The sequence below is a fragment of the Streptomyces sp. 4F14 genome (genome assembly GCF_048159485.1).
Lineage (GTDB): Bacteria > Actinomycetota > Actinomycetes > Streptomycetales > Streptomycetaceae > Streptomyces.
The window spans coordinates 1-57,671 of sequence record NZ_JBLRVY010000021.1; the positions used below are offsets into that span (position 1 = coordinate 1).

Consider the following 57,671-nt stretch of genomic DNA (forward strand, 5'->3'; position numbering starts at 1 on the left):
GTCGCAGGAAACGTAACTGCGCTCGATGTAGGACTCGGTGAGGTTGAAGCCCTCACCCACCGAGGTGCCCTGGTTGTTGGTGGTCGAGGTACGGCCGTCCACACTGCCCGAGTCGTACGACAGCGACATCGGTGGCACCGGACCCGCAGCGGCGGGCGGCAGAGTGAAGTCGTACGACCACGTGAACGATCCCGAACTGCCCCCGGCCTGCCAGGACGAGGCGTTCGACAGCGGAGTCGCCGAGTAGTCGCCACCCCCCTTGGGGGACTGGCCGGCACCGGCCGAAGCGGCGGTGACCGCGAGGACCGTGGCCGTCGGGGCGGACGCCAACTGGGTCGACGTACCGCCCGGAGCGGCCGCGAGGCGCACCTTCGCGGAGACCGTCTGCTCGGTGAGGTCGTTGTCGGACGGAAGCGGCGTCTGGGTACGGCACTGCGGCTTCTCGGGGGTCGTCAGCACACAGGCCGGCAACTGCACCAGGCGCAGCCGCTGCGACCAGTTGCCGCCGACCGCCGAGGCGAAGTCGCCGTAGTCCACGCCGACTTCGGTGGTCGACGCGGTGTCGGACTCGGCGGTCAGCAGGACGCCGGTGATCCCCGCGTCACGGGCCGCCTTCTGGTCGAGGACCGTGACACGGGCCTTGCCGTCCGCCGAAGGAGCCAGGGTGACCGGGAGGCCGCTCGGCTCGGCACCCGTCTCCTTGCCCCGGGTGAGCGCGAGGGTCGCCTCGCCCTTCCCGGGCCAGGTGACCTTCCGCTCCGCGCGGGCGCGCGCCGCCTGAGCCGCGTTGACCTTCCTGTCCTCGGCGACCTTCCGGCGAGCCTCCTGCGCACCCGGGCCGTCGAGCTTCTTGGCCTTGCCTTCTCTGGTTTCGGGTACGTCGGGGCGTCCCAGGCCCTGAGGTCCGGCCGCCTGGGCGACCTGCGCGACGCCCAGCGGTAGGACGAGTGCCAGTGCCAGCGACTGCCCGAGCAGTCTTCTTCGTTTTCTTGAGGTACCTGTGCCGAAGCGCATGGTTGTTGTCCCCACCCAGTTGTACTGAAAGGTCATCGACGTGGTCGTGTGCGCAAGGGGACAGCCTCAGACTGTCCCCCTGCGTACGTCAGTTGCTCTCGATCTCCGCGACCTGCTCGGTGCCGGCCATCGCACCGGCCCACAGCTTGACCTCGGTGATCCGGCCGGGGACGGAGTGCTGCCACTTGCCCCCGGCGAACCCGTTGCCCACCGCGAAGTCGCCGGAGCCGACCTGCGCGGTGAACTCCTTCGCGTCGTTGTTCCGGTTGGAGCCGAGGTAAAGGCTGATCGTGCCGTCGGAGGAGTTGAAGACGCCGGTCAGCCGGACTTCGCTGTCCACGGCTGCCATCTCCGTCGATCTCACCGAGGTGAACGTGCCGTCCGCGCCGAGGCGGCCGAAGTGCCAGAAGCCCTTGGGAACGGTCTTCTCCTCCGCGGTTTCCGGGTCCAACTCGGTCGGCTTCCCGGTCAGCTCGTACCAGAGACCCCAGGAGGATCCGTCCGAGGTGCGCTGTCCGAGTACCTGGGCCTTGTAACCGACGTCCTTCTTCAGGAGTTGGACGCTGTCCAGCGCGACCAGCGTCGTTGCGGTGAACGATCCGGAGTCGTCGACCACCGGCCCCGCCGTCGTCGCCGCCGCGTCGGTGCCGTTGAAGACGATGGAATCGCCCTCCAGCGTCGCGCCGCCGCTCAGGGTCAGTGACTTGCCGTAGCCCAACGGCGAGTCCGCGACGGTGGTGCCGCTGCCCCGCCCGGCCGACCAGTCCGCGACCATCTCGACCCCGTTGAAGAGGTCACTGGTCTTCAGTAGCGCCTCGTCCGCGATCTGCTCGTCCGTCAGCGCGGACTGCCAGGTCGCGACCTCGTCGATGGAACCGGGGAAATAGTCGGTGTAGGTGTCACGCCACAGGGCCCGGCCGATCTGGAGCGGCCCGCTCGCGGCCCAGGACGGTGCCACCGGATCGCTGCCCTGCAATGTGCCGTTGACGTACAGCTTGATCACCTTGGCCGACGCGTCGTACACCGTCGCCACATGGGTCCAGGCCCCGGCGACCGCCGGCTGCTTGGCCACCACCGTCTGCTGGCTGATGTTGCCGTTCGCGTCGTCGGTCGGCGAGGTGCGGACCGTCCAAGTACCCACCGCGCTCTGGTAGGAGAGGTAGAAGCCGCTGTAGTAGGCGCCTTCCTGCGCGAGCACGGTCTTGTTGCCGGCGGGCAGACCGTTCAGCCGCACCCAGGCGGACACCGTGTACGAGGCCCGGGTGTCGACGACCGGAGCGGTGGTCGCCGCATGACCTGCGGAACCGTCCAGGGACAGGCCCTTGTCGGTGACTTGAGGTTCCAGCTTCACATTCGACGCATCGTGCGTCAGGGTCCCGCGCCGCCCCCGGTCGTCACGTGTCGCGCCACCGGCGAGCGTCGCGTTCTGGGCACTGCCGTCCACGGTGACCGTGTCGACCGCTGCGCCGCTGGCCTCGGAGAAGTTCCAGCGGCCCGTCCGCTGATCATCGTTGCTGACCAGGAAGTCGACCTGGTTCGTGGCGCCGACGCGCCCGCTTCCCACGTCGTCCTTGGCCCGGGCCTGGAAGGTGAATGTTCCCGAACGCTTCGGCACGAAGGTCGCCTGGCCGCTCGACGGGGACCAGATGGTCTCGGTGGAGAGCTTGTACTCGTAGGAGGCCACCTTCGAGTCCTCCGCCGCGTTCGGCGCCAGCGCGAAGTTCACCGTCTGGCCCGGACGGCCGCTCGCTGCACAGGAGTTGGGCAGGCACTCGCTGTACGGGGCGCCGATCGTGATCCGCGGAGCCTTCGGCGCCGTCGTGTCGACCTTGAAGTAGCAGTACGTGGTCGTCTCGGGGCTCATCAGGTAGCTGCCACCGTTGTTGTAGTACGACCAGGTCCACGCGTGGTACCGGTACAGGGTGCCGTCGGTCAGTTTCGACCACTTCAGCGCGACCGTCGCATTGTCGGCCGCGTACCCCGTCGACGGACGCAGCGAACCGTTGCTCGCCGTCGTGTCCGACCAATTGCCGTCGCTGCCCCGCTGGTCGAGGTCGAAGTAGATCCGCAGTTGCGCGTCCTTCTCACCGCCCGGCTTGGTCTGCGCGACGGCCCGCAGCAACGGCTCGGGGTCGGAGACGACGGCGGGCTTCGTGACGTCCTTCTCGCACGCCGTGCCCGACCCCGTGGCCAGCCCCACGCCCGTCGGCTTGTCCGGGAGACCCACGAAGGTGACCGCGAGCGTGGCGTCGTTCTTGAACCGCTTCCACGCCGACGGGTCCGACTCGTCGTGCGCCCGCACCTCCAGCGTCAGCCGGGAGAACTTCCCCGCCGCGAAGTCGGCGACCGTGGGCGTCAGGTTCTCCCACGTCTGCTTCGGGTCGTCGTTGAACTCGATCTGGGCGTTGGGGGAGTCCGGATCGCACAGGGAACCACGCCCGGCGGACACGTTCACGTCCACCATCCAGTCCCGCTCCTTGGGACGCGTCGCCCAGGTCGTGGTGGACGAGATGTTGTCTGTGCGGACGAGGTCCACCACCCGCGGGGAGCACTGGAACGCCCACGGCTCGGTGATCCGGAACGTGGTGTCCAGGACCTTCTTGCCCTTCAGGCTGTCCGGCGCGAACTCGAAGTACAGCTTCTGCACGTACCCCGGACCGCAGTAATAGCCGTTCCAGGTACCGCACTTGCCGGCACCTTTCCCCTGGTCGTCGTCGCCGTTGCCCCAGCCGTACGACTCGTAGCCGTCACTGCGCAGGAGCGTGCGCTCCGACTCGCCCCAGGAGACGACCGGGTCGATGAAGACGGGGAACGCGGACTCGGCGGCCCTGGTCAGCATGGAGGCGTCCGGGATCACCGAGAGGGAGTCCTCGGCGACCTCGACGTCCATGCGGGCCACCGCGTCACCCTGACCGGGTTCGAGACCCGAACCCGACGGCGCCGCCTCCGACGGGTCGGACGGATCGCCCGTGTCCGAGTCGGCCGACCGCACCGACATGAGCTGCGTCTGCGGCCCCGACGCGGACCCGGCCGAGTCCCACATCCGGGCGGGCGGCGCCCTGAACACCGTACGGCCGTTGTCGTCGACCGCCGTGAGATTGCCGGACGTGCCCTCCTGGACGTTCAGGCCGTCGGCCTTCATCCCGAACGTGAGCTTCCTGACCGCCTCGCTCGCCGCCGCCTCCGGCGTCTTGACCACAAACACCGGCTGGAAACTCTCCGGCGTGACCGTCACCTTCAGGTCGACGCCCGACAGCACATCGGCGTACACGGCGCTGGTGCCGTCCAGCCGGGGCGCCGGAAGAGTCCCCGGCCAGCGCAGCTCCAGCGACCTGCCCGCGTCCTCGATCCGGGCCAGGGGCGTCTTGTCGCCGCCCGCCGAGAGCGCCATCTGCACGGCGGCCGCCTTCGGCACCACCGAACCGTCGGCACGCTTCTCCAGCGTCGCGTCCGGCGCGGCCCAGGTGCCATCGGGCTTCGCCACACGGACCGGTACGGTCGACTCCTCCAGCGTGAAGGTGTACCCGTCGGGGTTGGCGAAGACCGTCGTCCGCTCGGTCCGCTCGCCGGTCACCTCCACCCGCCGGCCCGACTCCTGCGCCTTCGCCAGTGCCTCCTGACCCTCGCTCAGCGCGGCCGGGTCGGAGTCTGCGGCGAACGCGGATGCCTGTGGCACAGGGAACGCCGCGACGGTCAGGGCCATGCCAACGGCGAGCGCGGCACCCGCCCCTCTTCGCCGCCTGCGTCTCAGGCGTCCGGCCGTGCCTCTGTCTCCCCACCCGAACTGCATGAAGCCCCCGCCCCCAGAATCAACAAGATTCACAAAAATTAAGCACATTCAAACCATGGGCTTACCTGCGGTCAAGGGATATTTACTGTCCGCGAGGATGGCTGGTCAGCGTGCTGTGGGGAGTGTCGCGTGGGGCGAGGCGAACCTCGGGCGCCCTGACCTGATCGAACTCGCGTTCGAGTCAAGGCGGTTCAGGGGAGGGGTGAGGTGTTGGGGGTGACGTCCGGGCTTTGGTCGAGTGACGCGGATCACATCGGTTGACGGTGCCTCAGTCGCACTCAAGCACCGGAAACCGCCGCGGAGCGATCAGCAGCAGCGCCAGGAACGCGATCACCGCCGCCACCCCCGCCCCGACGTACACGGAGTGGACCGCGTCCGAGACCGCCTCGCGGATGTGGGTGGGGGTGCCGGAGGGGCCCCAGGTGTGGGTGATCGAGTCGAGGTCGGTGTTGTTGCCGAGGTGGGTGGCGAGGACGCCGTTGGCGATGGCGCCGAAGAGGGAGGCGCCGAGGGTCTGGCCCGTCTGGCGGCAGAAGAGGACGGAGGCGGTGGCGGTGCCGCGTTCGCTCCAGGTGACCGTGGACTGGACGCCGATGATCAGGGGGAGTTGGAAGAGGCCGAGGGCCGCGCCCAGGGCGAGCATGAGGAGGGCGGGCTGCCAGGGGGAGCCGGGAGTGGGGAGGAGGGGGAAGGCGAAGAGGAGCAGGGCCGCGAGGGCGATGCCGAGGAGGGCGGTGTCGCGGAAGCCGACGCGGCGGTAGACGTGCTGGCTGAGGGCCGCCGAGATGGGCCAGCTCAGGGTCCAGACGGAGAGGACGAAGCCGGCGGCGACCGGGCCGAGGCCGAGGACGGACTGTGCGTACGTCGGGAGGAAGACCGTCGGCGCGATCATCAGCAACCCCAGCGCGCCCAGGGCCAGGTTGACCGAGGCGATGGTCCGCCGCCGCCACACCCAGCCGGGGATGATCGGCTCGGCGGCGCGGCGTTCGACGACGACCAGGACCGCCACCAGCGCGAGCCCGGCGCCGAACAGCCCGAGCGAGGGCGCCGACAGCCAGTCCCAGGCGACGCCGCCCTGCACGAGCGCGGTCAACAGGACGCCCCCGCAGGCGAACACGGTGACGGCACCCGCCCAGTCGACGCGGGCCCGGGTCACCGACTCCCGTGCGGGCTCGTGGAGATGACGGACGATCAGCCACAACGCCACCGCCCCGACAGGGAGGTTGACGAGGAAGATCCACCGCCAGTCGGCGTACGCGGCGAGCAGTCCGCCCACCGCCGGTCCCGCGACCGCCGACACCGCCCACACGGTCGACAACTTCGCCTGGATCTTCGGGCGTTGCTCCAGCGGGTAGAGGTCGGCGGCGAGCGTCTGGACCGTCCCCTGGAGGGCCCCGCCGCCGAGCCCCTGCACGACGCGGAACGCGATCAGCGCGCCCATGTTCCAGGCGAACGCGCACAGCAGGGAGCCGAGCAGGAACAGCGCCGCGCCGACGACGAGGACCGGTTTGCGGCCGAACGTGTCGGACAGCTTCCCGTACACCGGCAGGGAGACCGTCACGGCGAGCAGATAGCCGGAGAAGAGCCAGGAGAAGACCGAGAACCCGCCGAGGTCCCCGACGATCTGGGGGACGGCGGTGGAGACGATCGTGGAGTCCAGGGCGGCCAGCGCCATCGCCAGCATGAGCGCGGCGACCACCGCGCCCCGTCGGTCGGAGGTACTACGGCCCTCCGTCGCAGGTATGACCGGCCGAACACTCCCCGCCACAGACCCTCCCGAGTCGCGTGCCCCTTGCATCTATCCGCCGTCGCACAGCTTCTCACTTGACCCTCCCGTCGCGGCAGGGTGCAGGCTGGGTGGACCGAGCAGGTGGAGAGAGCCCCGAAAGCGTCTCCACCCGTCGGTGGACATCCCCTAGGGGTATCTCCGTACTACGTCTCGGGGAGGGTTCGTACCGACGGAGGACGAGAGGGGCCGGGGGCGGTCCTTAATCTGGCTTTACGTCGACGGGGGCGACCGGATCACCGGGTACCCCCCTCGTCGGGGGGTGGGGTTAACCCCCCGGGAAGACGGGGTCCGGCCCCAATGTGCCGTACCCCTCCCGGGGGACAGACTCATCGTCGTACCGCTCAGGGCTTTTCGGCGCGGACGTCGCGGCAGTGGAGAACGCACGCGACGGGCACCCGTGGCCTCATCGATGACCGACATAGGAGACTTGCCATGACATCGGCCGTGACCATTCCCCGGCACGGGGGTTCCGGAGGGCGTACGGCCGTCGCCGCGCGGGGGCGGCAGGTCGTGAAGGCGTACGGGTCGGGGGAGACCCGGGTCGTCGCGCTCGACCATGTCGACGTGGACATCGCGCGGGGGGAGTTCACCGCGATCATGGGGCCCTCGGGGTCCGGTAAGTCCACGCTGATGCACTGCCTCGCCGGGCTCGACACCGTCAGCTCGGGTCAGATCTACCTCGACGACACCGAGATCACCGGCCTGAAGGACAAGAAGCTCACCCAACTGCGGCGCGACCGCATCGGGTTCATCTTCCAGGCGTTCAACCTGCTCCCCACGCTGAGCGCGCTGGAGAACATCACCCTGCCGATGGACATAGCCGGCCGCAAGCCCGACAAGCAGTGGCTGGCGCGGGTCGTGGAGACCGTCGGGCTCGCCGGCCGGCTCAAGCACCGGCCCAACCAGCTCTCCGGCGGCCAGCAGCAACGCGTCGCCGTGGCACGGGCGTTGGCCGCCCGGCCCGAGATCATCTTCGGCGACGAGCCGACCGGGAACCTCGACTCCCGTGCGGGAGCAGAGGTGTTGGGCTTCCTGCGCCGGTCCGTCGACGAACTCGGCCAGACCATCGTGATGGTGACGCACGACCCCGTCGCCGCCTCGTACGCGGACCGCGTGCTCTACCTCGCCGACGGACGCATCGTCGACGAGATGCTCCGGCCCACCGCCGACACCGTCCTCGACCGCATGAAGGACTTCGACGCGCGGGGGCGTACGTCATGACCGTCATGAAGACCTCGATGCGCAACTTCTTCGCGCACAAAGGGCGGATGGCGCTCTCGGCAATCGCGGTGCTGCTGTCGGTCGCGTTCGTCTGCGGGACGCTGGTGTTCACCGACACCATGTCCACCACCTTCGACAAGCTGTTCGCGGCGACGTCCTCCGATGTGACGGTGAGCCCCAAGGGAGCCTCCGACACCGGCGAGACGAAGTCCGACAACGGCAAGCCGCCGGTGATGCCGGCGTCGGTCGTCGACACCGTCCGCACGGCGAAGGGCGTCAAGTCGGCCGAGGGGACGGTCTTCTCGACCTCGGTGACCGTCATCGACGCCGACAAGGACAACCTGTCGCCGAGCGGCGGCGGCCCGACGATCGTCGGCAGCTGGAACGGCAACGACGCCCGCACCATGAAGATCACCTCGGGGGCGGTGCCCAAGGGCTCCGACCAGGTGATGGTGGACGAAGACACCGTCGACAAGCACCACTTGAAGCTCGGCGACGAGATCGGCGTCATCACCGCCCTCGGCACGCACAAGGCGAAGATCTCCGGCGTCGTCGCCTTCCAGGTCACCAACCCCGGCGCGGCCATCTTCTACTTCGACACGAAGACCGCGCAGGAGGCGCTGGTCGGGCAGACCGGTGTCTTCACCAACGTCAACGTCACGGCGGCGCCCGGGTTCAGCGACGAGCAGGTCAAGCAGGGCGTCAACTCCGCGCTCGGCGCCGGTGAGTTCAAGGTGCAGACCGCCAAGGAGACCGCCGACGCCAACCGCAAGCAGGTCGGCTCCCTCATGGACGTCCTCAAGTACGCCATGCTCGGCTTCGCCGGGATCGCCTTCCTCGTCGGCATCTTCCTGATCGTCAACACCTTCTCGATGCTGGTCGCCCAGCGCACCCGCGAGATCGGCCTGATGCGGGCCATCGGCTCCTCCCGCAAGCAGGTCAACCGCTCCGTGCTCGTCGAGGCGCTTCTCCTCGGGATCGTCGGGTCGATCCTCGGGGTGGGGGCCGGCGTCGGGATCGCCGTCGGGCTGATGAAGCTCATGGCCTCGTCCGGCATGAACCTCTCCACCGACGACCTGACCGTCGCCTGGACCACCCCCGTCCTCGGTATCACCCTCGGCGTCGTCGTCACCGTCCTCGCCGCCTACCTCCCGGCCCGCCGCGCCGGCAAGGTCTCGCCGATGGCCGCGCTGCGCGACGCGGGTACCCCCGCGGACGGACGCGCCGGATGGGTACGGGGGATCATCGGCCTCGCGCTCACTGGCTCCGGAGGGGTAGCGCTCTACCTCTCGGGTACGGCCGACAAGGCGGGCGAGGGCGCGCTCTGGCTGGGGCTCGGCATCGTCCTGTCCCTCCTCGGGTTCGTCGTCATCGGACCGCTGCTCGCGGGGGCGGTCGTACGGGTCCTGGGTGTAGTACTCCTGCGGGCCTTCGGTCCCGTGGGGCGTATGGCCGAGCGCAACGCGCTGCGCAACCCCAGGCGTACGGGGGCCACCGGCGCCGCCCTCATGATCGGGCTCGCGCTGGTCGCCTGCCTCTCCGTCGTCGGCTCCTCCATGGTGGCCTCCGCGACCGAGGAGCTCGACAAGACCGTCGGCACCGACTTCATCGTCCAGTCCGACGGCGGCCAGCTCATCACCCCGCAGGCCGTCCAGACGGTCAAGAAGACGCCGGGGCTCGCCCACGTCACCGAGTACAAGTGGACCGAGGCCGACTTCACCACCCCCGACGGCAAGGTCTCCAAGGACACGGCCATCACCGCCGCCGACCCGACCTACCCCGACGACCTGCGCGTCCAGACCGTGCAGGGCAACCTCAAGGACGCGTACAAGCCGGACTCCATGTCCGTCCACGAGGACTTCGCCAAGGACCACGCCATCCGGCTCGGCTCCGTCGTGAAGATCGGCTTCAAGGACGGGCGTACGGCGTCCCTGACCGTCCGCGCCATCACCAAGAGCGACGTCGCCATCGACTCCGGGGCCATGTACACGGCCATCTCGACCATGGCGAAGTACGTGCCGGCCGACAAGATGCCCCTCGACACGATCCTCTTCGCGACCGCGCAGAAGGGGCAGCAGGACGCGGCGTACACCTCGCTCAAGTCCTCCATGCGCGACTTCCCGCAGTACAAGGTCCGTGACCAGACCGACTACAAGCAGGCGCTCAAGGACCAGATCGGCCAACTGCTCAACCTCATCTACGGGTTGCTGGCCCTCGCGATCATCGTCGCGATCCTCGGTGTCGTGAACACCCTGGCCCTCTCGGTCGTCGAACGCACCCGCGAGATCGGCCTCATGCGCGCCATCGGCCTCTCCCGGCGCCAGCTCCGCCGCATGATCCGCATGGAGTCGGTCGTCATCGCCCTCTTCGGCGCGCTCCTCGGCCTCGGCCTGGGCATGGGCTGGGGGGCAACTGCCCAGAAACTCCTGGCACTTCAGGGCCTGGGCGTCCTGGAGATCCCCTGGCCGACCATCATCGGGGTCTTCATCGGGTCGGCGTTCGTGGGGTTGTTCGCCGCGCTGGTCCCGGCGTTCCGGGCGGGGCGGATGAACGTGCTCAACGCGATCGCCACCGATTAGGCCACCGCATACGGGGGTTGCGGGGGAAGACCCGGTGCCGGGGAGTCTTGGGGGACTCCTCGGCACCGGGTCTTGTTCATGCCGGGGGGGGGGCTCGCGAGGAGCAGGCAGTCGGGGCACACGTACACGTCGTCCCCGCAGGCGCACGGGATGGGTACGAGGGTCCGGCGCCCCGCAGTGACAGCAGTCCTCCTCCGTCCGTGCGGGCGGGCTGTGCGGGCTTCCTGGACGCTTGAAGATGACGAGGTCATGTTGGTGCGAAGGTCTCGTCGGGCCGTCAGGATGCCTGGAACTCTGCGTGCGGGGTGGCCCGCTTCCACACGGACTCGAAGGCCGTGTCGCAGAGTTGTACGAGGTCCGGCGCGTCCGTGAGTTCGACCTCCATGTTCTCGCCCTCGCCGTCGAAGTGGTTGACGAGGACGAGGAGGGAGTCGAAGAGCCAGAAGTCGTTCCCCGGGAGCGCGATGTCGCCGGCGTTCCGGCGGGACAGCCAGCGGACCTCTTCACCCGCCGCGATGTTCAGTCCGTCCGTCACGTCGTACTCGAAGCGGATGTACTCGCTGACGGGGGTGGAGACGATCCGCGCCCGGCGCACGCCGACGCCGCGCGAGGTCGCGGCAGTGACGAGGCGATGCCAGTCGGCCCAGCGCTCGGCGGGGTCGAACGCCGTCCCGGCCTGCCAGTCCGTGAAGGCCGGGTCCGACTTCATGTAGGCGTCGCGCATCTCCAGATGGACGGCCGACTGCCGGCAGTCACGGAACAGTTCCTCAAACGTCGGGGGATTCGTCACTGCCGCGCGCCTCCAAGAAGAACTGCACCATGCGCCGGGGGATTTCCACCGCCGACTCGTGGCCCGGGATGTCCATCTGCTTCAGACGCTCCTCGTCGTCCACCGTCCATCCCTGGACGACGTAGGTGTCCTTCTCGTCGTCGAGGTAGATGGTGGGGGAGCCTCCGCTGGGGCTCTCCGGGTCTTTTCCGAGTTTGATCAGGGTCATCGTGACCTCCTCGGCCGTATGAAGTCGATCTCTGCGTTTGAGCTTGTCCTCGATCTCGTCGGAGAGCTAGGAGCTTGCCGAAACTTGCTGGGACTTCAGAGGGTGACCGCTGTGGGGGCAGCGAGTCGGGGACGGCACGGTGTCCTCCGCTCCGCCGGCCTTGGGTGAGACGCCCCTCGCCAGGGAATCAGCTCTCGGGCATCGATCCGACGACGCGATCGAACTCTGCGAGGGACAGCGGCCGTCCCCACAGGGCCAGCGTCCACCGCCAGGCGCCGCCCTCCCAGTGGTGAACGAACGCCCGTGGATCCGCGGCCCAGCCCGGCTCGAACGCTGGGGCGTCCGGCGGGCGTCTGATCAGCGTCGCCATGGACGGCGTTCCCTCGGGTGCTCCGTCGGTGTACAGGTCGATCGCGAGGAGCCTGGTGGTGAGGTCGCCGTCGAACGCGGCCGGTTCGAAGTGGTCGTGTCCGCCGGGCCAGAAAGCCGGTACGGGCAGCGGCCGTTGACGGTGGTACACGGTGACGGCGTCCCGTCGTCGCTGCCGGGCCTCCTGCGATGCCGTCAGCGTGTCGTTCCATCGGAAGCGGTGTCCGGCAGCGCGCCGGGGAACTCCAGCTCGGACAGTTCCTCCCGGTAGCCGGTCTCCTCGACCTCGGCCATCAGCAGGATTCCGGTGCGAACGTCGACCACCAGGCGCCGAGACTTGTCGATTCCGTCAGCACCCTGCTGGGCAGGGGGACGAGCAGGCGGTTCGGGGAGGGTGCGAGGTCCCACGGGAACCGCGGGACCAACTCCAGCCCCTGCACGGCTCCCTCCGGGCGGCCCACATCGAGGGATACGTCCCCGTCCGTCGTCGCGGCGGGGTCGGAGCGAGGTGTGCAGGCCGACGGCAGCAGATCCGGGTCCCCGGACGAGGAGTTCGCGCAGGGGGGTCCAGTCCGTCATCGCCGTTCTCCCGGAGGGTTTCGTCCCGTCCGTGCGCCGTGGCAGCTGATGCGCGCGGATTCCGGAGTGTGGTGTTTCGTACCCCGGAGAGTTATAGGTACCCCCGCGACACCAGCTCTCCCCATCCTGGTGATCGTCCCGCCGAGCGGTGGGGCCAGGAAACGGGGAGAAGAACATGCAGATCAGGGCGAGGGTTGTGGCGACGGCTGTCACGGCGGTGTTCGCGGGGCTCGGTGTGGTGGCTACGGCTCTGCCGGCGCAGGCGGCGACTACGCCGAAGGGGAACAACAGCAGTAACGAGGACGTGCTGTTGGTGCACGGGTACGACCCGGTGTGGGAGGCGAAGTTCGACTGCAACGACTACTTCAAGGACATCAGGAAGGACCTCAAGGACTACCGGTGGAAGGGGAAGGTGCGGGGGGTCGCGTTCTACAAGGGGGACTGGAACTGTGACTTCCGGATCGCCAGTGGGGATCGGAACACCGGGCTGAAGGACCTGGGGAAGAAGCTCGCCAACAAGATCTACAAGGACTACACGGCGAAGGGGAAGTCCGTCGATCTCGTGGGGCATTCCATGGGCGGGCTCATCATCCGCGCCGCGCTGACCGGGGTCGCCAAGAAGGAAGCCGGGTTCCCGAAGAAGCTGTTCGTCGAGGACGTGGTGACATTGGGGACGCCGCACACGGGGACCAACTGGGGCTGGGGGCACTCGTACCAGCAGACCAAGGACATGCGGGAGAAGTCCTCGCTCATCAAGTGGCTGAGCAAGAACCCCCAGTCCACGCAGCCCACCGACTGGACGGCGATCGGCAGCGACGCGGACGCGATCGTCTCGGAGTCGTCGGCGACCGCGGGCGGCTTCAAGCACTGGGTCCGCTACCAGAACCTCCCGGGCGCGGACGACCACGCGGCCCTGAAGTCGGTCCGTACGGGGACGCACAAGCTGAAGTACCGCAACTCCCCGTCCGCGGCGACCGGTTGGAAGACGGCGGGCTCCCCGGCGGCCTGGACGACGTCCGCGCTGTTCCACTACACGAAGTGGTGACACCCCACTAGCCGCCACTGATTCGGGCGCCGTCGGGACCACCCCGGCGGCGCCCGCGCGTTCAGTCGAGGACGGCGACCGCCTCGATCTCCACCAGGTGCTCCGGTACGTCCAGGGCCGCCACCCCGATCAGCGTCGCCGGCGGCCGATGGTCGACGCCGAGGCGGGCGGCGCCCCGGGCGATGCCCTCCAGCAGCGCCGGCATCTTGTCGGGCGTCCAGTCGACGACGTACACGGTGAGCTTCGCTACGTCCGTGAAGGCGCCGCCCGCGCCCGCGAGGGCCGTGCCGACGCTGGCGTACGCCTCCTCGACCTGGGTCGCGAGGTCGGCCGGGGTGTCCCAGGCGACCTGGCCGGCGAGGTGGATCGTGCGGGTTCCGGAAGCGACCGACACCTGGTGGTAGACGTCGATGGAGGGCAGGCCGTTCGGGTTCAGCAGGGTGATGGTCATACCGGTGACCGTAGGGAACCCCGCTCTGACGTGGAAGAACGCACTTTTTGGTGCCCCGGGAACCCCGAGGTGACCGCGCAGGTCAGGCCGATTGTCAGGTTCGCGGCGTCAACGAGGAAGCCGTGCGCTGCCCAGGGCGAAGGGTGACGCCCGCGTCCACGATCCGGAGGTTGTCCACAGGCCCGGCGCTTGTCGGCGGCAAGCCGTACGCTGGATGACCCCCGGCCCGTGAGACGCGTCGGGTGGTTGGTGTTCGCCCGTCCCCCCTCACCGGAAAGATTCCATGAGCCTGCACGGTCTGCTAGACGCCGTTCTCAAGGACAAGGCCCTGTCCGAAGCCGTCCGGGCGGCCTCCGACGGCAACCGCACGCATGTCGACCTGGTCGGCCCCCCGGCGGCCCGCCCGTTCGTGATCGCGGCGCTCGCGCGGGAGTCCGGCCGCCCGGTGCTGGCGGTGACGGCGACGGGCCGGGAGGCGGAGGACCTCGCGGCGGCCCTGCGCACGCTGCTGCCGGCGGACGGCGTCGCGGAGTACCCGGCGTGGGAGACGCTCCCGCACGAGCGCCTGAGTCCGCGCAGCGACACCGTGGGGCGCCGGCTGGCCGTCCTGCGCAGGCTGGCGCACCCGAGCGTCGACGACCCCGAGACGGGCCCGGTGTCGGTGGTCGTCGCGCCCGTGCGCTCGGTGCTCCAGCCGCAGGTCAAGGGGCTCGGCGACCTGGAGCCGGTGGCGCTGAGGACCGGGCAGACCGCCGACCTGAACAAGATCGTCGAGGCCCTCGCGGCCGCCGCCTACGCGCGCGTGGAGCTCGTCGAGAAGCGCGGCGAGTTCGCCGTGCGCGGCGGCATCCTGGACGTCTTCCCGCCGACCGAGGAACACCCTCTGCGCGTCGAGTTCTGGGGCGACGACATCGAGGAGATCCGCTACTTCAAGGTCGCCGACCAGCGCTCCCTGGAGGTCGCCGAACACGGCCTGTGGGCGCCCCCCTGCCGTGAACTCCTGCTGACGGCGGACGTCCGCGCACGTGCGCAGGCGCTCGCTGAGGACCACCCCGAGCTCGGCGAGCTGCTGCACAAGATCGCCGAGGGGATCGCCGTCGAGGGCATGGAGTCCCTCGCGCCGGTCCTCGTCGACGACATGGAGCTGCTGATCGACGTCCTGCCCAAGGGCGCGATGGCCGTCGTCTGCGACCCGGAGCGCGTGCGCACTCGCGCGTCGGACCTCGTGGCGACCTCGCAGGAGTTCCTGCACGCCTCCTGGGCGGCCACGGCGGGCGGCGGCGAGGCCCCGATCGACGTCGGCGCGGCCTCCCTGTGGTCGATCGCGGACGTCCGGGACCGCGCGCGCGAGCTGGACATGATGTGGTGGTCGGTCTCCCCGTTCGCCGCGGACGAGGAGCTGGACGATGACACCCTGAAGCTCTCCATGCACGCCCCCGAGACGTACCGCGGCGACACCGCGAAGGCCCTCGCCGACACCAAGGGCTGGCTGGCCGACGGCTGGCGCACGGTGTTCGTCACCGAGGGCCACGGCACCGCGTCCCGCACGGTCGAGGTCCTCGGCGGCGAGGGCATCGCCGCCCGCCTCGACACCGACCTGGGCGCGATCCAGCCGTCCGTCGTACACGTGGCGTGCGGCTCGATCGACTACGGCTTCGTCGACCCGGCGCTGAAGCTCGCCGTCCTCACCGAGACCGACCTCTCCGGCCAGAAGGCGGCCGGCAAGGACGGCGCGCGCATGCCCGCGCGCAGACGCAAGAGCATCGACCCGCTGACCCTGGAGACCGGCGACTACATCGTCCACGAGCAGCACGGCGTGGGCCGGTACATCGAGATGGTCCAGCGGACCGTCCAGGGCGCCACCCGCGAGTACCTGGTCGTCGAGTACGCGCCCGCCAAGCGCGGCCAGCCCGGCGACCGCCTGTACATCCCGACCGACCAGCTGGAGCAGATCACCAAGTACGTCGGCGGCGAGGCACCCACCCTGCACCGCCTCGGCGGCGCGGACTGGACGAAGACGAAGGCCCGCGCGAAGAAGGCCGTCAAGGAGATCGCCGCCGACCTGATCAAGCTGTACAGCGCGCGCATGGCGGCCCCCGGGCACGCGTTCGGCACGGACACGCCGTGGCAGCGCGAGCTGGAGGACGCGTTCCCGTACGCGGAGACCCCGGACCAGCTCACCACGATCGCCGAGGTCAAGGAGGACATGGAGAAGACGGTCCCGATGGACCGCCTGATCTGCGGCGACGTCGGCTACGGCAAGACGGAGATCGCCGTGCGGGCCGCCTTCAAGGCCGTCCAGGACGGCAAGCAGGTCGCCGTGCTCGTACCCACGACCCTGCTCGTCCAGCAGCACTTCGGGACGTTCTCCGAGCGGTACGGGCAGTTCCCGGTGAACGTCCGCGCGCTCTCCCGCTTCCAGACCGACACCGAGGCCAAGGCCACCCTGGAGGGACTGCGCGAGGGCGCGGTCGACGTCGTCATCGGCACGCACCGCCTGTTCGCGTCGGAGACCAAGTTCAAGGACCTCGGACTCGTCATCGTCGACGAGGAGCAGCGCTTCGGCGTCGAGCACAAGGAGCAGCTCAAGAAGCTGCGCGCGAACGTCGACGTCCTGACGATGTCGGCGACGCCCATCCCGCGCACGCTGGAGATGGCCGTCACCGGCATCCGCGAGATGTCGACGATCACCACGCCCCCCGAGGAGCGCCACCCGGTCCTGACGTTCGTCGGGCCCTACGAGGAGAAGCAGATCGGCGCCGCGATCCGCCGTGAACTCCTGCGCGAGGGCCAGGTCTTCTACATCCACAACCGCGTCGAGTCCATCGACCGGGCCGCCGCGCGCCTGCGCGAGATCGTCCCCGAGGCCCGCATCGCCACCGCGCACGGGCAGATGAGCGAACAGGCCCTGGAACAGGTCGTCGTCGACTTCTGGGAGAAGAAGTTCGACGTCCTCGTGTCGACGACGATCGTCGAGTCCGGCATCGACATCTCCAACGCCAACACCCTCATCGTGGAGCGCGGCGACACCTTCGGCCTCTCCCAGCTCCACCAGCTGCGCGGGCGCGTGGGGCGTGGCCGCGAGCGCGGGTACGCCTACTTCCTGTACCCGCCGGAGAAGCCCCTCACGGAGACCGCGCACGAACGCCTCGCGACGATCGCCCAGCACACCGAGATGGGCGCGGGCATGTACGTCGCGATGAAGGACCTGGAGATCCGCGGCGCCGGCAACCTGCTGGGCGGCGAGCAGTCCGGGCACATCGCGGGCGTCGGCTTCGACCTGTACGTACGCATGGTCGGCGAGGCCGTCGCGGACTACCGCAAGCAGCTGGAGAACGGCGAGATCGAGGAGGAACCGCCGCTGGAGGTGAAGATCGAGCTGCCGGTCGACGCGCACGTCCCGCACGACTACGCGCCGGGCGAGCGGCTGCGCCTCCAGGCGTACCGGTCGATCGCCTCCGCCAACTCCGAGGACGACATCAGGGCCGTACGCGAGGAACTCACCGACCGCTACGGCAAGTTGCCGGAGCCCGTCGAGAACCTCCTGCTGGTGGCGGGGCTGCGGATGCTGGCGCGCGCGTGCGGGGTCGGCGAGATCGTCCTCCAGGGCACCAACATCCGGTTCGCGCCCGTGGAGCTGCGGGAGTCGCAGGAGCTGCGGCTGAAGCGGCTGTACCCCGGGACGGTCATCAAGGCGGGCGCGCACCAGGTCCTCGTACCCCGTCCGAAGACCGCGAAGGTCGGCGGGAAGCCGCTGGTCGGGCGGGAACTGCTGGGCTGGACCGGGGAGTTCCTGGCGACCGTCCTCGGGTCGTAGAGAAGGTCGTAGAGAAGGTCGTAGAGAAGGTAGTAAAGCGGGCATTCTTGACAGGCGCCGGGGGTGGATCGATGGTGGATCCACCGGCGCCTGCCAGGTGCCCCGTTCATTCCCAGGGGGAGGAATGAACAGTGTCGTCTTCGGCAACCTCTCCGTCTCTCCGGCCGGCCGGCACGGCGCCCGCCTCACGCGCGTACCGCCGGCCGCGACCACCCCGTACCCGCGCGCGCTCGCGCAGCCGCTCCAACGGCCGTACCTGGTAGGGCGATCACGGGAACTCGACCGCGTACGCCCGCGCGAGACGGTCGAGTTCACCGGCCCCTGCGGCACGGGGAGGACGACGCTGCTGCGGAGCGTCCCGGACAGCGTGTACCTGTGCACGGGCGCGACCGCCCTGGAGGACCTCCTCCAGGACCTCATGCGGTCCTTCTACGTCTGGCAGGGCCCCGTCAGGTTCACCACCCAGGAGTGCGCGCAGGCCCTCGGGGCCGTCGACGGGACCGTCGCCCTCGACGACGTCGCGTACACCGCGCCCCAACTCGCCTACCTCGGGCAGGTGTTGCGCGGCTGCGCGCTGGTGATCGCCACCGGGACGCCCACCCTGCCGCAGGCGCACGCCCTCCAGGGCCTCTCCGAGGCCGCCGCGACCGCCCTCCTGGCCCGGGACCTCGGACGCCCCCTCACGGGCCCCGAACAGGCCGTCACGCCCCGCCTCGTGGCCGCCGTCGCCGGACAGCCGCTGCACCTGCGGCAGGCCGCCGCCCTCGTGCGCCACGACGGGATGGCGCTCGCCGACGTCACCGCGCGCGCGGAGGGCGACCCCGGCGTCCTCGACGAACTGTGTGTCTCCGCGCTCGCGCCCGAGGCCAAGCGGGTCCTCGCCGTGCTCACCCTGCTCGGCGGGGCGCTGCTGCCCGCCGACGTGCTCTCCCGGATGGCCGACGTCGCGTACGTCGCGCAGACCTTCGAATCGCTCTCCGCGCGCGGGCTCGCCGAGCAGCGCGACGACCGGTTCGGGCTGCCCGTCTGCAAGGCCGAGCCCTACCGGCACCTCCTCTACGGCCACATCGGCCTCGCGAGCACCGTCCGCGCCCTCGCCGCCTGGCTGGCCTCCGGCGACCCCGCCGGGCCCGACGCGCGCGGGGCGCTCGACGCCGCCCTGAGCCTCCTCGGGCTCGCCGTCGAACGCCGCGAGTGGCAGACCGCCGTCCGCCTCGTCACCGCCCTGGAGCGGATCCTGTTCGTCCAGAGCCACTGGCAGGCGTGGCAGGACACCCTCGCGCAGGGCATCACCGCCGCGCGCGAGGCCGGGGACGTCGCCTTCGAGGCGTACTTCACGCACCAGCAGGGCGTCCAGCACTTCCTGCACGACCGCACGGAGCACGCGCGCCGGATGCTGCGGCGCGCGCTCGACCTGCGTACGCAGCTCGGGGACGCGGCCGGGGCGGAGGTGACGCGGGCGAACCTGGCGCTGCTCGACGGGCCGGTGGCGCCGCCGATGCCGTCGGCCCCGCCTCGCGCGCCGTCGGGCGGCGGACGGCGGGTGGCTGTCGTCGCCGCCGCGGTGGTGGGGGTGCTGGTGGTGGGGACGGCGGTCGCGCGGATCGGCGGCGGCGGGGGTGGGGGAGGCGGTGGCGGGGAGTCCGGCGGCTCGTCGCCGTTGGCGTCGGCGGGGTCGGTGAGCCCGGTCGCGTCGGTGTCGGCCAGTGGTTCCGCGAGCGGCGGGGGTACGCCGTCGTCCTCGGTGTCGGAGTCCTCGTCCGGCGGCGGGAGCGGGCCGCCGCCCCAGGCGATCGTGAACGCCCGGATCGAGCCGTCCGCACGGGACTTCGGGATGACCCACGTCTTCCCCTCCGTGGACGCGCCCGTGCTCGACTTCACCGTCACCAACCCCGGCGACGCGTCCATCGCCCTCGGCCCCGCGCGCCTCTCCGAGGGCAACGCGTTCTCGTACGCCGACGGCACCTGCGGGGAGCGGCTCGCGGGCCACACGTCCTGCACGGTGTCCGTGGAGTTCTCGCCGAGCCGCCTCGGCACCGACAGCGGGCGGCTCACCGTACCCGCGGGCGGGAAGACGCTCACGGCGGACCTCAGCGGGACGGCGTACACGCTGCTGACCGTCAACCTCATGGGCGGGGGCGAGAGTTCGGAACTCACCGCCACGGACGACCGGGGGCGGGTGGTGTGCCGGGGGTACGCCGCCGCGACCTGCCAGGTCCAGATCACGGGTACGCCGGTGAGCCTGACCGCGCTGCTCACGGATCCAGGGGCGCGGTACGTCATGAAGGGGTGGTCCGGGGCCTGTACGGGGTCCAGCGCGTGCGTGCTGTCGAGCCTGCCCTCGGACGACTCCGGGGCGGTCACCGCACGGTTCGCGCCCTACCTGGGCTGAGCCTCTGTCCGCCGGAGCCCGGCGACCAGCAGCGACACCAGGAGCCGTGCGTCGTAGCGGGTGTCCTTCTCCGCGCCCGCGCACAAGTTGCCGATGCCGCGCAGGAGTTGGTACGCGTCGAGGCCGGGGGCGATCTCGCCGGAGGCGGCCGCGGCGGCCAACAGGTCGGTGCAGACAGGGAGGAGGTGGTCGAGGAAGTACGTGTGCAGGGTGCCGTAGCAGGTGCTGTCCGACTGCATCGCGGTCGCCAGGCCGTGCTTGGTGACGAGGAAGTCGACGAACAGGTCCGTCCACTGCGCGAGGGCGGCGTACGGGGTGGGGGCCGAGGCCAGCAGTGTCGGGCCCGCCTGCGCGCACGTGTCGACCTGGTGGCGGTAGACCGCGATCACCAGGTCCGCGCGGGTGGGGAAGTGGCGGTAGACCGTGCCCGTGCCGACACCCGCGCGCGCGGCGATCTCGCGGACCGGGGCGTCCACGCCGGATACGACGAACACGGCCGCGGCGGCGTCCAGCAGGGTCTGCTGGTTGCGGCGGGCGTCCTTGCGGCGGGGGGTGTCCTGGGGGGTGGTGGGCACGGGGGTGCTCCTCGGGTCGGGCGGCCTCGGCGCGGCCTTGCTAAGCGGAACCGTGTTCCGTATCGTAAGTGGAACAGGGTTCCGCTTTGCCCATGATGGCAGACCGGGGGCGGGCTGTCATGCCGTCGTGCGGTCGTGCGGAACCGCTCCCCGACTTACGAACGGATGGCACAGCCATGCCCGGATCGTCCCCGACCGTGTCCGTGAAGCCCGTCGTCCTGCCCGCCCCCGAGCGCGGCGAGGACCTCCAGGTCCGCGTCTCCGCACCCCTGTTCGGCACCGGTCTGCCCGTCCTCCTCTTCTCCCACGGCTACGGCTGGTCCCTCGACGGGTACGCGCCCCTCGCCGACCACTGGGCCGCCCACGGGTTCGTCGTCCTCCAGCCGACCCACCTCGACTCCCGGACGCTCGGCGTCCCCGCCGAGGACCCCCGTACGCCGCGCATCTGGCGCCTGCGCATCGAGGACGCCGTCCGGGTGCTCGACTCCCTCGACGTCCTCGTCGCCGCCGTTCCCGGACTGGCCGGGCGCGTCGACGCCTCCCGCATCGCCGTCGCCGGGCACTCCTGGGGTGCGCAGACCGTCGGCACACTCCTCGGGGCGCGGGTCCTCACCGACCCCGACGAGGACTTCACCGACCCCCGCGTCCGGGCGGGCGTCCTCCTCGCGGCAGCCGGCCTCGGCGACGACCTCACCCCCTTCGCCGCCGAACAACTCCCCTTCATGCGCCCGTCGTTCACCACGATGACCCCACCGGTCCTCGTCGTCGCCGGCGACCACGACCAGTCCCACCTCTCCACCCGCGGCCCCGACTGGTTCACCGACCCGTACGTCCACAGCCCCGCCCCCAAAGCGCTGTTGACCGTCTTCGGCGCCGAGCACTCCCTCGGCGGCATCGTCGGACACGAGGCCGCCGAGACGACCGACGAGAGCCCCGAGCGCGTCGCGTTGATCCAACACGTGACGACGGCGTTCCTGCGCGGCGCGTTGGGGTTCGAGGGGGAGGAGTGGGCCGGGGACCCCGGGGAGTTGGGGAAGCTGGAGACCAAGTAGCCCGCTGTCAGCGGCCGTTCAGGCCCCGCCACTCCCGTTCGAGGATCGCGTGTACCACCGAGTCCCGCCAGGCGCCCCGTTTGTGGACGTGTTCGCGGATCCGGCCCTCCACGGTCATGCCGGCGCGGGTCATCGTGCGGGCGGACGCCTCGTTCGCGGGGGCGCGGGCGCCCCAGACGCGGTGGAGGGCGAGGTCCTCGAAGGCCAGGGCGAGGAGGAGGCGGACGGTCTCGGTGCCCAGGCCGGTGTGCCAGGAGGCGGGGTTCAGGGCGAAGCCCAGGGTGGCGGCGCGGGGTTGGTGGGGATCGGAGGCCAGGCGGGCCACGCCGATGAGGGTGGTGGGGGCGGCTACGGCGAGGACGTACTCGGTGCGGGGTTCGGTGCGGGCGGATGTCCGGGCGCGGGTCACCATGTCCCGTACCTCGTCGTGGGTGCGGGGTTCGAACGACAGGTGGGCGGTGGCGAGTTCGCTGCCGTAGACGGCGAACACGGCGTCGGCGTCGGCGGGTCGCAGCTCGCGGAGTTCCAGGCGGTCGGTGCGGCGGAGGACCGGGTACATGGCGGGACTCTAACGGGGCGGTGGGCCGGGGGCGTTCGTCCCGACGCCTCAACGGCCGTCGCCCGGCGGGGCGTTCACCCCGTCGGCCCGTCGTACCACCCCGCCACGCCCGGATGCCGCTTCCACCCCCCGTCGGGTGCGGAAGCGGCGTATCCCGGTCGCCCTCGGGCGCGTACCGCTACTGCTGCTCCGGCTGGTCGCGTTTGATGCCCAGCGCCTCCTCGGCCTTCTGCTGGACCTGGTCGACCTGGCTCTCGTACTTGTTGCCGGTCTTCTCGTTGATCATTTTCTCGGCGGTGTCGGACATGTCCTGCGCCTTGTCCTGCATCGCCTTGTTGCTCTTGAACCTGTCCAAGAGGCCCATCAGAAGCTCCTTCCGGAGGTGATTCATCACGACCATATGTCCGAGTTGCTCCGAATGCCCACCCGAAGGGGGGTGGCCGCGCGACCCGGCCGTACCCATGGAGTGACCCCGCACACCCTCCCGCTAGCGTGTACGCGGCCCTGACCGGGGCAAACGTCCGGTGCGGGGCGTCGGGAACGGGCGCAAGAGAACCAACAGGACATCGGGAGGGACGCGCGTGAAGCGTGTTCGGGGCGGGGTCGCGGTCGCCGCCGTACTGGTCGTGGCGCTGGCGGGCTGCGCGGAGAAGAAGGACGGGGGCGGCGCGTCCGGCCCCCAGAGCGGCGCCGCCCTCGCGGCGGCCGAGGCGCTGCCGGTCAAGGGCCGCGCGCCGAAGACCGGCTACTCCCGCGACGCCTTCGGCTCGGCGTGGGCGGACACGGACTCCAACGGCTGCAACACCCGGGACGACATACTCCAACGGGACCTGGCGGACGTGAAGTTGACCGGCGGCGACTGCAAAGTCTCGTACGGCGTACTGGAGAAGGACCCCTACTCCGGCAAGGACGTCACCTACCGGCGCGGCAAGAGCCAGGTCGACATAGACCATGTCGTCGCCCTCTCCGACGCGTGGCAGAAGGGCGCCAAGTACTGGGACGCCGGCAAGCGCATCGCCCTCGCCAACGACCCCCTCAACCTCCTTGCCGTGGACGCGAGTACGAACCGCTCCAAGGGTGACGGCGACGCGGCGACCTGGCTGCCGCCGAACGCGTCGTACCGCTGCGCGTACGTCGCCGCGCAGGTCGCCGTCAAGAAGAAGTACGAACTCTGGGTGACCGGCGCGGAGAAGGCGGCGATGGAGAAGGTTCTCAAGTCCTGCCCGAGCCAGAAGTTGCCAGCCGGCGGGAACCCGACGAAGGCGCCGGAGCGGTTCAGGGCGAAGTGAGGGTGGCGGACGCGGACTCTTCAACTTAGGCTTACCTAACCTCAATTGGGGAGTCCGCCCTGAGGGTCCGCCCCCACCCATGCCCGGGGAGTCCGCCCATGCCGCAGCCCAAGCACACCCCCGAACTCGGCGAGATCCAGGAGACGTTGCTCATCCCGCTCTACGCGCGCGCCGTCGAGACCCGCAAACGCCGCGGGATGCTCCACGACCCGCGCGCGGTGGAGATGGTCGACGCCCTGGAGTACGACTTCTCCCGCTTCGCCGGCGCGAGAAGCCTGGTCGGCGCGAACCTGCGCACGCTCCTGTTCGACCACTGGGTACGGGAGTTCCTCACCGCGCACCCCTCCGGAACGGTCGTCGAGATCGGCACCGGCCTGAACACCCGCTTCGAACGCCTCGACAACGGCACCGTCCACTGGTTCGACCTGGACCTCCCCGACGTCGCCGCCCTGCGCCGCCGCTTCTTCGAGGACACCCCGCGCCGCCGCATCCTCTCCGCGTCGGTCACGGACCCGTCCTGGACCCAGGCGGTACGCGACTCCCCGGGCCCGCACTTCCTCGTCGCCGAGGCCGTCCTCATCTACCTCGACGAACCCGGGGTCCGCGCGGTCTTCGACCTGATCGCCGGCCAACTCCCCGGCGCCCACCTGGCCTTGGAGACGGCCGGCTCCCGCATGATCGACCGCCAGGACACCCACGACGTCCTCGCCAAGGTCTCCGCCCGCATGCGCTGGCGCTGCGACGACCCCAGATCCGTCGAACACTGGCGCCCCGGCCTCCACCTCGCCGACACCTGCTCCTTCACCGCCCTCCCGGACGCTGTCCGACGTGAACTCCCGCTGGCGTACAGGCTGTTGCTGCGGGCGATGTCGACGGCGCGGCGACGGGACGTGGAGGCGTACCGGTTCAACGTGTTCCGCTTCGACTGAGACTCAGCCGGCGGACGGCCGGTACGCGGAGATCACGTACGTCGCCTCGTCGTCGATCGCGTTCCTGTCCTCGTCGAGGACGATGCGGGTGGGGTGGCCGTCCGGCGCGTACTCGACGGTGGCCGTGTCGGCGTCGTTCGCGCGGGCGGTTTCCAGGTGGGTCAACAGGACGCCGATCGTGGGGAGTTCGGCATGAGCGGACTGGCCGGGGCCGGTCGCGGAGGTGACTCTTCCGTCCCGGACGGTGAGGTGGAAGGTTCCGGCGAGGACCTGGGACTCGGCGTCGAGGGTGCAGGTGTACGACGCGGGCTCCCGCCAGGCCGGGTCGGCGCCGGTGTGGTCGGGGCTCTCGCCGCAGGCCGTGGTGGTCAGGGCCACGGCCAGGGCGAGGACGTGCAGTGGGCGGGCGGTCATGGGATTCCCCTCGTCGTCGTCATGACCTGGACGCCGGGCGCCTACCGGGCGTTCAGCGAGGCCACCACCTTTTCCGTCAGCTTCTTCGCGCTGGCGGCGCCGTTCGCCGGGCCGTCGGTGGACAGGACGCTGACGACGTTCGTGCCGACGCGGGACGCGACGAGGGTGGTGCCCGTCTCCCAGGCGTCGCTGGTCAGGGTGATCGTGTACGCCTCGTCACCGAGGGCGGGGGTGGCGGCGCCGGTGATCTTCACCTTGCTCTTCGTGTCCGCGTCGGTGTAGCCCGGGCAGGACGCCACGACCTTCTTCAGCGCCGTCATGACGTCCGCCGACGTCGTCCCCCGGTAGGCGTCTATCTCCTGGTCCAGCTCGGCGGTCGTGTTCTTGTCCATGTACGACGCCTGCGCGAACGACACGCCCTTGATGCCGGTCAGCTCGATCCACGCGGTGCCGCCGAAGCCGGAGCAGTCGGGCTTCGCGGCGGTCGTCTCCGGCGCTCTGTACGTGCTGCCCGTGTCCCGCGTCGCCGTCGGGTCCACCGCGAACCCCGCGGCGAAGTACGAGGCCGGCGCGAGCGCCTTCGTGAGCTGGTCGCCGGTGAGGATGCCCGCGTTGGGGTCCTTGGGGGCGGCCTTCGCGGGGGCGGCGCTCTTGCCCGGGGCCGAGTCCGAGTCCGAGTTCGAGGAGCAGGCCGCCAGGGCGAGGGGGAGCGCGGCGGTGACGGCGAGCGTCTTGAGAGTGCGGGCGTGCATGGGTGTCCTTGAGCTGTCGTACACAAAAAGGAGGGCCCGATGGTCACCGGGCCCGGAGGGTTCATCCTAAGAAGGTAAAGGACACAGAAAAGTCTCTGAATGTCCAAAGATGGATCAAAGAGGGTGCGGTTCCTTCACCGGCCGTACGGATAGCCCTGCTGGTACGGGTTCGGCTGAGGCTGAGGCTGCGGCTGGGGCGCTCCCGCGTACCGGACCGGAACCGGCCGCGGCTTCTGGTCGAAGACCGCGAACAGGAGGAGCGCCGTACCCATGGCGGTCGCGAAGAGGAGGACGAGGCCGAAGGGGCCGTCGCCCCTGCCGTCCTCCAGGGCGATGAGCCAGGTCCAGACGGCGGCCTCGTAGACGAGGAAGGACACGCACGCGGTCCAGTCGGACGGCAGACCGCGGCGCAGCGCCACGTACGCGAAGGGGATCCAGGCGAAGAGGCCGAACGTGCCCCAGACGGGCAGCGTCCAGGCGATCCGCTGGCCCCAGCCCGCCTCCAGCCGCTTCGGGGAGGGTGAACCCGGCGGCGGCGTCGCGTAGTTGTAGCCGCCTGGTATGCCCGTCATGCCGTCCCCATCCCGCCCGCGTGTCCGGTCAGCGTAGGGCACGGGGTCCGGGGCGAGCGCCGCACGCCTCCCCTTTACTGTGGCATGAGGGATTCATGGGGACGCGGTCGGTACCTTGCGACGCGTACGTTTGAACGAACCGAGGGGTGGGCATGGCAGAGCACCGGCAGTCGAGGAAGCGCAGATACATCGCGTGGGGCGTGGCGAGCGCCGTCGTGGTCGCGGGGGGCGCGGTCGCGGCGCAGCAGTCGATGGCGGCGACCGTCTGGCCGGCGCAGAAGACGTTCACGGGGCGCGCGTTCGACACGTGCACCGCCCCCTCGCTCGCCGCGATGAAGGCGTGGAAGACCGACGGCTACTACGGCGGCGCGGCCGTCTACATCGGCGGCAAGAACCGCGGCTGCGCCCAGCCCAACCTCACCAATTCCTGGGTGAAGTCGGTCAACTCGCAGGGCTGGAAGCTGATTCCGCTGTACGTCGGCGCGCAGCCGCCCTGCCAGACCGGGTCCAGCCCCGAGAAGATCACCGCCGCCACGGCGACCTCGCTCGGCGCGACCGACGCCGCCGACGCCGTCACCAAGGCGTCCGCGCTCGGCATGAAGGCCGGCAGCCCGATCTACCTCGACATGGAGGCGTACGACATCACCAACAAGGCGTGCAACGACGCCGTGCTGGCGTATGTGCGCTCGTTCACGAAGACGCTGCGCGGGAAGGTGTACCGCGCCGGGTACTACGGCTTCACGTCGTCCAGCGCGAAGGCGATCGCCACCGCCACCAACAAGACCGACCTGCCGGGCAACCTCTGGTACGCGCTGTACGACGGGCAGGACACCACCACCGCCGACTGGCCCTGGGGCAAGGACCAGTTCACCAATCACAGCCGCGGGCACCAGTACAAGGTCAACAGCAAGGAGACGCGCGGCGGTTACACGATCACCATCGACCGCAACGCGTGGGACGCGCCGGTCGCGATCGTGGGCTGATCCTCCCGGAGTCTCTCGAACACGCGCCGGACGACACCCCCTGAGCGCGTGACGCGGGCGCGGCGGTGCCCCAAGTCCCGGTGAATCGTTGGTCGAATGGGTTGGCCCCAGGCGTACCACTGCCTACCATCGATCACCGCAAGACTTTGTGCACCGCCGCACAAGCTCCTACAGGAGGTCTCCTTGCACCGCCGTCGTCGCACCGCGCTCCTGCTGACCGCCACGATCGCCGCGGCAGCCCCCCTCCTGACCGCCTGCGGGAGTGACGCGCACCCCGGTGCCGCGGCCGTCGTCGGCGGCCAGCGCATCACCGTCTCCCAACTGGAGAACCGGGTCAACGAGGTCCGGGACGCGCAGCGTTCGGCCGTCAAGGACGACGCCCAGTACGCGCAGGCCATCGCCCAGACCGGCACGCTCACGCGGGACACCCTGCACGGCATGGTCCTCGACAAGGTCCTCCAGAAGGCCGCCGAGAACGCGGGCGTCACCGTCAGCCGGCGTGAAGTCCAGGAGATGCGCGCCGGGTTGGAGCAGCAGGCGGGCGGCGCCGAGGGGCTGGAGACGGCCTGGCTCCAGCAGTACGGGGTGCCCCCGCAGCGGCTCGACGAGAACCTCCACCTCCAGCTGGAGGCGCAGAAGCTGGCGGCGAAGCTGGGGACGGAGACCAGTCAGCCGGCGTTCTGGAAGGCGTTGTCGGAGGCGTCTCAGGAGCTGGGGGTGGATCTCAATCCCCGGTACGGGGGATGGGACGCGCAGAAGGTGAGCCGGGTGGATGCGGGGACGCCCTGGGTGCGGGAGATCAGCGCGGGGGCGTAGAGGGGTTGCTTCCGGGGTTGGCGTCGGCGTCGGTGTCGGCATACAAGATGGTTGTACGACTGGCATCCCCAGGCTGTGGATAACTTTCCCGGCGGGATCACGGGGTGGGTTACGTTCGCTGTGTGAACGAAACCAGCCCCGTAGATCCCGCACAGGCCACCGGCCGCATCGTCCTCCTCACCACCAGCCACCGCGTCGCCCCCGGCCTGCTCTCCTGGCCCGCCTGGCAGGTGCTCCGCGCGGCGGACCGGGTCGTCTGTGCGGACGGCGCGCATCCCCAGGTGCCGTATCTGCGGGAGGCCGGTGTCGCCGTCTCCGAGGGGGCGCCCGCCGCCGAGGAGCTGGTGGCCGAGTGCGCCGGCGGGCGGACCGTGGTCGTCGTCGCACTCGGCGAGGGAGAGCCCGCCCTCACCGACGGCCTCGCCCGCCTCGCCGGCTCCGGCAGGTTCGCGATGCCCGAACTGGAGCTGCTCCCCGCCTCGTACGACCTGCCCGGCGCCCGCCTCCTCGACCTCGTCCAGGTCATGGACCGCATCCGCCTCGCCTGCCCCTGGTCCTCGCAGCAGACCCACAAGGGGCTCGCGAAGTACGGGATCGAGGAGTCCTACGAACTCGTCGAGGCGATCGAGGAGGGTGACTACGACGAACTGCGCGAGGAACTCGGCGACGTCCTCCTCCAGGTCGTCTTCCACGCGCGCATCGCCGAGGACGCCGGGGAGGAGGCGTTCTCCATCGACGACGTCGCCGCGACGATCGTCACCAAGCTGATCCACCGCCACCCGCACGTCTTCGGGGACGCGGTCGCCACGACCCCCGAAGAGGTCAAGGAACACTGGCTGCGCACGAAGGCGATCGAGAAACGCCGGGCCTCTGTCACGGACGGCGTCCCCCTCCACCAACCCGCCCTCGCACTCGCCGCCAAGCTGTCGTCGCGGGTTCGGACGGCCGGGCTGGATGTGCCGCTGCCGGGCGGGGAGGGCGTCGGGTACGAGCTGCTGGCGCTCGCGGCCCGGGCCGAGGCGGAGGGGGTGGACCCCGAGGCGGCGTTGAGGGCGGCGGCGCGGGTGTACCGGGAGGCGGTTCGGGGAGCCGAGGGGGTGGAGGGCGACTGAGGGGGCGGGCGGTGCGGGTGCGGCGATATGGGTGTCGTCACGGATAGGACTCCCCTTCCCCGCGACGCCAGGCTGTGCGGTGGCCGCGATCAAGTCGGCGGCCTGTACGCCAGTCAGTTCGAGAACGGGGAATCTTGTGCTTCGTCATGTGTCCAGGGTGTCGCTCGCGTTGGCCGCGGTCGCGACGTTCGGTCTGACCGGGATGTCGGGGGCGGCGCAGGCCGCCGACGCGGGGATCCTCAGCGCGACCGGCTGTGCCGGCAACGCGGGGTCGACGGACGGTTCGGGCTCGGTGTGCCTGGAGATCAAGGGCACCAAGCTGCACGTCGACAGCTTCAAGCTGTCCAAGAAGTCCAACAACCGCGCGTGGACGGACCGCCCGATCCTGGAGATCGGCAGCACCTACGGTTACTACGGCACGCTGGAGAGCGCGTCCCGCACGGAGACGGTGACCGTCGGCTCCGCCATCAACCAGAACTTCGCCAACAACACGAAGGCGTGCGGCTGGTGGGAGAAGTACCCCGGGACGAAGGCGTGCATCACGATCCACAACTGATCGCCGCGAGCAGGTGGTTGAGGACGCCCTGTCCGCCGGAGGTTCGGCGGGCGGGGCGTTGTCCCGTGGCGGGAATTTGGCGGCGGGGACGAGTACGGTGGGATCTCTGATCCGGTTCTCGGGGCGCGGGGGCGTGTATGGAGCGGGAGTTGGAGGAGCTGGCGGTTCGGGCGGCGGAGGTGCTGGGGGCCGCGATCGACGCGGAGACCGAGGCGAGGGCAGAGGCATGGCGCGATGTCCGGAGCTGGTTCCTCGGGGTGTCTGCTCCGACCGGTGGCGGTGCGACGATGTTCCACCTCTTCTGGGAGGGGGCGTTCTCGTTCCGGGCCCGCCACATCCTGGAGTCCCTGGCTCTGACCGACGACCAGGCTACGGCCGCCGCCCGACTCCGTGAGCTGGTCGCCCACTACGAGACCGACGTGGACCCCACCCCGTCCACCACCCCCACGCCCCCGCCATCCCCCGACCGCGCCGACCGCGTAGCCACCCTCACCTCCATGCTCGTAGGCGCGAAACTCGAACGACCGGCCCTGAGCCCCCTGGACGACGGCCACCCCACCCCGGCCCCCGAGCCGCCCTCCGACGACGACCCCCCTCCCCGCGACCACGTCGACTTCAGAGGGTCCACCATCACCGCCCCCGTCATGGGCTCGGTCACCGGCGACGTCTACATCAACCACCTCGGCCCCACCCCCTCCCACCTGGACCCCTCGACCTGGCCCACCCTCGCCGATCTCTCCGACGCCGATGCCCTCGACCACGGCGTGCGGGAGGCGCGGCGGCTGGAGGACGGGCCGGAGCTGCCGCTGTACGCCGTGCGGGACGTCGAGACGGGCCGGGACTGGTTCGGGGACGGCGGGCTGCTGGTGATCACGGGGCGGAGGTTCGCGGGGAAGACCCGCACCGCGTGGGAGGCGCTGTCCGAACTCCCCCCGGACACCAGGGTGTTCGCCCCGTCCCCCGGCACGGACCTCCGTACCCTGCCGGCGCTGCTGGCCGGCCGCTCCGGCAGACACGTCCTGTGGCTGGACGACCTGGACGCCCACCTCAGGGAACGCGACCTGGACGTCAAACTGCTGGCCGAGCTGACGAAGGCCCGCGTACAGGTCGTCGGGACGATGAACGACGACGTGTACGACGCGCACATGGACGAGACGGACAGCATGGCGCACCGGCTCCTGGCGCGCGCGAAGAAGGCACGGCTGAGCACGGTGTGGAGCGACACCGAGCTGGAGAGGGCGAGGGACGGCGAGGACCCGAGGCTGACGGAGGCGCTGGAGTGGCGCGGGGACACCGGCGTCACGCAGTACCTGGCGGTCGCCCCGCTGCTGGCGGACACCTGGCGCCGGATGCTCGGCGCGCGCAGCCTGCGCGGTTTCCGCGAGAGCCTGCTCCCGGCGGCGGTCGGCCTGGCCCAGTGCGGCGTGCGCGGTGACATACCCGAGGACCTGCTGACCCGGGCCCTGGCGACCTACGACCCGTCGCCCCGGCACAACAGCGGGACCGTGGACGAGGCCCTGGCCTGGGCGTCCGAGCGACGGTACGGCGTCACCGGCTTCCTGGTCCCCGGGGTGCGGGAGGGCACGTGGCGCCCCCACGGCTCCCTCGTCGCGGCGGCGCTGCGCGAGAACGCACCCGTGCCGTTCGACGTCTGGCGCCTCGTCCTCAAGGACACCTCCTACGGCCCCGAGGACCGGCACACCGTCCATATCAACGCCCGTACCTTCTTCACCCCCCAGGCCGAGAAGGGCACCCTCGACGCGATGTACCTGCTCGGCCTGCTCAAGGAGGCCGAGGGTGACACTCAGAGCGCGATGTACTGGTTCCGGAAGGCCGCGGACGCCGGGTGGTACGGGGTGGCGGAGCGGGTCGGCGCGCACTTCCTCGGCGAGGGCCACGCCGAACAGGCCCTCCCCTACCTCCGCACCGCCACCGAGAAGTCCCCCACCCCCACAGCCCACCGCCTCCTCGCCGAAGCCCACCTCGCCCTCGCCGAACAGGCACTCCACCGAGCCGCCGCCGTGGACAGACAGGCCGCCGGACAACTCGGCGACCTGGACCTCCGCCTCGCCGACGCCTCCCGAGCCGCCCAGTACTACATACGCAAGGACCAGCCCGCCCCCCTCGCCCGCAACCTCGCCGCCTACCACGTCCTGCGCGGCGAGACCGAGACCGCCCAGCCCTACCTGGAGCGCGCGGCCCACGACGGCGACGACAGAGCCGTACGCATCCTGGACGACATCCGCGCCGAGCCGCAGACCCTCCAGGACGCCGAGTCTTACTTCAGAGGTAGTACCGACCCCCAGGACCTCGCGCACCTCGGCGTAGTACTGGAGAGGTCGGGTCGTAGTACCGAGGCGCTACGCACGTACGACGAGGCCGCCGCACAGGGCGACCCCTTCGCCCGCGCCCGTGCCGAAGCGCTCCGGCGGGGACGGGATACCGTCGACGGGTGACCGACAGCACCCCCACCCTCTTCACCTGGGAGTTCGCTTCCAACCCGTACCCGGCGTACGCGTGGCTGCGCGAGCACGCCCCCGTGCACCGGACCACCCTCCCCAGCGGAGTGGACGCCTGGCTGGTCACCCGGTACGCCGACGCGAAACAGGCCCTCGCGGACGCCCGCCTCTCCAAGAACCCGGCGCATCACGACGAACCGGCGCACGCGAAGGGCAAGACCGGTATCCCGGGGGAGCGCAAGGCGGAGCTGATGACGCATCTGCTGAACATCGACCCGCCGGACCACACGAGGCTGCGGCGGCTCGTCAGCAAGGCGTTCACCCCGCGCCGGGTCGCCGAATTCGCGCCCCGCGTACAGGAGTTGACGGACCAGCTCATCGACCGTTTCGCGGCGAAGGGCGAGGCCGACCTCATCCACGACTTCGCCTTCCCCCTCCCGATCCACGCCATCTGTGACCTGCTCGGCGTACCCCGCGAGGACCAGGACGACTTCCGGGACTGGGCCGGGATGATGATCCGGCACGGCGGCGGCCCGAGGGGCGGTGTCGCGCGGTCCGTCAAGAAGATGCGCGCCTATCTCCTCGACCTCATCCACCGCAAACGCGGCGACCTCGGCGACGACCTCATCTCCGGCCTGATCCGCGCCTCGGACCACGGCGAGCACCTCACGGAGAACGAGGCCGCGGCGATGGCGTTCATCCTCCTGTTCGCCGGCTTCGAGACGACCGTCAACCTGATCGGCAACGGCACCCTCGCCCTCCTCACCCACCCCGACCAGCGGGCCCTCCTCCAGAAGTCCATCAGCGCGGGCGAGACCGATCTCCTCGAAACCGGAGTTGAAGAGCTCCTCCGCTTCGACGGCCCCGTCGAGCTGGCGACTTGGCGGTTCGCGACCGAGCAACTCACCCTCGGTGACCAGCGGATCGCCCCCGGCGACCCGGTCCTCGTCGTCCTCGCCGCGGCCGACCGCGACCCGGCCCGTTTCGAGCACCCCGACACCCTGGACCTCGCCCGCCGCGACAACCAGCATCTGGGCTACGGACACGGCATCCACTACTGCCTCGGCGCCCCCCTCGCCCGCCTGGAGGGGCAGACCGCGCTGGCGACACTTCTCACACGCCTGCCGGACCTTCAACTCGCGGTGAGCCCCGAGGAGTTGAGATGGCGCGGCGGCCTCATCATGCGTGGCCTGCGGACTTTGCCGGTCGCCTTCACCCCGGCACCCCCGCCCCGGTGACCCGGCGCAAACATGACACGCCCTCAACTCCGTGATCTTCACGTGATCTGCGCGGCATGAACTTGTGACAGGTGATCGTATGCCGATACGTTCACAAGCCGGAGCGGCCCAGCCACTCCCGCCCCCACTGCCGTGAGAAAGGTGCCCGCATGCTCTCCGGGAACGGCCGTCACCGTCGCCCCCGCCAGGCCCCGGCCCTGCTCGTCGCCGCCGGAGTGACCGGCTCCGCGATCGCCATCCCGCTGCTCGGTGCGAGCGGCGCGAGCGCCGCCGGCAACCCGGCCGGGGTCGAGGGGACCACGGTCTGGGACAAGGTGGCCGACTGCGAGACGGACAGCGCCTGGGACGAGAACACCGGCTCGGGCCAGTTCGGCGGACTGCACATCAAGCTCGACGACTGGAAGAAGTACGGCGGCCTCACCTACGCCGAACGCCCCGACCTCGCCGGCCGCGCCGAGCAGATCGAGGTCGGCAAGCGGATCCTCGCCGACCAGGGCCCCGGCTTCTGGCCCGTCTGCGCGCTCACGGCGGGCCTGACGAAGGACAACGGCGCGGCGGCGACGGACACGACCCCGAGCCCGAGCCCCAGCACGGGTACGGGTTCGACCGGTACGTCCGGCTCGTCCGGAACGTCGGATCCGTCCAAGGAGCCGAGCCCGACGCCCGGTTCGGGCACCTCCGGCGACACGGGCACGGCCGCCAAGCCGACCCCGACCCCCACGCCCACCCCGACGCCGACCCCCACCCCGTCGTCGTCGGCCCCCTCCGAGGAGACCGGCACCTCCGCCGAGGCGGGCAGGTCCAACGGCTCCGGCCGCGTCGTACCGGACGCCCCACAGGTTCCGGACGGCAAGCCCACAGAACCGTCAAGCGGTGACAAGTCGGACAACCCGGTGCAGGGTCCCGGCTCTTGGAGCCTCGTCGACACGGGCGTCGGCGCGGCCGTGGGCGCCTCCCCGCTCTCCGTCCCCGCCCCGAAGAGCGCGTCGACCCTCTCGACCGCCGGCACCGGCAAGCACCGCGGGCTGAGCGCGGACGAGCCCCAGTCGTACACCGTCCGGGTCGGGGACACGCTCAGCTCCATCGCCGACTCCCTTGAGCTTGACGGCGGATGGCGTGCCCTCTACGCCGCGAACGAGGGCCTCATCGGGGCCGACCCGAGCGCCATCGTCCCCGGTCAGACCCTGTCTCTCGGCGACTGAGCCGACGTACGGCAAAGGCGTAAAAGCGGGCGGAACCACGGCAGTTCGGCGTCCCGGTTGGCGTCTAATGTCCGGGTTTGGCGAAAGTGTGGGATGAGTCTCAGAAGCCCTGATCGTCTTTGAAAATCCGCTGAGCGCATGTCTACGGTCGTGACCGCTCGGCAACCCGAGCCCCGGCTGCCGCAACGCCGAATCCTGCCAGCGGCCGTCCGGGAACAGTCGTCGCGTCAAGCGCCGTAGGCAGGAGCGGGGGACCCAAGGTAAGTGCTGGGAACGGTGGTTGACGCCGGACCCGGCTAGGGGTGAAGTCGCGGGAGCGACAGGGCAACTCAACCGGCCCTAACCCGACAGCTCACCTCGCAGGCGTCGGTGAGGGGATCGATCCATGCTGTTTTCCGGCAAGGGCAAGCACCGCCGCCCGTCCAAGGCCACTCGTGTCGTCGCGCTTGCCGGTGTCACCGGTGTCGCCGTCGCCGCCCCCCTGATGGCCGCGGGCAGCGCTTCCGCCGCCACCGCCTCCGAGTGGGACGCCGTCGCGCAGTGCGAGTCCGGCGGCAACTGGGCCATCAACACCGGCAACGGGTACTACGGCGGCGTCCAGTTCTCCGCCTCCACCTGGGCCGCGTACGGCGGTACCGCGTACGCCCCGACCGCGAACCTGGCCACCAAGTCCCAGCAGATCGAGATAGCCGAGAAGGTCCTCGCGGGTCAGGGCAAGGGCGCCTGGCCGAGCTGTGGCGTGGGCCTGTCGGGCGCCAGCTACAACGGCGGCTCCTCCTCCAACTCGGGCTCCTCGTCGAGCGGTTCGAGCAGCAGCCGTACGGAGTCGAACTCCTCCTCCCGCTCCACCGAGCGCCCGGCCGCCCCCAAGAGCACCACCCCCAAGGCGTCCAAGACCGTCACCACCCCGACCGGCCAGAAGGTCAAGAAGGGCGACGGCGAGTACAAGGTCGTCAAGGGCGACACCCTCAGCTCCATCGCGGCCAAGCACAAGGTCGCCGGCGGCTGGCAGAAGCTGTTCCAGCTCAACAAGGACATCGTCCAGGACGCCGACCTCATCTACCCCGGTCAGCAGCTCCACCTGAAGTAGACACCTGAACCACAGGCCGCTCACATCCGTGGACCTCACAGTGAAGACGCCGTGAGGGTCACCCCCCGTCCCTCACGGGCCCCCGCTCCGGTGCGTGTTCCCCCGTACGCACCGGAGCGGGTTTTTCTTTGCCCCCCGTCCTCCCAGCTGTCACCCCCTCTTTGTTCCGAGTATGAACAATGAGTACGGTCGGTTCTGTCCCACGGGGCGAGCGGTCGGCTGGCCGAAGCCCCGGAGCCGGTTAGGCTCGTCCTCGCAGCGCCCACGAGGTCTGCGTACCCGCGTCACACTGAAGGAGATGCTCGTGCCGTCCATCGACGTCGTCGTAGCCCGGGAAATCCTCGACTCGCGAGGCAACCCCACCGTCGAGGTCGAGGTCGGCCTCGACGACGGCAGCACGGGTCGTGCCGCCGTCCCGTCCGGCGCCTCCACCGGTGCCTTCGAGGCCATCGAGCTGCGCGACGGTGACCCCAACCGCTACCAGGGCAAGGGTGTCGAGAAGGCCGTCCTCGCCGTCATCGAGCAGATCGGCCCGGAGCTCGTCGGCTACGACGCGACCGAGCAGCGCCTGATCGACCAGGCCATGTTCGACCTGGACGCCACCGACAACAAGGGCTCGCTGGGCGCGAACGCCATCCTCGGCGTCTCCCTCGCCGTCGCGCACGCCGCCTCCGAGGCGTCCGACCTGCCGCTCTTCCGCTACCTCGGCGGCCCGAACGCGCACCTCCTGCCGGTGCCGATGATGAACATCCTGAACGGCGGCTCGCACGCCGACTCCAACGTGGACATCCAGGAGTTCATGATCGCGCCCATCGGCGCCGAGTCCTTCTCCGAGGCCCTGCGCTGGGGCACCGAGGTCTACCACACCCTCAAGAAGGTGCTGAAGACCAAGGGCCTGTCCACCGGCCTCGGCGACGAGGGCGGCTTCGCGCCGAACCTCGGCTCCAACCGCGAGGCCCTCGACCTCATCCTCGAAGCGGTCAAGCAGGCCGGGTACGTCCCCGGTGAGCAGATCGCCCTCGCGCTCGACGTCGCCGCCTCCGAGTTCTACAAGGACGGCAAGTACCTCTTCGAGGGCAAGGAGCGCTCCGCCGCCGAGATGACGGAGTACTACGAGGAGCTGGTCGCCGCCTACCCGCTCGTCTCCATCGAGGACCCGCTCTTCGAGGACGACTGGGCCGGCTGGAAGGTCCTCACCGACCGCCTCGGCGACAAGGTCCAGATCGTCGGCGACGACCTCTTCGTCACCAACCCCGAGCGCCTCGCCCGCGGCATCGAGGACGGCGCCGCCAACGCGCTCCTCGTCAAGGTCAACCAGATCGGCTCCCTCACGGAGACCCTGGACGCCGTCGAGCTGGCCCAGCGCAACGGCTTCAAGTGCATGATGTCCCACCGCTCCGGCGAGACCGAGGACGTCACGATCGCCGACCTCGCCGTCGCCACCAACTGCGGCCAGATCAAGACCGGCGCCCCGGCCCGCTCCGAGCGCGTCGCCAAGTACAACCAGCTCCTGCGCATCGAGGAGATCCTCGACGACGCGGCGGTGTACGCCGGTCGTAGCGCCTTCCCGCGCTTCAAGGGCTGAAACACCCTTAGGGACGCTGCTTAGAAGGGCGTCGCTCGTACGTCCCCGTACCCGGTCCCGTACCGTGTGCGGGGACGTACGCACGTATGAACGGGAACGGGAGGCGCGGCGCATGGCCGTCAAGGACAAGGACCGGTTCTCCACCGCGACCAGACTCCGCGCCCTCGGCGAGCAGACCGCCGCCCGCGTCTACCGCTCCCAGACGAAACGCCAGCAGCGCCGCTCCCGCCTCACCGGCCGCGCCGCCCTCCTCGCCCTCGTCCTGTGCACCCTCGTCGTCGCCCTCGCCTACCCGATGCGCCAGTACGTCTCCCAGCGCGCCGAGATCGCCGACCTGGAACGCGAGCAGGAACAGGCCCGCCAGAAGGTCGAGCAACTCCGCGACCTCAAGGCCCGCTGGCAGGACGACGCCTACGCCGAGCAGCAGATCCGGCTGCGGCTCCACTACGTCCTGCCCGGGGAGACCGGGTACGTCGTCGTCGACCCGGACGCCGCGAAGCAGGCCCGCGTCGACGCGGGCGCGGCCGACCGGCCCTGGTACGCGAACGTCTGGGACGGCGTCGACAAGGCGGACGCGGTCGGCAGGTGAGGCCGGGGGCGGCGTACCCCGATACTGGACGCGCCCGCCTGACCTCTTACCGACAGCAGAGAGACTCCCGTACGACATGCAAACGCCTCCCCCGACCACCGAGCGCACCGAGCCGACCGACGCGGACGTCGAGGCGTTCCGGCAGCAGCTGGGCCGCCCCCCGCGGGGCCTGCGCGCCATCGCCCACCGCTGCCCCTGCGGCCAGCCGGACGTCGTCGAGACGGCCCCCCGCCTTCCCGACGGCACCCCTTTCCCCACGCTGTACTACCTGACGTGCCCCAAGGCGAACTCCGCCATCGGCACGCTGGAGGCGAACGGTGTGATGAAGGAGATGACCGAGCGCCTCGGCCGGGACCCCGAGCTGGCGGCGGCGTACCGGGCCGCGCACGAGGACTACGTCCGGCGCCGGGACGAGATCGAGGTGCTGGCCGGGTTCCCGAGCGCCGGCGGCATGCCGGACCGGGTGAAGTGCCTGCACGTCCTGGTCGCGCACTCGCTCGCCGCGGGCCCCGGCGTGAACCCCCTCGGCGACGAGGCGCTCGCGATGCTGCCGGAGTGGTGGGGCAAGGGCGCCTGCGTGACGCTCGTCGAGGGGGACGCCCGGTGACCCGCGTCGCCGCCGTCGACTGCGGCACCAACTCCATCCGCCTGCTCGTCGCCGACGTCACCCCCGGGACCGGTGAACTCGTCGACCTGGACCGCCGGATGACCATCGTGCGGCTCGGCCAGGGCGTCGACCGTACCGGGCGGCTCGCGCCGGAGGCGCTGGAGCGGACCTTCGCGGCCTGCCGGGAGTACGCGGCGGTCATCAAGGAACTCGGCGCCGAGAAGGTCAGGTTCGTCGCCACCTCCGCCTCGCGGGACGCCGAGAACCGGGACGAGTTCGTACGGGGCGTCCTCGACATCCTCGGCGTCGAGCCGGAGGTCGTCAGCGGGGACCAGGAGGCGACGTTCTCCTTCGTCGGCGCCACCCGGGAACTGACCGCGCGGCCCGACCTCGCGACGCCCTACCTGGTCGTCGACATCGGCGGCGGCTCCACGGAGTTCGTCGTCGGCGACACCGACGTCCGCGCCGCACGCTCCGTCGACGTCGGCTGCGTACGGATGACCGAGCGCCACCTCGTCCACGAGGGCACCGTCACCGACCCGCCCACCGAGGCGCAGATCGCGGCGATGCGGGCGGACATCGAGGCCGCCCTCGACCTCGCGGAGCGGTCGGTGCCGCTGCGGGAGGCCCGGACGCTGGTCGGCCTCGCGGGCTCGGTCACGACGCTCTCGGCGATCGCCCAGGACCTGCCCGCGTACGACTCCGCTCGGATCCACCACTCGCGGATCCCCTACGCGAAGGTCCGCGAGCTGACCGAGTGGCTCCTGCGCTCCACCCACGCCGAGCGCGCGGCCATCGGCTCCATGCACCCCGGGCGGGTCGACGTCATCGGCGCCGGGGCCCTCGTACTCCTCTCGATCATGGAGCGGACCGGGGCGGCGGAGGTCGTGGTCAGCGAGCACGACATCCTGGACGGGATCGCGTTCGCGGTCGCGGAGGGTTAGACAAGGGGGAGGCCCCGGCGGTGTGCCGGGGCCTCCCGTGTGCGTCAGGCGTGTACGTCGATCTTGTCGCTGCACTTGCTGTACGAGCCCTCGACGTAACAGGCCCACAGCTTGAGGTCGGCGCCCTCCCGCAGGTCGCCGGTCACCTTGTCGGTGTACGGCGCGGAGTGGCCGCGCGTCGTGGCGGTGGCCCGGCCGTCGTTGACGCGCGCCTCGATGCCGTAGCCGTCCGCCAACTGGTCGGAGGCGATCAGGGTGTCCCCGGTGGAGGAGCCGAAGTCACCGGGATCGGCCGCCCACTGGGCGGTCCCGGCGTACTCGCCGTCGTTGAAGACGTCGATGCGGCCGGCGCCGTTGCTGAAGGTGTAGCTGTGGAAATAGACGTTCGGCGCGGCGCTCGCCGGGTTCGCCGGGCCGGCCAGAACCAGACCGGCCGCGAGTGCGCATGCTGAGGCGACTATGGACGCCGCTCTCCTACCCCGTGTCTTCACGTGTGACCTCGTCTCACAGAGTTGATGTTGTGAAGGAGCCACATCATTCAGGCCAGGGACGAGGTGAGGGAAGAGGCGATTTTCGGCCAAGGGGGTTCGGGGTGTGTCTCTGTGGCGTCTCCACTGAGCAGGGAGAACACCGTTTGAGCGCGCTTCGCGAGGACGCGGTGGCGTCGCGTCGACAAAGTTCGTGAAGTTCTTCACAAGGAAAAGGGTCCCGTTGGGCGAGGAACGTGCCCCGGTTGGCCCTTCCGGGGCCCAACACCCGTGTGAACACGTTCAAAACGGGGGTACGGGGACGTATCGCGAAGGCGTCTCACGGCCGCCGTACGGACCCCTCACGGAGCCCTTCCGGGCCCGGAGAGGCAGGTCGGGGGCCATTGACAACGGCGCCGCGGGGGAGTGGGTTCCCGCTCCCGGACATGACATGGATCACGTGAGTCGCGGAGGATAACACACCCCCTGCCGAAGCTTGTGAAGGGGCGCACGAGCGACCCCCCTGACCCGGGTGGATACTCGATGGCATGAGCACCACGGAGCGTCCCAGGATCCTCGTAGTAGGCGGTGGGTACGTCGGCCTGTACGCCGCTCGGCGCATCCTGAAGAAGATGCGCTACGGAGAGGCGACTGTCACGGTCGTCGACCCCAGGTCGTACATGACCTACCAGCCCTTCCTCCCGGAAACCGCCGCCGGCAACATCTCCCCGCGCCACGTCGTCGTCCCGCTGCGACGCGTGCTGCCGAAGGCGGAGGTGCTCACCGGCCGGGTCACCACCATCGACCAGGACCGCAAGGTCGCGACGATCGCGCCGCTCGTCGGCGAGGCGTACGAGCTGCCCTTCGACTACCTGGTGATCGCGCTCGGCGCCGTCTCCCGCACCTTCCCGATCCCCGGCCTCGCCGAACAGGGCATCGGCATGAAGGGCGTCGAGGAGGCCATCGGCCTGCGCAACCACGTCCTCGAACAGCTCGACAAGGCCGACTCCACGACCGACGAGGAGATCCGCCGCAAGGCGCTGACCTTCGTCTTCATCGGCGGCGGGTTCGCCGGCGCGGAGACCATCGGCGAGGTCGAGGACCTGGCGCGGGACGCCGCCAAGTACTACAAGACGGTCTCCCGCGAGGACATGCGCTTCGTCCTCGTCGACGCCGCCGACAAGATCCTCCCCGAGGTCGGCCCCAAGCTCGGCCTCTACGGCAAGGAGCACCTGGAGAGCCGCGGCGTCGAGATCTACCTCTCGACCTCGATGGACTCCTGCGTCGACGGCCACGTCGTCCTGAAGAACGGCCTTGAGGTCGACTCCAACACGATCGTCTGGACGGCCGGCGTCAAGCCCAACCCCGTCCTGTCCCGCTACGGCCTGCCCCTCGGCCCCCGCGGACACGTCGACACCTCCGAGACCCTCCAGGTCCAGGGCACCGACTACATCTGGGCCGCCGGCGACAACGCCCAGGTCCCCGACGTCGCCGCCCGCAAGGCCGGCGTCGAGAACGCCTGGTGCCCGCCCAACGCCCAGCACGCGCTGCGCCAGGCCAAGGTCCTCGGCGACAACGTGGTCTCCGGCATGCGGGGCTTCCCGCAGAAGACGTACTCGCACGCCAACAAGGGCGCCGTGGCCGGCCTCGGCCTCCACAAGGGCGTCGCGATGATCGTCATGGGCAAGATGAAGATCAAGGTGCGCGGGCGCCTCGCCTGGTACATGCACCGTGGCTACCACGGCATGGCCATGCCGACCTGGAACCGCAAGATCCGCGTCCTCGCCGACTGGACCCTCGGGATGTTCCTCAAGCGTGAGGTCGTCGCGCTCGGTGCCCTGGAGACTCCCCGCGAGGAGTTCTACGAGGCGGCCAAGCCGGCGCCGGCGCCCGCTCCGGCCAAGACCGAGGCCAAGGCGTCCTGAACGGTTTGCTCTGCTGAAGGGGCCGTCCGCCATCCGTGGTGCGGGCGGCCCCTTCGGCATGCGCGGGCCGCTGAGTACGCGTGCTCATGCCGGGGCGTGGATGTGGGGGTTGGATGGATGGTGGGGCCCTCGGGGGCCGGGTGTCGGTGGTGGTGGTTAGAGTTGGCCGTGTGATCCGTACGGGGAGGATGACGGGATGTTGCTGGAGGGCGGGGGGAACCCGTCGAAGGACGCTCAGAACGCGATTCAGGCGCAGGCCGACATGGCCACGGAGTACGCGTCGTTCACAGGTTTCCGCACGCGCATAGACGAACTGATCCGCACGCTCAAGGGATCCTCGGCCGGTCCCACCGAACTGGCCCAGGACCAGCTCACCCGCCACCAGTTCGGCGGCGGCAGCGAGGGGTGGATCGAGGCGGCGGGCCTCTTCACCGCGTACGAAACGGTCATCGGCGAACTCGAGAACCTCTCCAAGCTCCTCTCCGACTCCATGGAGGGCATGGGCATCGCCGTCCTCGCCTCCCACAAGGGGTACGAGAACATCGACCTCGACGTCCGGCAGCGGATGGCGGCGATCAGCGCGGAGACGACGAAGGAGTACGGCGGGGTGTACGACCCCGGCCGGCCGGAACAGACGGCGGGTCAGCCGGCGTCCGGCGACGGGCCGAAGAACTCGAAGGGCGGGGCGATCTGATGCGTGAGGCAGAGAGTTCGGGCGGGACGTTCTTCGACGGCATGAGCCACGAGCAGATGCTCGCGTGGCTCGATCAGGCGAACTCGGGCGTGGTCAGCGGCGCCGCGAGCCGGCTGGAGAAGGCCGCCGCGGAAATCCTGGACATCGCCGACGAGTTGAAGGTCCGCCCCCAGTGGGTGGCCTGGAAGGGCGAGGGCGCCGACGCCTTCCGCACCTGGGCCGCCGACCTCGCCGCCGCGACCCTGCGCCTCAGCGACTTCAGCAAAGACTCCGGCACGTGGCTCATGCACGCCTCCGACGCCATCTCCCTCGCCCAGTCCTCCATCCCCCGCGACATGCCGAGCGCCAAGGCGAACCTCGCCGCGGCCAACGCCGCCCACAACGACCCCGACGCCGCCGGGATCGCCTCCAAGTCCTCCGCGGAACTGGCAGCCCTGACCGCGGACCGCGAGAAGGTCCGCCTTGAGGCGGCCTCCCAGATGACGAAGCTCGCGCAGTCGTATTCGTGGTCTGCTACGCAGCTGAATTCTTTGGAGAGACCGAAGCTTCCGCCGCCGCCTGAGGCGTTCGTGCCCACGGGCTATTTGGTCGATGACGCGACCAATAAAGCCAGGCCTGGTGAATCCTCTCGCGCTAGCTCTTCTGTTCAGGCAGTCCATACGACGAGTTCCGCGGCAGAGGAAACGGGTTCAACAGGAAGCCCTTCCCTGCGGCATGCCCCCAGCGCTCTTGCGGCTCAACCGCATTCTCCGGCTGAAACGCCGTCCTCTGTACGGACGTCCATTGATTCGGCCGTTACTCTCCCGTCCCAGTCCCTGGTGGAGCCGCCGCGTAGTGCTGTTGATCCTGCTGCGGTGAAAGGAACGATGCCTCAGGCCGGTTTGCTGCCGCCGCTGTTCGGTGGTGGACAAACGCCGTCCGCCAACAACCCGGCCGTTCAGGGCCGGGTGCTCGGCACGGGTATGCCTGTGACGCCGTTGGGCCAGGGGACAGGGGGCGGTGCCCCACCCCTCGGTCGTGTTTCGGGGGTTACAGGTGGCAACGGCATCGTCGGTGGACGTCCTGTCCTGCAGCCAGAGGGTAGACCGGCGGGGGCCATCCCACGAGGCATGGTCGTAGGAGGGGAAGGCACACCGACGCGCGGCCCGATGGGACAGGCAACAGGTGGTCCAGTCGGCCGGGCAACCGGAATGCCGGGTGCGGCTTCAGGTGGCCGTCCAGCATCGATGCCTGGCGGAATTGTCGGGGGGCGCCCGACGGCTAACTCCGGTGCTGTGGGCAGTAGCCCTCTTCAGCAGGCAGGGCGTCGAGGAGGGCGCGTCCCTGCTCCCGGAGTGGTGGGTGTCGGCCAGGAGGGAACACGGAACGTGGTCTCGGGCGGTACGACTGTCGGTGCAGCGCGCTCTGGCGAGAATCACAGCGAAGCAGGCCCTGCTTCGCGACCACCTCAAGGGACGCCCGCAGCGAATACGAGAAGCGCGAGCAGCCGGCCTTACGGTGTGACCGAGGACGAGGAGACCTGGCGCCGAAATCAGCGGCCCACCGTGCCGCCGGTCGTCGAGTGACGTGTTCAGGAACTAGGGAGAGCGAAGTTCATGCGCTTCAGGGGTGATCGAAGCGGGGCTCGTCGCGTTGCTGCCGTGACAGTCCTGGGTTTGCTGCTTGTGGGCGCTGCGGGGACGTCGGCGGTGGGCGCCGAGTCGACTCGTGAAGAGCAGTGGTACCTGGACCGGATGCAGGCTGAGAGCATGTGGAAGACCAGCACCGGCGAAGGTGTCACGGTCGCGGTCATCGACTCAGGAGTGGATCCCACCAACCCTGACCTGGTAGGACGAGTTCTCCCGGGCAAGGACTACGCTACGGACGAGTCCGGTGATGCCCACACGGACTATGCCGGTCATGGCACGGGCATGGCCGGCATTATTGCGGGAACTGGCGCGTACGGTGGTGGCAAGGGCGCATTCGGCCTTGCTCCTGGAGCGAAGATCCTGCCGATTCGTGTACCCAACGCTGAAGCGACCAATAAGCTTGAAGGCGACAAGATATTCAACGCATCGTTGCCCCCGGCGATTCGTTATGCCGCCGACCATGGTGCGAAGGTCATCAATATCTCCATGGCCGCTTCGGAAACCACTCAGGAGGTTTCTTCCGCAGTTGCATATGCACTCAAGAAGGGTTCATTGATCTTCGCGGGTGTCGGCAATAATGCGGAGAAGGGTAACCCGGTGATGTATCCGGCGGCGACTCCTGGTGTGGTTGGTGTCGCGGCAGTGGGCAAGGACCTCCACAGGATCAATATGTCCGAGTATGGCCCGCAGGTGGATATGGCGGCCCCCGGCGAGGAAATGGTGCACGCCTGCGGTGGCAAGACCGGCCTCTGCGAATCGAGCGGCACCAGTGACGCCACAGCCCTCGCCTCCGCCAGCGCCGCCCTCATCTGGTCCATCCACCCCACCTGGACCAACAACCAGGTCCTCCGCGTCATGTTGAACACGATCGGCGGCCCCACCGACGGCGCGAAGCGCAACGACGCCATCGGCTACGGCATTGTTCGCCCCCGCATCGCCCTCCACACCCCCGGCGACCCGGGCCCGGCGAACGTCTACCCCCTCCCCGACCTCGCAGCGGCGGAGAAATCGGCCTCCCCCACGCCCGCCCCATCGGCGAAGGCGAGCGAACCGGCAAAAGCGGCACCCGCCGCGAAGGGCGACGACGGCCCCCCGTGGCTGCTCATCGGCATCGGCGTGGCCGCCCTGGCCGCAGCCAGCGCGGCGGCAACGGCCGTCCTAAGGAAGCGCCGCACCACCCCGCAGCACTCCCAGACCCAGCCGTACCCGTCCCCGCAGCAGGGCTTCGGCCCACCCCCGCCGATGCCCGGCAACGTCCCCCCGAGCCAGGGCCAGGGTCAGGGCCCGTCCTGACCGTACGGGTTGAGGAGACGGCCTCCGGCAGAGCTCACGGAGGCTGTCCCCCGCCACTGACGTCCACCAGGATGCGTACCCGTCGACGGCCGCCCCTCTTACCTTCCGGAGCCGACCCGGGCCCCACCCTTACCGGCCCCGCCCCAACCGGACGCCCGCGCCCGGCCCCTCCGTATATCCGGAATCGGAAACACCTCCCCGAATACTTCACACCCTCAGGCCGATCAGCTCGAAACGCCCATCGCTGATTCTCTTACCGAGTTGCTAACTTGTACCGGAGATCGGGGACGCGTGGCCACGAGAGTGGTGCCGTACGGAGGACAGAGGCGGCGACCGAGCCGCCCACGGGGAAGGTACCCATCGATGGCCTGGGACGAGTGGGAACAGCTCAAGGCGGGCGCGCTGGAGCGCCAACAGAGCTCCGCCGGGATGCAGTTGAACGGCGTGGACGACGGATCGGGCCGCCCGGGCGGCGCACAGTCCACCCCCAGCTCGTACGGAGTCCTCAAGGTCTCCCAGAAGGACCTGGCGGCGATCGGCAAATCGGCCCACACCCTGTTCGACGACCTGTGGAGCAAGGCCCGGGTCTCGGTCCCGTCCAGCGACTCCGCGGCGACGGACCTCACCTCCCAGGGCTTCGCGCTCGGCGGCGCCCTCCAGCACGTGTCGAACCGCTGGGAAGCCCAGCTGAAGTCGCTGATGGACGCGTGCTCGCACATCGCGAACCACATGCACGTGACGAAGAAGCTGCACGCGAACGACGACGACTACATCGCGAGGTCGGCCAGCAGCATCAGCGTCCTGGACGCCGGTTTCGACGAACGGGTCGGCGCCCCGGGCACCCCGAACCAGGTCTACGGCGAGCCGAAGAAGAAGGAGTGAGGAGCGGCGCACTCCCGGACGGCCAGGCCGTCCCACCCGCAGCCGACGACCCCCTCACTCAGGAATGACCCCTCGTGAAATTCGACGCCCTGTTCCACGCCAACTTCAAGCTGCTCTCCGACGCCGTGACCGACTGGGGAACGCTGGTCAAGAACCTCGAACAGCTCCAGAAGGACGCGGAGGACGGCCTGCACAAGGCGGCCAACAAGGCCAACTGGGCCGGTGTGAACCAGCAGGTCAGCAAGGAGTTCATCGGCAAGACGGCCGGTGAGTTCGCCGACGCCCACACCCAGGCGAACAGTATCTACCGGATCCTGGACGACACGCTCGGCGAACTCAAGGGTTTCCACGAGCAGTTGACGTCGGCGGTGCAGACCGCCCGCACCAAGGGCTTCAGCGTCCTGCCGTCCGGCGACGGCTTCATGGTCACCCTGGCGACCCGCCCCCAGGACCCCTCCGGCAAGGAGCCCGACCGTACGGCGGAGATGACGGGCGTCCGCGACGACATCCAGAAGATCCTGAACCAGGCGTCCACGAGCGACAGTTCGGCGGCGACCGTCCTCAAGGCCCTGGCCGATCAGAGCGAGTTGGGCTTCTCCGGCGCCGACTACAAGGACCGGGACACCGCGGCGGAGGCCGTCAAGGAGGCCGACAACCTCGCCCGGCTGGCGCGCAAGGACCCCCACGACCTCACGGTCAAGGAGTTCGACCAGCTCAACGCGGGCTTCAAGAAGTACGCCGACGACCCCCTGTTCGCCGAACGGTTCGCCACGACCCTCGGCCCGCAGAAGACCCTGGACTTCTGGTCCGGCCTCACCGACGGCCGCAACTACGAGGTCGTCGACAAACGCCGCGACCAACTCGACGACCTCCAGCGCGGGTTGAGCCTCACCCTGGCCGGCGCCTCGCAGAGCGACTCCACGGCGATGCACACCTGGAAACGCGACATGATCGCCCTGGGCCCCACCCGCGTCGGCGACACCGGCCCCATGGGCTTCCAGGTCATGAGCAACCTGATGCGCGTGGGCGACTACGACGACAGGTTCCTCACGGACTACGGCAGTCGCCTGATGGCCACCGAGAAGGAACTCACCGCATACGGCCAACAGCCCAACCGCGTCTGGCAGTTCGGCGGCGCGGGCGGCACCACCCAACGCCTCAGCTTCCTCGCCGACGACACCGGCGCCGATCCCCTCACCGGCTACATGCGAGCCCTAGCCAACAGCCCCGACGCTGCCACCACCTTCTTCAACGACGACTACGTAACCAAATCCGACCCCAACAACCCCTTCGAACGAGACTCGGACGACGAGAACGACTACAAAGGCAAAGTCGGCCTCTCCAACTTCCAATACCTCTTCGAAGAACGAGACTGGCCCGAAGAAACCAGCCTCAAAGGCGACGACCTCCACACCGGGCAGAACTACATGGGCATGGCCCTGGAGGCAGCGACCACAGGCCATCCGGCGGGCGAGATGCCCACGCTGGACACGCCGGCCCACAACGCCGAGCAGACCAAACTCTTCGAGTCCATCGTCTCGTCGATCTCACAGAAGGAATCGCTCCTTACCGGCAATGGCTACATGTCGGACAGTATGGGGCAGATCGCGGCAGAATATATGCCTGACATTCATCGGCAGCTTTCTGCAGGAAGAAACGATGAGGCCCTTTTCCCGGTCGCAGGTTCTGTTGCGAATCCCGGAGAGAAGGATGTGACTCGATTCCTTTATGCGGTCGGCAGGAATCCGGAAGGGTATGCTGCCGTAAATTTGGGTCAGTACAGCTATACGACACAGTTGATGCATCACCACTTCACGCATCCCGGTGTTTATCTCGACCCGGGATTTTCTCAGTCTGAGAGTCTCAAGCAGGGAATGGACGGGATCGCGAAGGCCGCCGGGCAGATCGAGGGGATTATTGGCGCCGGTCGCGCTTACGAGAACGAGGTTCGAGGCGCAGAAGCGGATGCCGAGTACAACTCGGCGCTGGAATCCGCTGGAACTTGGGGTGGGACTGCCATCGGTATCGGTATTGGAATGGCTACTGCGCCGATGACAGGGCCAGGTGGGGCCATTATTGGGGATGTGGCGGGTACAGCCGCGGAAGAGGTTATCAACAGCATCACTGGCGGCATGGCGAAGGACAGTACCGATGAAGTTGTCTACCGCAACGGAACTCTGTTCAACGGCACTAGGGACTCGACGTATGCCTTGGTCGAAGAAGCGGCCAAGAAGGCCGGGGAAGCAGCTGGCCAACGTCATCCGCTGATTGAGGGTTCCGTGGCAAATGCCGCAGAATCGGGATTTGACACTGCCCGTTCTAAGGTTCATGACTATATCGACGGTGAGGGCGTACCCCGAAGCCTCGACTCGGAAGGCTAAGCGTTGAAAATCAACCGCCCGAAGATCCTCATCCCTGCTGGTGTCGCGCTGGTCGTAGTCCTGGCTATGGCGATGCTGTACGCCTTGGACCTTCCACCGTTCAAAGAAACTCGAGAAATCAAGGCGGGTGAAGTATGCGGTTCGCTCGGTGACGCGGCACGGGCTGAAACAGCGCTGAAACAAATTTTGCCCAAGAAGTCAGAATATTCTTCCAGGGACGATACAACCGCTTCTCGTGTCGACGAAAAGGATAGCTCTTACGGGACGTATTGCTTTATTTACGGTGACGGCAAGCAGATCGCTGTGGCCCGAGCAGAGTTGGTGGAGTATGAAAATACGGACCAATGGGTGAAGGAAGTGGTCGAGCAACTGGTTCCCGCGTCCTCCTTGACTCCTTTCGATGCTGGTGACAGGGCCGTGGCTTCGAGCCGGATCGCAGCGGTCTACTCACCCTGCCTGTCGCGTGGAGCGAGTAGGTACCTTAGCGTGCACGTCCACTTGAAGGAAAGGGGTAGCGCCAGCGATTCGGAAATCCGGTCGGGCCTTATTGAATTGGTAGAGAATGCGACCGCTTATGCCCACTCTCGCGCGAGGTGCGACCTGCCTTCTAAGGTGAATTCCACAAACTGATTTTCATCTGCCTCCAGATGTTCGAATAATGGCAAATTTAAAAGTCTGTAACCCTATTTGCGAGGCTGCGAAGAAGGTAATTGTGAGAGTTGAGCTGCGGCCCGGGTTGGGCTGCTGTCAGGCTCGGCGCCGACGTTTCGGCATGACCCACATGCCGGCCCATCCCGTTGGGGGTATAGCCGTGCTTCCCATCCCTGGCTCAGCCGCAGCCGGTGTGGCTATCGCGCCGATTGCCACAAATTTTGGCGGAGAAGTGGTTAATACGTTCATTGGACGGGAGATCTGCAAGGCGGTCGATGGCGCAGAAGCGAAGCTGGGCGAGAAGGTTCAAATCGCCAGTAGGGAATTTTGTAATAAGGATATGAGGGATATCGGGCAGAGCGGTGAGAGTTACTTTCCTCATTGTCGTCCGGCTGATCAGAAGGCTGATTTATCGCAGATGAAGGAAGGGATTAAGCGGACTTATGTTGCAACAGGATCGGCGGAGAATCAATACCGGGGTCAGGATCCGTACAAGGAGTAAACTTTCGTGCGCTTTCTCGGGCCCAGTTCATCCTAGTGTCGCCGCCCTGTATCGAGGGGCAGTCGCTTGAAGCCGCACAGTGCACTCTTCGCCCGCCGCAACGTGAAAGTCATTGCCGCGACGGCGTCTCTCCTCGTGGCGGCATCGGGCTGCTCCGAATCCGAGCCGAGTCGCGAATACGCGGCCCCGACCTCCCTGTGTGGCGTATCCGTTGACGCGAGCGAGATCACACCCTTCCTGCCCGGGGGGCGCAGCATTTCCGTCCGGGAAGAAAAAACTCTGACGAGGAGGGGATGCGATGTGAGTGTTGACAACAAGGTCGTCGCGACTGTCGTGCGTGAGTGGGTGGCCGCAGGGAAGACGACATGGTATTTCGTCTCCATGCAGACTCTGGACAAATTTGACAAATCGACGGATAGTGACAGGTATGTCTACTCGGGCAACCAGGCGTTCGGGAAGACCCGCACCTGCAAGGACCCTCAAAACAAGCAGGAACTCTATGCATCCATTCAGTTCTGGGATGCGAAACATAAGGACGCCGACTCCATGAAGAGCCTCATCATGGACTTCACCGGCGAGGTCGAGAAAACATCAGAGTGTGCCACAGGAGTATCCCTATGAGGATCATCATCGCCGTGGCTCTGGCTGGGGCATTCAGCGTGGTCGCATGCTCCGCCGATGGCGGAGACGACGAGAAGAACTACTCGATACCTGGATCCTTGTGTGAGATTTCATCTGATCCCAACCTGATTGATCCCTTCCTGCCGGGAGGTGACTCCCTCACAGTGAAGTCGTCGATCCTCAGCGGTGGGGCAGCGCGATGCGATGTGACCGTCGATGGCAAGGTCACTGTTCGAGAGATTCTTACATGGTGGGGTGACAGGGAGAGTGCCGTCACTGTCGCCGCAGCATATGCGAACACCGATGACGGGAAAGTGACCGACGATGAACGCTATCTCTATTCAGGCGTGGGAGCCGTCGGCAAGACCTCAGAATCTTGCAAGTCGACGGAGCATCCCGACCAGGACCTGTACGGTGTTGTGCAGGTTTTCACAGCCGGCCGGTCGAATCCGGAGGCCATGAAGAAACTGATCATATCTTACATTAAGGGCCTTGAGGCGTCCGCCGAATGCGGTTGACCATCTCGTTCTACGACTGCCTGCTGGAGACGGCGCACCCATCGATCGCCAAGCGCGTACACGGTCTGTCTTGACGCAGGTCATCCTTAGAAACACCTCAGCCAGGATCAGCCTGAGGATCCTGAGCTGTTGGAGCGAGCGGGAGCGGAGGAAGGCCGCAGCAGGGGAACGCCGGGGATCGGCCCTGGCCCGGTGAACTGATGGGGGCAGCCCCAGGAAGTGTGCAGATTCCCTTATGAAATCTCAAAAAGTACGCTCTGCCCACTTGGGGGCATTGGTTTTCACCGCACTCTCCGTCCTTCTTGTTTCGAGCTGCTCAAATTCTGAAGGGGGTCGGGATTATGCGACTCCAGGAGAACTGTGCGGAATTTCGATCAACCCTGAAGATATTGAGCCGTTTCTTCCTGACGGAAAATCGATCACGGTTCGGGAGACGAAGTATGAAACGACAGATCTGTGCAAGGTGATCGTCGACAACAAGGTTGTTGCGACAGCCAGCATCGGGTGGGTGGAGAAAGGGAAGGCGACTTCGTACTTCGCCGCGCTGAATACCTTGAAAACCCTCAAGGAGGTGGACGAGGGAGGGAGGTACGTGTACTCGGGAAATGAAGCTTTCGGGAAGACGCGAACTTGCGTTGATGCTCGTTACGGCCAGGAGCTGTACACCGGGTTCCAGTTCTGGGGGGATGAGCATAAAGATGCTGATGCGATGAGGCGTATTATTGGCGATTATACGAATCGGGTTGAGAAACTGCCTGAGTGTACCGAGGGCGCGTTCGGACAGGAGGAGTCACCAAGCCCCACGAGTTGGCGGTAGGGGCGTGATTGGCCGAGATCTGTCGGTCGTGTGGGACTGGATCGAGGGGTTTCCTGTGTTTACGTGGTGACAGGTCGTTCCGGGAGTGTTGTCACGGAGGTGGGTGGCCATGGGTGGTGCCGCTGGGCGGCTGGTGGGGGCGTTGGAGTTGGTGATGGGTGGGGAAGTGCCGGTGAGGGTGCGGGCGTGGGACGGGTCCGAGGCCGGTGGGGAGGGGGTGCCGACGCTGGTGGTGCGGAATCGGCGGGCTGTGCGGAGGCTGTTGTTCAAGCCGGGGGAGTTGGGGCTCGCTCGGGCGTGGGTGGCGGGGGACATCGAGATCGAGGGAGATTTTTACAGGGCGCTGGAGTTGTTGGCGGGGGTGGTGTGGGAGCGGGGGGAGGAGGCCCCGGGGTTGGGGGAACTGGTGCGGCGGGCCGGGTTCCGGCGGGGCGTGGCCGGGCTCGTACGGCTCGGCGGGGTGCCGTTGCCGCCCGCGCCGCCGAAGGAGGAGGCCCGACGGGTGCGGCATCTGCATACGCGGCACACGGACCGGCGGGCGATCAGTCACCACTACGACGTGGGGAACGAGTTCTACTCGCTCGTGCTCGGGCCCTCCCTGGTCTACTCCTGCGCCTACTGGGACGAGGGCATCTCCCTGGAGGACGCCCAGCGGGACAAACTCGACCTCGTCTGCCGGAAGCTGGGGCTCCGGGAGGGGCAGCGGGTGCTCGATGTCGGGTGCGGGTGGGGTTCGTTCGCGATGCACGCCGCGCGGGAGTACGGGGTCCGCGTCGTCGGCGTGACGCTCTCGCAGGAGCAGGCGGTCCTCGCGCGCAAGCGGGTCGCCGACGCCGGGGTGGCCGGGCTCGTCGAGATCCGGGTGCAGGACTACCGGGACGTGGACGACGGGCCGTACGACGCGATCTCGTCCATCGGGATGGCGGAGCACGTGGGGGCCGAGAAGTACTTGGAGTACGCCCGGCATCTGCATCAACTCCTCGCGCCCGGCGGGAGGTTGCTCAACCACCAGATCGCCCGGCGACCTCATGGGGACGAAGAGGCGTACCAGCTGGACTCGTTCATCGACGCCTACGTCTTTCCCGACGGGGAACTCGCGCCGATCGGCACCACCGTCACGCAGTTGGAGCGCGCCGGGTTCGAGGTGCGGGACGTCGAGTCGCTCCGGGAGCACTACGCGCTGACCCTGCGGCGCTGGGTGCGGAACCTGGAGGCCGGGTGGGAGCGGGCCGCGAGACTCGCCGGGCCCGGGCGGGCGAGAGTCTGGAAGCTCTACATGGCCGCCTCCGCGCTCGCCTTCGAACGCAACCGCATAGGGGTCAACCAGGTCCTGGCGGTACGGACACCGGACTCGGGCACCGCGGGACTCACACTGCGCTCACGGGCCTGGGCCGGGTAACCGGTGGACAGCCCTCAAGGATGAGGGCCGTGGAAATGCCGGCCCGCGAAGGCGCGAGCCGGCTTGGGGGAGACGGGCCGTCGAAGCGCCCGCCCGCGAGAGCGAGCCCCGAGGCCGGCTGACCCTCGAAAGCGCGAGCTCTCGAAGCACTCGCCCCCGAAAACGCGAGCCCTCAAGGCCGCTGCCCCCGAAGCGCCCCCCGTACAAGAGGAAGCCGGGCGGTCTCCACCCCCGTTCAGGAGACCGCCCGCCCCCGCCCCCGAGCTACTCCGACTTGATCGCCCCCAGCATGTTCAGCCGCGCAGCACGCCGCGCCGGCCACAGTGCCGCCAGGACGCCCACCACACCGGCGAGCGCGAGGAAGACGGCGATCCGGGCCCAGGGGAGGACGAGTTCGTACGTCGGCAGGCTGGTCCCCATCAGTTCGCCCGCGGCCCAGCCGAAGAAGACTCCGAGGCCGACGCCGAGGACCCCGCCGAAGAGGGAGATGACGAGGGACTCCAGCCGGACCATCCGCTTGATGCCCTGCCGGTCGAGCCCGATCGCGCGGAGCATCCCGATCTCCTGGGACCGCTCGAAGACGGACATCGCGAGGGTGTTGACGACCCCGAGGACGGCGACGATGACGGCCATCGCGAGCAGCCCGTACAGCATGTTCAGCAGCAGCGTGAAGAACTGGGCGATCTCGTTGGAGATGTCCTTCTTGCTCTGGATCTTGATGCCCGGGTTGTCGCCGAGCGCCTTCACCAGTGCGGCCTTCGCCTCGGCGGAGGTGCCCTCGGCGGTCTTGACCATGACCTGCATGTCGGTGACGTCGGTCTGGTGCGGGGCGAGGGTCGCGGCGTCGAGCAGGATGCCGTGCAGGAAGTCGTTGCCCTTGTAGACCCCGCTGACCGTGAGCCGCTGGCTCTTGCCGTCCTCGTAGTGGACGGTGAACGCCGACCCCGCCTTCCAGTCGTACAGGCCGGCCGTGGTCTTGTCGACGACGACCTTCGTGCCGCCGACCTCGAAGCGGCCCTCCTGGACCTCCGGGCTGATCAGCTTGCCGATCGTGGCGCCGTCGACCCCGGTCAGCGATTCGAAGTCGCCGTCGATCCGGGACGGGGAGTTGCGCAGCGGGCTGGTCGCCTCGACGCCGGACGTCTCCTTGAGCTTCTTCTCCACGTCCGGCGTGAGGTAGTTGCCGTTGACCATGGAGACGACGTAGTCCGCGCGGATCGAGTCGGACGCCATCTTCTCGATCGCCTTCTGGAGGCTGCCGGCGATGACCGTCATGCCGGTGATCAGCGTGAGGCCGATCATCAGCGCGGACGCCGTGGCGGCCGTCCGGCGCGGGTTGCGCACGGAGTTCTGGCGGGCCAGCTTCCCGGCGATCCCGAAGCCGCGCATCAGCGGCGCCGCCGCCGCGATCAGCGGCCGGGACAGCAGCGGGGTGAGGATGAAGACGCCGATGATCAGCAGGACCGCGCCGATGCCCATGGCGGTCTGCGCCTCGGCCCCCTTCATCGTCGTCGCCGTCAGGACCGTCCCCGCGCCCGCCGCCGAGATCAGCGAGCCCAGCGTGTTGCGGACGACGAGGGAGCGGGTCGTGGCCTTCGCGTGCAGGCTGCTCATCGCGGCGACCGGCGGGATCTTCGCGGCCCGGCGGCCCGGCAGCCAGGCGGCGAGCATCGTGATGACGACGCCGACGAGCAGCGCGGAGGCGATCGTGCCGGACGAGATGATCAGCGGGCCGTCGGGGATGATTGCCCCGGTCTGCTCCAGGAGCGTACGCAGGCCCGCGCCGATGCCGATGCCGACGACCAGGCCGGTCACCCCGGCGACCACGCCGACGACGAACGCCTCGATCAGCACCGACCGCGTCACCTGACGCCGGGAGGCGCCGACCGCGCGCAGCAGGGCCAGCTCTTTGGTGCGCTGCGCGACCAGCATCGTGAAGGTGTTGGCGATGATGAACGTGCCGACGAACAGGGCGATCCCGGCGAAGACCAGCAGGCCCTGCTTGAGGCCGCTCATCGACGCGGAGATCATCCGCGCCTGGTCCGCGGCGAGTTCGTCGCGCGTCGTCGTCTCGACCTTGTCGGTCGGGAGGGCCTTGTCGAGGGCGGACTTCAGGGCCGTCTGCGAGACGCCGGCGGCGGCCTTGACGTCGATCTCGTCGTACGTGCCGGTCTTGCCGAAGAGTTTCTGGGCCGTCGCCGTGTCGAAGAGGGTGAGGCTGCCGCCCGCCGCGACGTTCCCGTCGTTCGTCGTGAAGATGCCGGAGATCGTCGGCGTGAGGACCGGGCCGTCGACGGAGATCCGGACGGTGTCGCCGACCTGGTAGCCGGCGCGCTTGGCGGTGTCGGCGTCCATCGCGATCTCGCCGGCGCCCTTGGGGGCCGCTCCGCTGGTCAGCGGGTAGCGGGCGTCCTTGTCGCCCCAGTAGTTGCCGCCCTGGGAGGAGAAGCCGTTGCCGATCAGGTCGCCGTCCTTGTCGGCGATGGCGGTGAAGCCGGTCACCACGCCGGTCGCGGACGCGGCGCCCTCCACGGAGGCGGCCTTCTTCAGGAGGGCGTCGGTCAGCTCGGGGTCTTTGGCGACCTCGTTGGCCCTGGCCTTCTGGGTACGGGACTGGACGGCTACGTCGACCTGGTCGAAGCCCTTCGCGGAGCTGTTCTCCAGGGCGTTGGACAGGGTGTTGGTGAAGACGAGGGTCCCGGAGACGAAGGCGACGCCGAGCATGACCGCGAGGACGGTCATCAGGAGGCGGGCCTTGTGCGCGAGGACGTTGCGCAGGGCGGTGCGGAACATCAGCTCGTACGGCCCTTCGCGTCGAACTCGGGGGTCCGGGGCCGCGCGGCGGAGCCGCTGGTGTTACTGCCCCCGGGAAGGAGGCGCATCAGGTCGAGGACGGAGTCGGCCGTGGGGCCGTACATCTCGTCGACCACCCGGCCGTCCGCCAGGAAGATCACGCGGTCCGCGTACGACGCGGCGACCGGGTCGTGCGTCACCATCACGACCGTCTGGCCCAGCTCCCGGACGGAGTTGCGCAGGAAGCCGAGGACCTCGGCGCCGGAGCGGGAGTCGAGGTTCCCGGTCGGCTCGTCGCCGAAGACGATGTCGGGGCGGGAGGCCAGGGCCCTGGCCACGGCGACGCGCTGCTGCTGGCCGCCGGAGAGCTGGGACGGGCGGTGGCTGAGACGGCCCGACAGACCGACCATGGAGATGACGGTTTCCAGCCACTGCTTGTCGGGTTTACGGCCCGCGATGTCCATCGGCAGCGTGATGTTCTCCAGGGCCGTCAGCGTCGGGAGCAGGTTGAACGCCTGGAAGATGAAGCCGATCTTGTCGCGGCGCAGTTTCGTGAGCTGCTTGTCCTTCAGCGAGCCGAGTTCCGTCTCGCCGATGCGGACCGAGCCGGAGGAGAAGGTGTCGAGTCCGGCGACGCAGTGCATGAGCGTCGACTTGCCGGAGCCCGAGGGGCCCATGATCGCGGTGAACTGGGCCTGGTGGAAGTCGACGGATACCTGGTCCAGGGCGACCACCCGGGTTTCGCCCTGTCCGTAGATCTTCGAGAGATCCGTGGCTCGGGCGGCCACGGCGGCGGTCGGCCGAGCTGCGAGGGGAGTGGTGGTCACGGAAGTCGCTCCTGAGGACGGGGTCGGGACTCGTCCATCGTCGGCGGCGGACCACGTAGTTGTAGTCACTCTTCGGTTCTGCTTCCGGCACCAGTCTCCGGAGTGACAGGGGTCGGTCCTGTCATACCTGGGTATGACCCTGACCCTGACACCGGAGGTGACGGTGAGAACACGGTGTGCGGCGAGGCTCGATTGTCGAGAACCGGTGGAGCGCCCTTGTTCAAGCGGTGAAATTCCGTCATTCCGCGTACACGCGCGGTGATCGCCGGTCAGGCTACTGGCAAGTGCGGATGGCCTGTTCCGTGGTCTGATGCTCCCTCAGACATCAATAAAATAAGACAACATCGGTTCCCCCGGCCGCTGTTGGGGAGGGGCGTCCCGATAGGCTCGGGGCGCGACGAAGCGGAGCCCTTGGCCAGCCCAGATGGTGGAATGCAGACACGGCGAGCTTAAACCTCGCTGCCCCGAAGCGGGCGTGCCGGTTCAAGTCCGGCTCTGGGCACCTCCGCTCGCACCGTTGACCGCGTGGCCCCTCTTGGTTGACTGCGCCGTCCATCAAGGCGTTGGCCGCACCCCGTCGAACCGTTGACACTGCCTGAACGCGGGCGCAGACTCATGGCCAGAACCTGGTGAAGGAAATTTCACCAGGCGAACACCCTTCAGGGGGAGTGCCTTCAAGGCCCGAACACCCCTGAGTGAACGGTTGCGAAGGGAACGCGCGATGCGCACCACCGTCGGCATCATCGGCGCCGGCCCCGCCGGCCTCCTCCTCGCCCGGCTGCTCCACGTCGCCGGCATCGACTCCGTAGTCCTGGAGAGCCACGACCGCGCCTACGTCGAGCACCGGCAGCGCGCGGGAATCCTGGAGCAGGGGACCGTCGACGTCCTGCGCGAGGCCGGCGCGGC

Annotated in this window: 49 protein-coding genes, 1 tRNA gene, 1 pseudogene and 1 riboswitch (1 of these 52 running past the window's edge); of the genes and pseudogenes, 33 read left to right on the top strand and 18 right to left on the bottom strand. The window is 68.9% G+C overall.

The window, feature by feature from the left end:
• The 3 genes and pseudogenes from ACLZOT_RS31140 to ACLZOT_RS31150 form a co-directional block, all read right to left on the bottom strand.
• Positions 1-1,014: pseudogene (locus tag ACLZOT_RS31140) on the bottom strand (RHS repeat-associated core domain-containing protein); the annotation flags it as partial.
• 88 nt (positions 1,015-1,102) lie between these two features.
• Positions 1,103-4,717, bottom strand: coding sequence for a LamG-like jellyroll fold domain-containing protein (locus ACLZOT_RS31145; RefSeq protein WP_416972443.1), 3,615 nt, complete (start codon positions 4,715-4,717; stop codon positions 1,103-1,105).
• 355 nt (positions 4,718-5,072) lie between these two features.
• Positions 5,073-6,602, bottom strand: coding sequence for an MFS transporter (locus tag ACLZOT_RS31150; RefSeq protein ID WP_416972444.1), 1,530 nt, complete (start codon positions 6,600-6,602; stop codon positions 5,073-5,075).
• A gap of 423 nt (positions 6,603-7,025) precedes the next feature.
• Here ACLZOT_RS31150 and ACLZOT_RS31155 point away from each other — a divergent pair, with 423 nt between their 5' ends.
• Together ACLZOT_RS31155 and ACLZOT_RS31160 are read left to right on the top strand one after the other, a co-directional pair.
• Positions 7,026-7,814 (top strand): ABC transporter ATP-binding protein, encoded by a 789-nt coding sequence (locus ACLZOT_RS31155; protein WP_416972445.1) that lies wholly within the window; start codon positions 7,026-7,028, stop codon positions 7,812-7,814.
• Positions 7,811-10,393: an ABC transporter permease gene (locus ACLZOT_RS31160; protein ID WP_416972446.1), complete on the top strand. Its 2,583-nt coding sequence runs from the start codon at positions 7,811-7,813 to the stop codon at positions 10,391-10,393. Before ACLZOT_RS31155 ends, ACLZOT_RS31160 begins: the two co-directional genes overlap by 4 nt.
• Before the next feature lie 277 nt (positions 10,394-10,670).
• Here the strand turns inward: ACLZOT_RS31160 and ACLZOT_RS31165 are convergent, their stop codons facing one another.
• The 4 genes from ACLZOT_RS31165 to ACLZOT_RS31180 all read right to left on the bottom strand — a co-directional run bounded on the left by ACLZOT_RS31165 (position 10,671) and on the right by ACLZOT_RS31180 (position 12,084).
• Positions 10,671-11,183 carry a DUF6879 family protein gene (locus tag ACLZOT_RS31165; RefSeq protein WP_416972447.1) on the bottom strand — a complete coding sequence of 171 codons (513 nt, stop codon included), beginning with the start codon at positions 11,181-11,183 and terminating at the stop codon, positions 10,671-10,673.
• A complete protein-coding gene (locus ACLZOT_RS31170; RefSeq protein WP_416972448.1) occupies positions 11,161-11,391 on the bottom strand; it encodes a hypothetical protein in 231 nt (76 codons plus the stop codon). The genes ACLZOT_RS31165 and ACLZOT_RS31170 overlap by 23 nt, the downstream gene beginning before the upstream one ends.
• Positions 11,392-11,578: 187 nt before the next feature.
• Entirely contained in the window at positions 11,579-11,911 is a 333-nt protein-coding gene (locus tag ACLZOT_RS31175) for a hypothetical protein (RefSeq protein WP_416972449.1), read from the bottom strand.
• Positions 11,912-11,955: 44 nt separating this feature from the next.
• Entirely contained in the window at positions 11,956-12,084 is a 129-nt protein-coding gene (locus ACLZOT_RS31180; protein ID WP_416972450.1) for a hypothetical protein, read from the bottom strand.
• 430 nt (positions 12,085-12,514) lie between these two features.
• Between ACLZOT_RS31180 and ACLZOT_RS31185 the strand changes: the two genes are divergently transcribed.
• Positions 12,515-13,384: an esterase/lipase family protein gene (locus ACLZOT_RS31185; protein ID WP_416972451.1), complete on the top strand. Its 870-nt coding sequence runs from the start codon at positions 12,515-12,517 to the stop codon at positions 13,382-13,384.
• Positions 13,385-13,445: 61 nt separating this feature from the next.
• On the opposite strand, the gene ACLZOT_RS31190 is transcribed toward ACLZOT_RS31185, so the two are convergent.
• Positions 13,446-13,835, bottom strand: a complete 390-nt coding sequence (locus ACLZOT_RS31190) for a RidA family protein (protein WP_416972452.1) — start codon at positions 13,833-13,835, stop codon at positions 13,446-13,448.
• A gap of 283 nt (positions 13,836-14,118) precedes the next feature.
• On the opposite strand from ACLZOT_RS31190, the gene mfd reads away from it, so the two are divergent.
• Positions 14,119-17,652, top strand: a complete 3,534-nt coding sequence (mfd, locus tag ACLZOT_RS31195) for a transcription-repair coupling factor (protein ID WP_416972453.1) — start codon at positions 14,119-14,121, stop codon at positions 17,650-17,652.
• Between the two features lie 124 nt (positions 17,653-17,776).
• A complete protein-coding gene (locus ACLZOT_RS31200; RefSeq protein ID WP_416972454.1) occupies positions 17,777-20,044 on the top strand; it encodes a hypothetical protein in 2,268 nt (755 codons plus the stop codon).
• Here the strand turns inward: ACLZOT_RS31200 and ACLZOT_RS31205 are convergent.
• A complete protein-coding gene (locus tag ACLZOT_RS31205) occupies positions 20,032-20,619 on the bottom strand; it encodes a TetR/AcrR family transcriptional regulator (RefSeq protein WP_416972455.1) in 588 nt (195 codons plus the stop codon). The two genes, ACLZOT_RS31200 and ACLZOT_RS31205, sit on opposite strands and share 13 nt — an antisense overlap.
• Before the next feature lie 176 nt (positions 20,620-20,795).
• Between ACLZOT_RS31205 and ACLZOT_RS31210 the strand changes: the two genes are divergently transcribed.
• Positions 20,796-21,671, top strand: a complete 876-nt coding sequence (locus tag ACLZOT_RS31210; protein WP_416972456.1) for an alpha/beta hydrolase family protein — start codon at positions 20,796-20,798, stop codon at positions 21,669-21,671.
• A gap of 7 nt (positions 21,672-21,678) precedes the next feature.
• On the opposite strand, the gene ACLZOT_RS31215 is transcribed toward ACLZOT_RS31210, so the two are convergent.
• Together ACLZOT_RS31215 and ACLZOT_RS31220 are read right to left on the bottom strand one after the other, a co-directional pair.
• Positions 21,679-22,230: a GNAT family N-acetyltransferase gene (locus ACLZOT_RS31215; RefSeq protein ID WP_416972457.1), complete on the bottom strand. Its 552-nt coding sequence runs from the start codon at positions 22,228-22,230 to the stop codon at positions 21,679-21,681.
• A 178-nt stretch (positions 22,231-22,408) separates the two neighbouring features.
• The gene (locus tag ACLZOT_RS31220) at positions 22,409-22,594 is read right to left on the bottom strand and encodes an antitoxin (protein WP_416972458.1); all 186 of its coding nucleotides are present in this window, start codon (positions 22,592-22,594) and stop codon (positions 22,409-22,411) included.
• A gap of 217 nt (positions 22,595-22,811) precedes the next feature.
• On the opposite strand from ACLZOT_RS31220, the gene ACLZOT_RS31225 reads away from it, so the two are divergent.
• Positions 22,812-23,519: an HNH endonuclease family protein gene (locus ACLZOT_RS31225; protein WP_416972459.1), complete on the top strand. Its 708-nt coding sequence runs from the start codon at positions 22,812-22,814 to the stop codon at positions 23,517-23,519.
• A gap of 98 nt (positions 23,520-23,617) precedes the next feature.
• Positions 23,618-24,448, top strand: coding sequence for a class I SAM-dependent methyltransferase (locus ACLZOT_RS31230; protein ID WP_416972460.1), 831 nt, complete (start codon positions 23,618-23,620; stop codon positions 24,446-24,448).
• Between the two features lie 3 nt (positions 24,449-24,451).
• On the opposite strand, the gene ACLZOT_RS31235 is transcribed toward ACLZOT_RS31230, so the two are convergent.
• From ACLZOT_RS31235 to ACLZOT_RS31245, 3 genes are all read right to left on the bottom strand, one after another.
• Positions 24,452-24,862 (bottom strand): DUF6174 domain-containing protein, encoded by a 411-nt coding sequence (locus ACLZOT_RS31235; protein ID WP_416972461.1) that lies wholly within the window; start codon positions 24,860-24,862, stop codon positions 24,452-24,454.
• 41 nt (positions 24,863-24,903) lie between these two features.
• A complete protein-coding gene (locus ACLZOT_RS31240; RefSeq protein ID WP_416972462.1) occupies positions 24,904-25,614 on the bottom strand; it encodes a hypothetical protein in 711 nt (236 codons plus the stop codon).
• Positions 25,615-25,748: 134 nt separating this feature from the next.
• On the bottom strand, positions 25,749-26,186 hold the full coding sequence (locus ACLZOT_RS31245; RefSeq protein ID WP_416972463.1) for a hypothetical protein: 438 nt from the start codon (positions 26,184-26,186) through the stop codon (positions 25,749-25,751).
• A 152-nt stretch (positions 26,187-26,338) separates the two neighbouring features.
• Between ACLZOT_RS31245 and ACLZOT_RS31250 the strand changes: the two genes are divergently transcribed.
• The 12 genes from ACLZOT_RS31250 (at position 26,339) to ACLZOT_RS31305 (ending at position 39,367) form a co-directional block, all read left to right on the top strand.
• The gene (locus tag ACLZOT_RS31250; RefSeq protein WP_416972464.1) at positions 26,339-27,169 is read left to right on the top strand and encodes a glycoside hydrolase domain-containing protein; all 831 of its coding nucleotides are present in this window, start codon (positions 26,339-26,341) and stop codon (positions 27,167-27,169) included.
• Positions 27,170-27,352: 183 nt separating this feature from the next.
• Positions 27,353-27,985 carry a SurA N-terminal domain-containing protein gene (locus ACLZOT_RS31255; RefSeq protein ID WP_416972465.1) on the top strand — a complete coding sequence of 211 codons (633 nt, stop codon included), beginning with the start codon at positions 27,353-27,355 and terminating at the stop codon, positions 27,983-27,985.
• A gap of 122 nt (positions 27,986-28,107) precedes the next feature.
• Positions 28,108-29,097: a nucleoside triphosphate pyrophosphohydrolase gene (locus tag ACLZOT_RS31260; RefSeq protein ID WP_416972466.1), complete on the top strand. Its 990-nt coding sequence runs from the start codon at positions 28,108-28,110 to the stop codon at positions 29,095-29,097.
• A gap of 148 nt (positions 29,098-29,245) precedes the next feature.
• The gene (locus ACLZOT_RS31265; RefSeq protein WP_416972467.1) at positions 29,246-29,653 is read left to right on the top strand and encodes a hypothetical protein; all 408 of its coding nucleotides are present in this window, start codon (positions 29,246-29,248) and stop codon (positions 29,651-29,653) included.
• Positions 29,654-29,790: 137 nt separating this feature from the next.
• Positions 29,791-32,109, top strand: coding sequence for a tetratricopeptide repeat protein (locus ACLZOT_RS31270; protein WP_416972468.1), 2,319 nt, complete (start codon positions 29,791-29,793; stop codon positions 32,107-32,109).
• The gene (locus ACLZOT_RS31275) at positions 32,106-33,350 is read left to right on the top strand and encodes a cytochrome P450 family protein (RefSeq protein ID WP_416972469.1); all 1,245 of its coding nucleotides are present in this window, start codon (positions 32,106-32,108) and stop codon (positions 33,348-33,350) included. The genes ACLZOT_RS31270 and ACLZOT_RS31275 overlap by 4 nt, the downstream gene beginning before the upstream one ends.
• A gap of 149 nt (positions 33,351-33,499) precedes the next feature.
• Positions 33,500-34,552 carry a LysM peptidoglycan-binding domain-containing protein gene (locus ACLZOT_RS31280; protein ID WP_416972470.1) on the top strand — a complete coding sequence of 351 codons (1,053 nt, stop codon included), beginning with the start codon at positions 33,500-33,502 and terminating at the stop codon, positions 34,550-34,552.
• Positions 34,553-34,774: 222 nt separating this feature from the next.
• A riboswitch (cyclic di-AMP (ydaO/yuaA leader) is annotated at positions 34,775-34,933 on the top strand.
• A gap of 4 nt (positions 34,934-34,937) precedes the next feature.
• A complete protein-coding gene (locus ACLZOT_RS31285) occupies positions 34,938-35,642 on the top strand; it encodes a transglycosylase family protein (RefSeq protein WP_416972471.1) in 705 nt (234 codons plus the stop codon).
• Positions 35,643-35,940: 298 nt separating this feature from the next.
• Entirely contained in the window at positions 35,941-37,227 is a 1,287-nt protein-coding gene (eno, locus tag ACLZOT_RS31290; protein WP_416972472.1) for a phosphopyruvate hydratase, read from the top strand.
• 112 nt (positions 37,228-37,339) lie between these two features.
• Positions 37,340-37,816, top strand: coding sequence for an FtsB family cell division protein (locus tag ACLZOT_RS31295; RefSeq protein WP_416972473.1), 477 nt, complete (start codon positions 37,340-37,342; stop codon positions 37,814-37,816).
• A gap of 76 nt (positions 37,817-37,892) precedes the next feature.
• Positions 37,893-38,423 (top strand): DUF501 domain-containing protein, encoded by a 531-nt coding sequence (locus tag ACLZOT_RS31300; RefSeq protein WP_416972474.1) that lies wholly within the window; start codon positions 37,893-37,895, stop codon positions 38,421-38,423.
• A complete protein-coding gene (locus ACLZOT_RS31305) occupies positions 38,420-39,367 on the top strand; it encodes an exopolyphosphatase (protein WP_416972475.1) in 948 nt (315 codons plus the stop codon). The genes ACLZOT_RS31300 and ACLZOT_RS31305 overlap by 4 nt, the downstream gene beginning before the upstream one ends.
• A gap of 44 nt (positions 39,368-39,411) precedes the next feature.
• Here ACLZOT_RS31305 and ACLZOT_RS31310 read toward each other — a convergent pair whose 3' ends face one another.
• Positions 39,412-39,858: a hypothetical protein gene (locus ACLZOT_RS31310; protein ID WP_416972476.1), complete on the bottom strand. Its 447-nt coding sequence runs from the start codon at positions 39,856-39,858 to the stop codon at positions 39,412-39,414.
• A gap of 524 nt (positions 39,859-40,382) precedes the next feature.
• Between ACLZOT_RS31310 and ACLZOT_RS31315 the strand changes: the two genes are divergently transcribed.
• Both ACLZOT_RS31315 and ACLZOT_RS31320 read left to right on the top strand, forming a co-directional pair.
• Positions 40,383-41,759 (top strand): NAD(P)/FAD-dependent oxidoreductase, encoded by a 1,377-nt coding sequence (locus ACLZOT_RS31315; RefSeq protein WP_416972477.1) that lies wholly within the window; start codon positions 40,383-40,385, stop codon positions 41,757-41,759.
• A 196-nt stretch (positions 41,760-41,955) separates the two neighbouring features.
• Positions 41,956-42,453 (top strand): hypothetical protein, encoded by a 498-nt coding sequence (locus ACLZOT_RS31320; RefSeq protein WP_416972478.1) that lies wholly within the window; start codon positions 41,956-41,958, stop codon positions 42,451-42,453.
• A 73-nt stretch (positions 42,454-42,526) separates the two neighbouring features.
• Here the strand turns inward: ACLZOT_RS31320 and ACLZOT_RS31325 are convergent, their stop codons facing one another.
• Entirely contained in the window at positions 42,527-43,030 is a 504-nt protein-coding gene (locus tag ACLZOT_RS31325) for a hypothetical protein (RefSeq protein ID WP_416972479.1), read from the bottom strand.
• A 1,018-nt stretch (positions 43,031-44,048) separates the two neighbouring features.
• Here ACLZOT_RS31325 and mycP point away from each other — a divergent pair.
• The 9 genes from mycP to ACLZOT_RS31370 all read left to right on the top strand — a co-directional run bounded on the left by mycP (position 44,049) and on the right by ACLZOT_RS31370 (position 53,145).
• The gene (gene mycP, locus ACLZOT_RS31330; protein WP_416972480.1) at positions 44,049-45,374 is read left to right on the top strand and encodes a type VII secretion-associated serine protease mycosin; all 1,326 of its coding nucleotides are present in this window, start codon (positions 44,049-44,051) and stop codon (positions 45,372-45,374) included.
• Positions 45,375-45,737: 363 nt separating this feature from the next.
• Entirely contained in the window at positions 45,738-46,256 is a 519-nt protein-coding gene (locus ACLZOT_RS31335; protein WP_416972481.1) for a hypothetical protein, read from the top strand.
• Positions 46,257-46,330: 74 nt separating this feature from the next.
• Positions 46,331-48,637, top strand: coding sequence for a hypothetical protein (locus tag ACLZOT_RS31340; RefSeq protein WP_416972482.1), 2,307 nt, complete (start codon positions 46,331-46,333; stop codon positions 48,635-48,637).
• Between the two features lie 3 nt (positions 48,638-48,640).
• Positions 48,641-49,267 carry a hypothetical protein gene (locus tag ACLZOT_RS31345; RefSeq protein ID WP_416972483.1) on the top strand — a complete coding sequence of 209 codons (627 nt, stop codon included), beginning with the start codon at positions 48,641-48,643 and terminating at the stop codon, positions 49,265-49,267.
• Positions 49,268-49,409: 142 nt separating this feature from the next.
• The gene (locus ACLZOT_RS31350) at positions 49,410-49,790 is read left to right on the top strand and encodes a hypothetical protein (protein WP_416972484.1); all 381 of its coding nucleotides are present in this window, start codon (positions 49,410-49,412) and stop codon (positions 49,788-49,790) included.
• A 66-nt stretch (positions 49,791-49,856) separates the two neighbouring features.
• Positions 49,857-50,411, top strand: a complete 555-nt coding sequence (locus ACLZOT_RS31355; protein WP_416972485.1) for a hypothetical protein — start codon at positions 49,857-49,859, stop codon at positions 50,409-50,411.
• Positions 50,408-50,929, top strand: coding sequence for a hypothetical protein (locus ACLZOT_RS31360; protein WP_416972486.1), 522 nt, complete (start codon positions 50,408-50,410; stop codon positions 50,927-50,929). The genes ACLZOT_RS31355 and ACLZOT_RS31360 overlap by 4 nt, the downstream gene beginning before the upstream one ends.
• Positions 50,930-51,194: 265 nt before the next feature.
• Positions 51,195-51,746 carry a hypothetical protein gene (locus ACLZOT_RS31365; RefSeq protein WP_416972487.1) on the top strand — a complete coding sequence of 184 codons (552 nt, stop codon included), beginning with the start codon at positions 51,195-51,197 and terminating at the stop codon, positions 51,744-51,746.
• 109 nt (positions 51,747-51,855) lie between these two features.
• Positions 51,856-53,145 carry a class I SAM-dependent methyltransferase gene (locus ACLZOT_RS31370; RefSeq protein ID WP_416972488.1) on the top strand — a complete coding sequence of 430 codons (1,290 nt, stop codon included), beginning with the start codon at positions 51,856-51,858 and terminating at the stop codon, positions 53,143-53,145.
• Positions 53,146-53,409: 264 nt separating this feature from the next.
• On the opposite strand, the gene ACLZOT_RS31375 is transcribed toward ACLZOT_RS31370, so the two are convergent.
• Both ACLZOT_RS31375 and ACLZOT_RS31380 read right to left on the bottom strand, forming a co-directional pair.
• Positions 53,410-55,938: an ABC transporter permease gene (locus ACLZOT_RS31375; protein WP_416972489.1), complete on the bottom strand. Its 2,529-nt coding sequence runs from the start codon at positions 55,936-55,938 to the stop codon at positions 53,410-53,412.
• On the bottom strand, positions 55,938-56,765 hold the full coding sequence (locus tag ACLZOT_RS31380; protein WP_416972490.1) for an ABC transporter ATP-binding protein: 828 nt from the start codon (positions 56,763-56,765) through the stop codon (positions 55,938-55,940). The genes ACLZOT_RS31375 and ACLZOT_RS31380 overlap by 1 nt, the downstream gene beginning before the upstream one ends.
• A gap of 418 nt (positions 56,766-57,183) precedes the next feature.
• Here ACLZOT_RS31380 and ACLZOT_RS31385 point away from each other — a divergent pair.
• A tRNA-Leu gene (locus ACLZOT_RS31385) sits at positions 57,184-57,267 on the top strand.
• A 219-nt stretch (positions 57,268-57,486) separates the two neighbouring features.
• Positions 57,487-57,671: the beginning of a 4-hydroxybenzoate 3-monooxygenase gene (locus tag ACLZOT_RS31390; protein ID WP_416972491.1), read on the top strand. 988 nt of this gene lie beyond the right edge of the window; only the first 185 of its 1,173 coding nucleotides appear in the window; the start codon lies at positions 57,487-57,489; the stop codon falls past the right edge of the window.

Excerpts from the sequence above, each read along its gene's own strand:
- ACLZOT_RS31160 (WP_416972446.1), top strand. The coding sequence starts at position 7,811 with ATGACCGTCATGAAGACCTCGATGCGCAACTTCTTCGCGCACAAAGGG.
- ACLZOT_RS31200 (WP_416972454.1), top strand. The coding sequence starts at position 17,777 with ATGAACAGTGTCGTCTTCGGCAACCTCTCCGTCTCTCCGGCCGGCCGG.
- ACLZOT_RS31250 (WP_416972464.1), top strand. The coding sequence starts at position 26,339 with ATGGCAGAGCACCGGCAGTCGAGGAAGCGCAGATACATCGCGTGGGGC.
- mfd (WP_416972453.1), top strand. The coding sequence starts at position 14,119 with ATGAGCCTGCACGGTCTGCTAGACGCCGTTCTCAAGGACAAGGCCCTG.
- ACLZOT_RS31350 (WP_416972484.1), top strand. The coding sequence starts at position 49,410 with ATGACCCACATGCCGGCCCATCCCGTTGGGGGTATAGCCGTGCTTCCC.
- ACLZOT_RS31375 (WP_416972489.1), bottom strand. The coding sequence starts at position 55,938 with ATGTTCCGCACCGCCCTGCGCAACGTCCTCGCGCACAAGGCCCGCCTC.
- ACLZOT_RS31370 (WP_416972488.1), top strand. The coding sequence starts at position 51,856 with ATGGGTGGTGCCGCTGGGCGGCTGGTGGGGGCGTTGGAGTTGGTGATG.
- ACLZOT_RS31215 (WP_416972457.1), bottom strand. The coding sequence starts at position 22,230 with ATGTACCCGGTCCTCCGCCGCACCGACCGCCTGGAACTCCGCGAGCTG.
- ACLZOT_RS31335 (WP_416972481.1), top strand. The coding sequence starts at position 45,738 with ATGGCCTGGGACGAGTGGGAACAGCTCAAGGCGGGCGCGCTGGAGCGC.
- ACLZOT_RS31235 (WP_416972461.1), bottom strand. The coding sequence starts at position 24,862 with ATGACCGCCCGCCCACTGCACGTCCTCGCCCTGGCCGTGGCCCTGACC.
- ACLZOT_RS31145 (WP_416972443.1), bottom strand. The coding sequence starts at position 4,717 with ATGGCCCTGACCGTCGCGGCGTTCCCTGTGCCACAGGCATCCGCGTTC.
- ACLZOT_RS31240 (WP_416972462.1), bottom strand. The coding sequence starts at position 25,614 with ATGCACGCCCGCACTCTCAAGACGCTCGCCGTCACCGCCGCGCTCCCC.
- ACLZOT_RS31285 (WP_416972471.1), top strand. The coding sequence starts at position 34,938 with ATGCTGTTTTCCGGCAAGGGCAAGCACCGCCGCCCGTCCAAGGCCACT.
- ACLZOT_RS31320 (WP_416972478.1), top strand. The coding sequence starts at position 41,956 with ATGTTGCTGGAGGGCGGGGGGAACCCGTCGAAGGACGCTCAGAACGCG.
- ACLZOT_RS31155 (WP_416972445.1), top strand. The coding sequence starts at position 7,026 with ATGACATCGGCCGTGACCATTCCCCGGCACGGGGGTTCCGGAGGGCGT.
- ACLZOT_RS31220 (WP_416972458.1), bottom strand. The coding sequence starts at position 22,594 with ATGGGCCTCTTGGACAGGTTCAAGAGCAACAAGGCGATGCAGGACAAG.
- ACLZOT_RS31270 (WP_416972468.1), top strand. The coding sequence starts at position 29,791 with ATGGAGCGGGAGTTGGAGGAGCTGGCGGTTCGGGCGGCGGAGGTGCTG.
- ACLZOT_RS31245 (WP_416972463.1), bottom strand. The coding sequence starts at position 26,186 with ATGACGGGCATACCAGGCGGCTACAACTACGCGACGCCGCCGCCGGGT.
- ACLZOT_RS31185 (WP_416972451.1), top strand. The coding sequence starts at position 12,515 with ATGCAGATCAGGGCGAGGGTTGTGGCGACGGCTGTCACGGCGGTGTTC.
- mycP (WP_416972480.1), top strand. The coding sequence starts at position 44,049 with ATGCGCTTCAGGGGTGATCGAAGCGGGGCTCGTCGCGTTGCTGCCGTG.
- eno (WP_416972472.1), top strand. The coding sequence starts at position 35,941 with ATGCTCGTGCCGTCCATCGACGTCGTCGTAGCCCGGGAAATCCTCGAC.
- ACLZOT_RS31315 (WP_416972477.1), top strand. The coding sequence starts at position 40,383 with ATGAGCACCACGGAGCGTCCCAGGATCCTCGTAGTAGGCGGTGGGTAC.
- ACLZOT_RS31230 (WP_416972460.1), top strand. The coding sequence starts at position 23,618 with ATGCCGCAGCCCAAGCACACCCCCGAACTCGGCGAGATCCAGGAGACG.
- ACLZOT_RS31210 (WP_416972456.1), top strand. The coding sequence starts at position 20,796 with ATGCCCGGATCGTCCCCGACCGTGTCCGTGAAGCCCGTCGTCCTGCCC.
- ACLZOT_RS31360 (WP_416972486.1), top strand. The coding sequence starts at position 50,408 with ATGAGGATCATCATCGCCGTGGCTCTGGCTGGGGCATTCAGCGTGGTC.
- ACLZOT_RS31170 (WP_416972448.1), bottom strand. The coding sequence starts at position 11,391 with ATGACCCTGATCAAACTCGGAAAAGACCCGGAGAGCCCCAGCGGAGGC.
- ACLZOT_RS31190 (WP_416972452.1), bottom strand. The coding sequence starts at position 13,835 with ATGACCATCACCCTGCTGAACCCGAACGGCCTGCCCTCCATCGACGTC.
- ACLZOT_RS31150 (WP_416972444.1), bottom strand. The coding sequence starts at position 6,602 with ATGCAAGGGGCACGCGACTCGGGAGGGTCTGTGGCGGGGAGTGTTCGG.
- ACLZOT_RS31295 (WP_416972473.1), top strand. The coding sequence starts at position 37,340 with ATGGCCGTCAAGGACAAGGACCGGTTCTCCACCGCGACCAGACTCCGC.
- ACLZOT_RS31280 (WP_416972470.1), top strand. The coding sequence starts at position 33,500 with ATGCTCTCCGGGAACGGCCGTCACCGTCGCCCCCGCCAGGCCCCGGCC.
- ACLZOT_RS31300 (WP_416972474.1), top strand. The coding sequence starts at position 37,893 with ATGCAAACGCCTCCCCCGACCACCGAGCGCACCGAGCCGACCGACGCG.